This window comes from Streptomyces sp. CS113 (assembly GCF_002188365.1).
GTDB classification, from domain to species: Bacteria; Actinomycetota; Actinomycetes; order Streptomycetales; family Streptomycetaceae; genus Streptomyces; species Streptomyces tendae.
The window spans coordinates 4624980-4680078 of the sequence record NZ_KZ195574.1 but is presented as its reverse complement, the minus strand read 5'-3'; the positions used below and the strand labels follow the sequence as shown (position 1 = coordinate 4680078).

57 protein-coding genes and 2 pseudogenes (1 of these 59 running past the window's edge) are annotated in these 55099 nt (G+C 71.6%); 28 read left to right on the top strand and 31 right to left on the bottom strand.

Going from position 1 to position 55099, the window contains the following annotated elements; translation table 11 throughout:
- The 3 genes in view from B9W62_RS20810 to B9W62_RS20800 are tightly spaced (each overlapping or abutting the next) and all read right to left on the bottom strand, a layout consistent with a single transcriptional unit that may run on beyond the window.
- On the bottom strand, window positions 1-377 hold the 5' end (the start) of the coding sequence (locus B9W62_RS20810) for a hypothetical protein (RefSeq protein ID WP_087808588.1). Its footprint begins 511 nt before the window's first position; only the first 377 of its 888 coding nucleotides appear in the window; it begins with the start codon at window positions 375-377; the stop codon falls past the left edge of the window.
- The gene (locus B9W62_RS20805; RefSeq protein WP_256976527.1) at window positions 374-1288 is read right to left on the bottom strand and encodes a hypothetical protein; all 915 of its coding nucleotides are present in this window, start codon (window positions 1286-1288) and stop codon (window positions 374-376) included. Before B9W62_RS20805 ends, B9W62_RS20810 begins: the two co-directional genes overlap by 4 nt.
- Window positions 1285-2007: a hypothetical protein gene (locus B9W62_RS20800; protein ID WP_087808587.1), complete on the bottom strand. Its 723-nt coding sequence runs from the start codon at window positions 2005-2007 to the stop codon at window positions 1285-1287. Before B9W62_RS20800 ends, B9W62_RS20805 begins: the two co-directional genes overlap by 4 nt.
- Window positions 2008-2242: 235 nt before the next feature.
- Between B9W62_RS20800 and B9W62_RS20795 the strand changes: the two genes are divergently transcribed.
- A complete protein-coding gene (locus B9W62_RS20795) occupies window positions 2243-2605 on the top strand; it encodes a DsrE family protein (RefSeq protein ID WP_003974797.1) in 363 nt (120 codons plus the stop codon).
- 57 nt (window positions 2606-2662) lie between these two features.
- On the opposite strand, the gene B9W62_RS20790 is transcribed toward B9W62_RS20795, so the two are convergent.
- Both B9W62_RS20790 and B9W62_RS20785 read right to left on the bottom strand, forming a co-directional pair.
- Window positions 2663-3427, bottom strand: coding sequence for a glucose 1-dehydrogenase (locus tag B9W62_RS20790; RefSeq protein WP_087808586.1), 765 nt, complete (start codon window positions 3425-3427; stop codon window positions 2663-2665).
- Window positions 3428-3468: 41 nt separating this feature from the next.
- Window positions 3469-4263 (bottom strand): SDR family NAD(P)-dependent oxidoreductase, encoded by a 795-nt coding sequence (locus B9W62_RS20785; protein WP_179235586.1) that lies wholly within the window; start codon window positions 4261-4263, stop codon window positions 3469-3471.
- Between the two features lie 84 nt (window positions 4264-4347).
- On the opposite strand from B9W62_RS20785, the gene B9W62_RS20780 reads away from it, so the two are divergent.
- Complete coding sequence (locus B9W62_RS20780; RefSeq protein ID WP_179235585.1) at window positions 4348-4983, top strand: TetR family transcriptional regulator; 636 nt, start codon at window positions 4348-4350, stop codon at window positions 4981-4983.
- A 79-nt stretch (window positions 4984-5062) separates the two neighbouring features.
- On the opposite strand, the gene B9W62_RS20775 is transcribed toward B9W62_RS20780, so the two are convergent.
- The 7 genes from B9W62_RS20775 to B9W62_RS20740 form a co-directional block, all read right to left on the bottom strand.
- Entirely contained in the window at window positions 5063-5320 is a 258-nt protein-coding gene (locus B9W62_RS20775; protein ID WP_179235584.1) for a DUF3099 domain-containing protein, read from the bottom strand.
- A 100-nt stretch (window positions 5321-5420) separates the two neighbouring features.
- Window positions 5421-5708 carry a DUF1416 domain-containing protein gene (locus tag B9W62_RS20770; protein WP_087808582.1) on the bottom strand — a complete coding sequence of 96 codons (288 nt, stop codon included), beginning with the start codon at window positions 5706-5708 and terminating at the stop codon, window positions 5421-5423.
- Window positions 5709-5741: 33 nt separating this feature from the next.
- A complete protein-coding gene (locus B9W62_RS20765) occupies window positions 5742-6587 on the bottom strand; it encodes a sulfurtransferase (protein WP_087808581.1) in 846 nt (281 codons plus the stop codon).
- A 452-nt stretch (window positions 6588-7039) separates the two neighbouring features.
- Window positions 7040-7777: an LmeA family phospholipid-binding protein gene (locus B9W62_RS20755; RefSeq protein WP_087808580.1), complete on the bottom strand. Its 738-nt coding sequence runs from the start codon at window positions 7775-7777 to the stop codon at window positions 7040-7042.
- A gap of 156 nt (window positions 7778-7933) precedes the next feature.
- The gene (locus B9W62_RS20750; protein ID WP_087808579.1) at window positions 7934-9160 is read right to left on the bottom strand and encodes a hypothetical protein; all 1227 of its coding nucleotides are present in this window, start codon (window positions 9158-9160) and stop codon (window positions 7934-7936) included.
- A 3-nt stretch (window positions 9161-9163) separates the two neighbouring features.
- Complete coding sequence (locus tag B9W62_RS20745) at window positions 9164-9418, bottom strand: MoaD/ThiS family protein (protein WP_087808578.1); 255 nt, start codon at window positions 9416-9418, stop codon at window positions 9164-9166.
- A gap of 36 nt (window positions 9419-9454) precedes the next feature.
- A complete protein-coding gene (locus B9W62_RS20740) occupies window positions 9455-10315 on the bottom strand; it encodes an alpha/beta hydrolase (RefSeq protein WP_179235583.1) in 861 nt (286 codons plus the stop codon).
- A 218-nt stretch (window positions 10316-10533) separates the two neighbouring features.
- On the opposite strand from B9W62_RS20740, the gene glnR reads away from it, so the two are divergent.
- From glnR to B9W62_RS20715, 5 genes are all read left to right on the top strand, one after another.
- Window positions 10534-11328, top strand: a complete 795-nt coding sequence (gene glnR, locus B9W62_RS20735; RefSeq protein WP_087808576.1) for a two-component system response regulator GlnR — start codon at window positions 10534-10536, stop codon at window positions 11326-11328.
- A gap of 42 nt (window positions 11329-11370) precedes the next feature.
- Window positions 11371-12393 (top strand): LacI family DNA-binding transcriptional regulator, encoded by a 1023-nt coding sequence (locus B9W62_RS20730; protein ID WP_087808575.1) that lies wholly within the window; start codon window positions 11371-11373, stop codon window positions 12391-12393.
- A gap of 99 nt (window positions 12394-12492) precedes the next feature.
- Entirely contained in the window at window positions 12493-13530 is a 1038-nt protein-coding gene (locus B9W62_RS20725) for a S1C family serine protease (protein ID WP_179235582.1), read from the top strand.
- 99 nt (window positions 13531-13629) lie between these two features.
- Complete coding sequence (locus B9W62_RS20720) at window positions 13630-14370, top strand: response regulator transcription factor (RefSeq protein ID WP_087808573.1); 741 nt, start codon at window positions 13630-13632, stop codon at window positions 14368-14370.
- Window positions 14367-15812, top strand: a complete 1446-nt coding sequence (locus B9W62_RS20715) for a sensor histidine kinase (protein WP_087808572.1) — start codon at window positions 14367-14369, stop codon at window positions 15810-15812. Before B9W62_RS20720 ends, B9W62_RS20715 begins: the two co-directional genes overlap by 4 nt.
- On the opposite strand, the pseudogene B9W62_RS40230 reads toward B9W62_RS20715, so the two are convergent.
- Window positions 15787-15885 (bottom strand): annotated as a pseudogene (locus tag B9W62_RS40230) (RidA family protein); the annotation flags it as partial. The gene B9W62_RS20715 and the pseudogene B9W62_RS40230 sit on opposite strands and share 26 nt — an antisense overlap.
- A gap of 163 nt (window positions 15886-16048) precedes the next feature.
- Between B9W62_RS40230 and B9W62_RS20710 the strand changes: the two are divergent.
- Window positions 16049-16432, top strand: a complete 384-nt coding sequence (locus B9W62_RS20710; protein ID WP_087808571.1) for a winged helix-turn-helix transcriptional regulator — start codon at window positions 16049-16051, stop codon at window positions 16430-16432.
- A gap of 6 nt (window positions 16433-16438) precedes the next feature.
- On the opposite strand, the gene B9W62_RS20705 is transcribed toward B9W62_RS20710, so the two are convergent.
- The 3 genes from B9W62_RS20705 to B9W62_RS20695 form a co-directional block, all read right to left on the bottom strand.
- The gene (locus B9W62_RS20705; protein ID WP_087808570.1) at window positions 16439-16837 is read right to left on the bottom strand and encodes a hypothetical protein; all 399 of its coding nucleotides are present in this window, start codon (window positions 16835-16837) and stop codon (window positions 16439-16441) included.
- The gene (locus B9W62_RS20700) at window positions 16834-17121 is read right to left on the bottom strand and encodes a hypothetical protein (protein WP_087808569.1); all 288 of its coding nucleotides are present in this window, start codon (window positions 17119-17121) and stop codon (window positions 16834-16836) included. The genes B9W62_RS20705 and B9W62_RS20700 overlap by 4 nt, the downstream gene beginning before the upstream one ends.
- A gap of 185 nt (window positions 17122-17306) precedes the next feature.
- Window positions 17307-19136, bottom strand: a complete 1830-nt coding sequence (locus tag B9W62_RS20695; RefSeq protein ID WP_087808568.1) for a bifunctional metallophosphatase/5'-nucleotidase — start codon at window positions 19134-19136, stop codon at window positions 17307-17309.
- Between the two features lie 184 nt (window positions 19137-19320).
- On the opposite strand from B9W62_RS20695, the gene mshD reads away from it, so the two are divergent.
- Both mshD and B9W62_RS39985 read left to right on the top strand, forming a co-directional pair.
- On the top strand, window positions 19321-20250 hold the full coding sequence (gene mshD / locus B9W62_RS20690) for a mycothiol synthase (RefSeq protein ID WP_087808567.1): 930 nt from the start codon (window positions 19321-19323) through the stop codon (window positions 20248-20250).
- Between the two features lie 48 nt (window positions 20251-20298).
- Complete coding sequence (locus tag B9W62_RS39985; RefSeq protein WP_143665469.1) at window positions 20299-20898, top strand: hypothetical protein; 600 nt, start codon at window positions 20299-20301, stop codon at window positions 20896-20898.
- A gap of 9 nt (window positions 20899-20907) precedes the next feature.
- Here the strand turns inward: B9W62_RS39985 and B9W62_RS20685 are convergent.
- From B9W62_RS20685 to B9W62_RS20650, 8 genes and pseudogenes are all read right to left on the bottom strand, one after another.
- Window positions 20908-21751, bottom strand: a pseudogene (locus B9W62_RS20685) (IS5 family transposase).
- A gap of 17 nt (window positions 21752-21768) precedes the next feature.
- Complete coding sequence (locus B9W62_RS20680; protein ID WP_011039381.1) at window positions 21769-22191, bottom strand: hypothetical protein; 423 nt, start codon at window positions 22189-22191, stop codon at window positions 21769-21771.
- A 4-nt stretch (window positions 22192-22195) separates the two neighbouring features.
- Window positions 22196-23197 (bottom strand): DUF6192 family protein, encoded by a 1002-nt coding sequence (locus B9W62_RS20675; protein ID WP_087808566.1) that lies wholly within the window; start codon window positions 23195-23197, stop codon window positions 22196-22198.
- A 735-nt stretch (window positions 23198-23932) separates the two neighbouring features.
- On the bottom strand, window positions 23933-24610 hold the full coding sequence (locus B9W62_RS20670) for an ABC transporter (RefSeq protein ID WP_179235580.1): 678 nt from the start codon (window positions 24608-24610) through the stop codon (window positions 23933-23935).
- The gene (locus B9W62_RS20665; RefSeq protein ID WP_087808564.1) at window positions 24598-26121 is read right to left on the bottom strand and encodes an ABC transporter permease; all 1524 of its coding nucleotides are present in this window, start codon (window positions 26119-26121) and stop codon (window positions 24598-24600) included. Before B9W62_RS20665 ends, B9W62_RS20670 begins: the two co-directional genes overlap by 13 nt.
- Window positions 26118-26978, bottom strand: coding sequence for an ABC transporter ATP-binding protein (locus tag B9W62_RS20660; protein ID WP_087812002.1), 861 nt, complete (start codon window positions 26976-26978; stop codon window positions 26118-26120). The genes B9W62_RS20665 and B9W62_RS20660 overlap by 4 nt, the downstream gene beginning before the upstream one ends.
- A gap of 74 nt (window positions 26979-27052) precedes the next feature.
- Complete coding sequence (locus B9W62_RS20655) at window positions 27053-27916, bottom strand: cupin domain-containing protein (protein WP_087808563.1); 864 nt, start codon at window positions 27914-27916, stop codon at window positions 27053-27055.
- On the bottom strand, window positions 27913-28455 hold the full coding sequence (locus B9W62_RS20650; RefSeq protein WP_087808562.1) for an RNA polymerase sigma factor: 543 nt from the start codon (window positions 28453-28455) through the stop codon (window positions 27913-27915). Before B9W62_RS20650 ends, B9W62_RS20655 begins: the two co-directional genes overlap by 4 nt.
- Before the next feature lie 289 nt (window positions 28456-28744).
- On the opposite strand from B9W62_RS20650, the gene B9W62_RS20645 reads away from it, so the two are divergent.
- The 7 genes from B9W62_RS20645 to pstB all read left to right on the top strand — a co-directional run bounded on the left by B9W62_RS20645 (window position 28745) and on the right by pstB (window position 37350).
- Window positions 28745-30985: an RNA degradosome polyphosphate kinase gene (locus B9W62_RS20645; RefSeq protein ID WP_179235579.1), complete on the top strand. Its 2241-nt coding sequence runs from the start codon at window positions 28745-28747 to the stop codon at window positions 30983-30985.
- A gap of 142 nt (window positions 30986-31127) precedes the next feature.
- Window positions 31128-32390, top strand: a complete 1263-nt coding sequence (locus tag B9W62_RS20640; RefSeq protein ID WP_256976775.1) for a CHAD domain-containing protein — start codon at window positions 31128-31130, stop codon at window positions 32388-32390.
- Between the two features lie 34 nt (window positions 32391-32424).
- On the top strand, window positions 32425-32961 hold the full coding sequence (locus tag B9W62_RS20635; RefSeq protein ID WP_087812000.1) for an NUDIX hydrolase: 537 nt from the start codon (window positions 32425-32427) through the stop codon (window positions 32959-32961).
- Window positions 32962-33147: 186 nt separating this feature from the next.
- Entirely contained in the window at window positions 33148-34275 is a 1128-nt protein-coding gene (pstS, locus tag B9W62_RS20630; protein ID WP_179235578.1) for a phosphate ABC transporter substrate-binding protein PstS, read from the top strand.
- 169 nt (window positions 34276-34444) lie between these two features.
- The gene (gene pstC / locus B9W62_RS20625) at window positions 34445-35458 is read left to right on the top strand and encodes a phosphate ABC transporter permease subunit PstC (RefSeq protein WP_087808559.1); all 1014 of its coding nucleotides are present in this window, start codon (window positions 34445-34447) and stop codon (window positions 35456-35458) included.
- Window positions 35455-36519, top strand: a complete 1065-nt coding sequence (gene pstA, locus B9W62_RS20620; RefSeq protein WP_087808558.1) for a phosphate ABC transporter permease PstA — start codon at window positions 35455-35457, stop codon at window positions 36517-36519. The genes pstC and pstA overlap by 4 nt, the downstream gene beginning before the upstream one ends.
- A gap of 54 nt (window positions 36520-36573) precedes the next feature.
- Window positions 36574-37350 (top strand): phosphate ABC transporter ATP-binding protein PstB, encoded by a 777-nt coding sequence (gene pstB, locus B9W62_RS20615; RefSeq protein WP_087808557.1) that lies wholly within the window; start codon window positions 36574-36576, stop codon window positions 37348-37350.
- Window positions 37351-37478: 128 nt separating this feature from the next.
- On the opposite strand, the gene pitH is transcribed toward pstB, so the two are convergent.
- Complete coding sequence (gene pitH / locus B9W62_RS20610; RefSeq protein WP_087808556.1) at window positions 37479-38477, bottom strand: low-affinity phosphate transporter PitH; 999 nt, start codon at window positions 38475-38477, stop codon at window positions 37479-37481.
- A 7-nt stretch (window positions 38478-38484) separates the two neighbouring features.
- Entirely contained in the window at window positions 38485-39105 is a 621-nt protein-coding gene (locus B9W62_RS20605; protein ID WP_003974832.1) for a DUF47 domain-containing protein, read from the bottom strand.
- A gap of 206 nt (window positions 39106-39311) precedes the next feature.
- Between B9W62_RS20605 and B9W62_RS20600 the strand changes: the two genes are divergently transcribed.
- The gene (locus B9W62_RS20600; protein ID WP_087808555.1) at window positions 39312-39701 is read left to right on the top strand and encodes a metal-sensitive transcriptional regulator; all 390 of its coding nucleotides are present in this window, start codon (window positions 39312-39314) and stop codon (window positions 39699-39701) included.
- On the opposite strand, the gene B9W62_RS40225 is transcribed toward B9W62_RS20600, so the two are convergent.
- Entirely contained in the window at window positions 39687-39851 is a 165-nt protein-coding gene (locus tag B9W62_RS40225; protein ID WP_164883317.1) for a hypothetical protein, read from the bottom strand. The two genes, B9W62_RS20600 and B9W62_RS40225, sit on opposite strands and share 15 nt — an antisense overlap.
- 77 nt (window positions 39852-39928) lie before the next feature.
- Window positions 39929-40870, bottom strand: coding sequence for an SCO4651 family lipoprotein (locus tag B9W62_RS20595; RefSeq protein ID WP_256976774.1), 942 nt, complete (start codon window positions 40868-40870; stop codon window positions 39929-39931).
- A gap of 91 nt (window positions 40871-40961) precedes the next feature.
- On the opposite strand from B9W62_RS20595, the gene B9W62_RS20590 reads away from it, so the two are divergent.
- Together B9W62_RS20590 and B9W62_RS20585 are read left to right on the top strand one after the other, a co-directional pair.
- A complete protein-coding gene (locus tag B9W62_RS20590) occupies window positions 40962-41135 on the top strand; it encodes a hypothetical protein (RefSeq protein ID WP_179235577.1) in 174 nt (57 codons plus the stop codon).
- A gap of 188 nt (window positions 41136-41323) precedes the next feature.
- Entirely contained in the window at window positions 41324-42916 is a 1593-nt protein-coding gene (locus B9W62_RS20585; protein ID WP_087808553.1) for an FAD-binding oxidoreductase, read from the top strand.
- A gap of 7 nt (window positions 42917-42923) precedes the next feature.
- Here B9W62_RS20585 and B9W62_RS20580 read toward each other — a convergent pair whose 3' ends face one another.
- Both B9W62_RS20580 and tgdA read right to left on the bottom strand, forming a co-directional pair.
- Window positions 42924-43640, bottom strand: a complete 717-nt coding sequence (locus B9W62_RS20580; protein ID WP_087808552.1) for a phosphatase PAP2 family protein — start codon at window positions 43638-43640, stop codon at window positions 42924-42926.
- 206 nt (window positions 43641-43846) lie between these two features.
- A complete protein-coding gene (tgdA, locus tag B9W62_RS20575; RefSeq protein WP_087808551.1) occupies window positions 43847-44866 on the bottom strand; it encodes a transglycosylase TgdA in 1020 nt (339 codons plus the stop codon).
- Window positions 44867-45234: 368 nt separating this feature from the next.
- Between tgdA and B9W62_RS20570 the strand changes: the two genes are divergently transcribed.
- From B9W62_RS20570 to B9W62_RS20545, 6 genes are all read left to right on the top strand, one after another.
- Window positions 45235-45543, top strand: a complete 309-nt coding sequence (locus tag B9W62_RS20570; protein ID WP_003974839.1) for a membrane protein — start codon at window positions 45235-45237, stop codon at window positions 45541-45543.
- 166 nt (window positions 45544-45709) lie between these two features.
- On the top strand, window positions 45710-46510 hold the full coding sequence (locus tag B9W62_RS20565; protein ID WP_087808550.1) for a DUF8175 domain-containg protein: 801 nt from the start codon (window positions 45710-45712) through the stop codon (window positions 46508-46510).
- On the top strand, window positions 46500-47834 hold the full coding sequence (locus B9W62_RS20560; RefSeq protein ID WP_179235576.1) for an energy-coupling factor transporter transmembrane component T family protein: 1335 nt from the start codon (window positions 46500-46502) through the stop codon (window positions 47832-47834). Before B9W62_RS20565 ends, B9W62_RS20560 begins: the two co-directional genes overlap by 11 nt.
- A gap of 14 nt (window positions 47835-47848) precedes the next feature.
- Window positions 47849-49390: an SCO6880 family protein gene (locus tag B9W62_RS20555; protein WP_087811998.1), complete on the top strand. Its 1542-nt coding sequence runs from the start codon at window positions 47849-47851 to the stop codon at window positions 49388-49390.
- A 12-nt stretch (window positions 49391-49402) separates the two neighbouring features.
- Window positions 49403-50818, top strand: a complete 1416-nt coding sequence (locus B9W62_RS20550; protein WP_003974843.1) for an ATP-binding protein — start codon at window positions 49403-49405, stop codon at window positions 50816-50818.
- Between the two features lie 87 nt (window positions 50819-50905).
- Window positions 50906-52441 (top strand): type IV secretory system conjugative DNA transfer family protein, encoded by a 1536-nt coding sequence (locus B9W62_RS20545; protein WP_087808549.1) that lies wholly within the window; start codon window positions 50906-50908, stop codon window positions 52439-52441.
- An 18-nt stretch (window positions 52442-52459) separates the two neighbouring features.
- On the opposite strand, the gene B9W62_RS20540 is transcribed toward B9W62_RS20545, so the two are convergent.
- Entirely contained in the window at window positions 52460-53020 is a 561-nt protein-coding gene (locus B9W62_RS20540) for a GNAT family N-acetyltransferase (protein ID WP_179235574.1), read from the bottom strand.
- A 94-nt stretch (window positions 53021-53114) separates the two neighbouring features.
- Between B9W62_RS20540 and B9W62_RS20535 the strand changes: the two genes are divergently transcribed.
- Together B9W62_RS20535 and B9W62_RS20530 are read left to right on the top strand one after the other, a co-directional pair.
- On the top strand, window positions 53115-54404 hold the full coding sequence (locus B9W62_RS20535; RefSeq protein ID WP_179235573.1) for a sensor histidine kinase: 1290 nt from the start codon (window positions 53115-53117) through the stop codon (window positions 54402-54404).
- Window positions 54401-55066 (top strand): response regulator, encoded by a 666-nt coding sequence (locus B9W62_RS20530; RefSeq protein ID WP_087808547.1) that lies wholly within the window; start codon window positions 54401-54403, stop codon window positions 55064-55066. The genes B9W62_RS20535 and B9W62_RS20530 overlap by 4 nt, the downstream gene beginning before the upstream one ends.
- Window positions 55067-55099: the final 33 nt, after the last annotated feature.

The window sequence follows — 55099 nt, the reverse complement described above, 5'->3', positions numbered from 1 at the left end:
CCCTCGGGGGCCGGCAGGACCAGGTCGCGCAGGTCGGCGTAGTGGGCGCCCGCCGTGTTCTCCTCGGCGAACGGTCCCGGGCTGCCGGACGGCAGCGGTGCGGCGGTGAGCGCCGGGTAGTCCCACCGTCCGTCCGAGTCGGTCGCCAGGCCGGGCATGTCCGTGCGCTCCACGCGGGTGACGCCGTACGCCGTCGCCGACCCGACGACCGCGAACACGGCGACGGCCGCGCTCCAGCGCAGCACGGCGCGCAGCACGCGGCGGTCCCGCTTCTCCGGCGCCGGCGCCGGCTCCGGCTCCGTGGCCGGGGGCGTGGGCGGCGGGGTGTCCGGCACCGGCGGGAGGGCGGGCGCCGGCGGGGCGGTCTGCTCGGTCATACGGACTCCCCGGGATCGGCGATGCGGTCGAGCTGTTCGGTCACCAGCTCGGTGAAGCTCTCGGTGTCGAGCGGTCGCACGCTGTCGGCGGTGACGGTGACCAGCACGTCTCCCTCGTGGGCGGCGCAGAACACCATGTCGAGTTCCTGGTCGGACTCCGCGGACAGACGGAAGCACCTGGCGTCCTTGTGACCCTTGATGCGCGGGCCCTCGCGGAAGACGTCCATCGCCGCGAAGAACTCGTTCTGACGCGTCGCCATGTCACGGACCGCCGACCGGTTCCCCATCCGCGAGAGCACGATCGACACCGTGGCCGTGCCCGTCTGCCCGTCGTCGGTGAAGTGGCCGCCACCGGCGTAGTTCCGCATCGCCATGCCGGTGATGTGCCGGCGGTCGATCGCCTTCTCCAGCTCCTTGCGCTCGGAGCGGGGCAGGCCGGTCAGCGACTCCTTGCGCAGGGCGGTGGCCTGGGCGCCGCTCAGCGTGGCGTCCGAGCCGAACTCCCCGAGGTCCGGGCCGCGCGACCAGGCGTCGCTCCGGTACGGCACGAGGGCCTTGGCCAGGCCGGCGGCTCCGGCCGCCGGGGCCGGTGCCTGTTCCGCCTTCTTCTCCGGCGCGGCCTTGGGGAGCGCCAGGGCGGGGGCGCCCGGGCCGCGGTCGGCGTCCCTCACGGTCACAGCGGTGTACCCGGCGCCCACGACGGTGACGGCCGCCAGCACGAGCGCGCTGCCGACCACCGCGAGACGCCGGCCACGCCCGGGCCGCGCGTCGACCGCGTCAACCGCGTCGGGCTCCACGGGCGTATCGGCCTCGTTCGGACCGGTGGAGTCGCCGGGCTCGGGGACGGGATGCGGTGGCTCGGGGGCGGCGGGGGCCGGGAGCGCCGGCTCGCCGTTCCGGTTCTCGTTCACAGGCGCTCCATCTGCCGCTCGGCCAGGTCCAGGATCGTCTTCTTGCTGATCCGCTTGTCGCCGTTGATCCAGATCTCCATGACCACGTCACCCCGCCGGGCGTGCGCCTCCGCGGAGTACATCGGCGGCTCTCCCGCCTCGCTGGTGGGCAGCCCGTGGACGTACGCCCGCCCGTCCCCGGTCCCCGGGACGGGCCAGCTGTCGGTGTCCTCCTCCGCCGCCGCCCAGTACTTCGACCCGGCGATCTTCTCCCCCGCCACCAGAACCTCCTCCTGGCGGAACTGGATCAACCGGATGCTCACCACGTAGGAGCCTTCGACGTACCAACCGCCGACGGCCGCCCGGCGGAACTCGTCCTGGAGCAGCGCGTCGAACTGCTCGCCCGGATGCTGATAGGTCTCCGCGTACATGGCGAGGTCCATCCAGCCGTCCTCGCCCTCCGGCCACTCGAGGGCCTCGGCGTCACGCGGCTTCTCCAGCAGCAGGTCGCGCAGGTCGCCGTCGGTCCGCACCCTGCGGTCCTGTGCGGCGGGCAGCCGCTGCGGCACCTCGCCCTTGCCGGGCGCGGCCAGGGGCCGGGCCAACGACGGCAGCTCCGTCGGTTCCCGGTCGGCCTGCACGAGGTAGCCGGCGCAGACGCCGGCGACCAGCCCGAGTACGGCGGCGGTGCAGATGAGCGCGGTGGTGCGGCCGCGCCGACGCGGCCGTGGCGCCGGCACCGTCCCGGCGGCCGGCGCCGGGCCCTCCGTTCGCGGTTCCGTCTCCGGTACCGGTTCCCTTTCCGGCTCCGGCCCCGGTTCCGTTTCCGGTTCCGTTTCCGGCTCCGTTTCCGGTTCCGTTTTCTCTTCCAAGACGTCCCCCCACAGAACGTGCATGACGCATTCGATCAAACGTGCGCACAGGAGACCCGCAGCCCGGCACCGGGGTTGTGGCGGCGTTGATTACGATTCGGCCATGGCCAAGAAACTCGTGATCAAGGTGACGGCGGGGGCGGACGCGCCCGAACGGTGCTCGCAGGCGTTCACCGTGGCGGCGGTGGCGGTGGCCAGCGGGGTCGACGTGTCGCTGTGGCTGACCGGGGAGTCCGCGTGGTTCGCGGTGCCGGGGCGCGCGGCCGAGTTCGAGCTGCCGCACGCCGCGCCGCTGCCCGACCTGCTGGACTCGCTGCTGGCGGGCGGCCGGGTGACGCTGTGCACCCAGTGCGCGGCCCGGCGCGACCTCACCGAGAAGGACGTCATCGAGGGCGTGCGCATCGCGGGGGCACAGGTCTTCGTGCAGGAGGCACTGGCCGACGACACGCAGGCCCTCGTCTACTGACGTCGCTGACGGCACTGACTGCGCCGACGGCACTGACCTCGCTGACGGCGGCGGCGCTCACTGCCCCATGACGTACGCCACGGTCGGCCCGGTGGTCCAGCCGCCGTCCACCGCGAGTTCGGCGCCGGTGACGTAGGACGCGGCGTCCGAGAGCAGGAAGACGACCGCGCCGGCGATCTCGTCGGCCTCGCCGACCCGGCCCATGGGCGTGTTGGGGTACTTGCCCTCGCCCCGCTCGATGCCGGTGGCCGCGGTCATCGGGGTGTACGTCATCCCCGGGTGCACGGAGTTCACGCGCACGCGGGCGGTGCCCCACTCCACGGCGCCGATCTTCGTGAGCCCGCGTACGCCCCACTTGGAGGCGCCGTAGCCGGCCGTGAGGGCGAGGCCCATCAGGCCGGCCGCGGACGAGATGTTGACGATCGATCCGCCGCCGGCCTCCCGCAGCGCGGGGACCACGGTCTTCATGCCGATGAAGACGCCGGTGAGGTTGACGTCGAGGACCGCGCGGAAGCGCTCGACGGACTCCGACTCCAGCGGCGTACCGGTCGAGATCCCGGCGTTGTTCACCAGGCCGTGCAGCGCGCCGAACTCGGTGACGGCGAAGTCGGCGACCCGCCGCCAGTCCTCCTCGGAGGTCACGTCGTGGTGCAGGAAGCGGGCGCGGTCGCCGAGTTCGCGGGCGGCGTTCTCGCCCTCGTCGTCCAGCACGTCGGTGATCAGGACGTGCGCCCCGGCGGCGACCGCCTGCCTCGCGGCTTCCGCGCCGAGGCCTCGGGCGCCGCCGGTGATGATCACGTTCTTGCCGGTCAGGTCGTGCATGGTGCGTGTTCTCCTTTCTGGGATTCCGGGGGCGGGCGCCCTCAGAAGTGGGTGCCGCCGTCGACGCGGACCTCGGTGCCCGTGATGAACCGGCCGTCCTCCGAGGCCAGCATCGCGACGACCGACGCCACCGTCTCCGGACCGGCGAAACCCCGGCCGAGGGCGGGGGAGAGCTTCGCGAACAGGGCCATGTCGGCGTCCTCGGGCAGCCCGGGACCGACGCTCTGCCCGCTGACCCCGCTGCCGTCCGTCATGCCCGAGGAGATGGAGCCGGGCTGGACGGCGGTGAAGCGGATGCCGCGTCCCGCGTACTCGGCGGCCAGGGCGTGGGTCATGGACTGGATGCCGCCCTTGCTCGCCGCGTAGGCCGCCATGTACGGGTGCGCGAACACCGCCGAGGTCGAGCTGAAGTTGACCACCGCCGCGTCCCGGCCCTCCAGCAGCGCGGGGATCGCCTCGCGGATCACCAGGAAGGTGCCGACGAGGTTCACCGTCAGGACCCGGGTGAAGTCCGCGAGGCTGGTCTCCGTGGTGTGCGAGGAGCGCAGGATGCCGGCCGCGTTGACCAGGACGTCGAGGCCGCCCAGCGCGTCCGTCGCGGCGCGGACCCCCTCGCGCACCGAGGTCTCGTCGGCGATGTCGACGACGAGCGTGGTGAGCCGGTCCGCGTGGGCCCCGGCCTGCTCCGCGGTGTCCTTCAGGCCCGGCTCGCTGACGTCCGCCGCGACGACGGTGCCGCCCTCGGCGAGGAGACGCAGCACGGTGGCCTGGCCTATGCCCGAGCCGCCGCCGGTGACCAGGGCGCGACGGCCTTCGTAACGGTTCAAGTAGTTCATGCCCGTCACCGTACGCCTAGGTGGCACGTTTTGCCACGACGTCACGCCATGCCGCTGGGTGGTCGCAGGCCGTACGCTTCTCGGGTGAGCACCGAGCCGCCACCGCCCCCGACGCTGACCGAGCGCCGCAAGGCCGCCACCCAGCTCGACATCGCGCATGCGGCGGCCGAGCTCTTCGCCACCCAGGGCCCGGAGGTCACGACGGCCGAGGAGATCGCCCGGCGGGCGGGGGTCGCGCTGCGGACCTTCTACCGGTACTTCCGCTCCAAGCAGGACGCCGTCGGCCCCCTTCTCACGGACGGCGCCGACCGCTGGCGGGCGCTGCTCGCCGAGGCGCCGCCGGGCAGCGCGCTCGGTCCCGCCCTGCGCGGTGCCGTCGAGCAGGCGCTGGCGACGCCGGATCCGCAGGCCGTCGAGGCGCTGCTGCGCACCCGGGGGCTGCTGCGCGCCGCCGCGGACGATCCCGCGCTGCGGGCGGTCTGGTACCGCGTGAACCAGGAGTCGGAGGAGCTGCTCGTTCCGGTGATCGCCCGGCTGGCGGACGGCCGCCGGGACCCGCTGGAGGTGCGGCTGGTCGCCGCCGCGGCCACCGACGCCATCCGGATCGCCCTGGAGACCTGGTCCGGCACCGAGGCCGCGACCGAGGGCCCCGACTCCCCCGCCGACCTGGCGGTGCGCTGCCTGCACAGCCTCCTCGGCGCCGGGGACGACACCCGTTAACGGCGCTCGGCGGCAGCGGCGCTTCTCGTCAGGGGCACCACTTCTCGTCGGTGGCGTTTCTCGTCGGTGGCGTTTCTCGTCAGGGGCGTTTCTTGCCGTCCAGTTCGTCCCACCACTCGTCGGACTGGGCGTCGCCCGACGGGTCGTCCCACCAGCGGTCGTCCGGGCCGCGCCGGTTGGCGACCATCGCGGCCACCGGGGGGATGAGCATGGTGAACACGCACAGGCCGACGGCCGCCGGGACGGACCAGAGGCGCACGACTCCCCAGGCCAGGACGAAGAGGACGATGCAGGTCCCCATCATGGCGAAGTAGACGTGCCGCCGCCGCGCGTACATGTCTCCAGCGTAGGTCCGGACCGCCCGTCCGGACACGCCGAAGGGGCCGCACCCCAGGCGTCCAACCCGGTGGGTGCGGCCCCTTCGGCCGTTGCCGCCGTCAGACGGCGATCGCGATCTCCGCAAGACCGCCCTGCTGGGCGACGACCGTGCGGTCGGCGGTGCCGCCCGGAACGAGTGCGCGTACGGTCCAGGTGCCCTCGGCCGCGTAGAAGCGGAACTGGCCCGTCGCGGAGGTCGGGACCTCCGCCGTGAACTCGCCGGTGGCGTCCAGCAGACGGACGTAGCCCGTCACCGGCTCGCCGTCGCGGGTCACCTGACCCTGGATGGTGGTCTCACCGGGCTTGATCGTCGAGGCGTCGGGGCCGCCGGCCTTCGCTCCGCACATGTCGTACTCCTGAGGGGTTGAGAGGGGGCGGGCTTACTTGTTGGCGCCGAGCTCGATCGGCACGCCGACCAGGGAGCCGTACTCGGTCCAGGAGCCGTCGTAGTTCTTGACGTTCTCCACGCCCAGCAGCTCGTGCAGGACGAACCAGGTCAGGGCCGAGCGCTCACCGATGCGGCAGTAGGCGATGGTGTCCTTCGCCAGGTCGACCTGCTCGTCGGTGTAGAGCTGCTTCAGCTCGTCGTCCGACTTGAAGGTGCCGTCGTCGTTGGCGTTCTTCGACCACGGGATGTTGCGGGCGGACGGGACGTGGCCCGGACGCTGCGACTGCTCCTGCGGGAGGTGGGCCGGGGCGAGCAGCTTGCCGGAGAACTCGTCGGGCGAACGGACGTCGACCAGATTCTGCGCGCCGATCGCCTTGACGACGTCGTCGCGGAAGGCGCGGATCGCGGTGTTCTGCGGCTTGGCCTTGTAGTCGGTGGCGGCGCGCTGCGGCACCTCGTCGCCGGGGACCAGCTCGCGGGCGTCCAGCTCCCACTTCTTGCGGCCGCCGTCGAGGAGCTTGACGTTCTCGTGGCCGTAGAGCTTGAAGTACCAGTAGGCGTACGACGCGAACCAGTTGTTGTTGCCGCCGTAGAGGACCACCAGCGTGTCGTTGGCGATGCCCTTGGCCGACAGGAGCTTCTCGAAGCCCTCCTGGTCGACGAAGTCGCGGCGGACCGGGTCCTGGAGGTCCTGGGTCCAGTCGATCCGGATCGCGTTCTTGATGTGGTTCTTCTCGTAGGCGGACGTGTCCTCGTCCACCTCGACGATCGCGATGTCGGTGTCGTCCAGGTGGTCCTGAAGCCAGTCGGCGTCGACCAGGACGTCGCTGCGGCTCATGTTTTCTCCTCCGGGGCAGGTGCGGCGGGGCGTGCGGTGGGAGTGGGTGCGCGCTCGGGCCGTGCCGCGGTGCGCGCGGGTGGCCACGACGGAGCGGGGCGAGGATGAGGGGGGACACGGACGGCGGCGTCGCCGTCCGCCTCAGGAGGTGCGACAGAGCATGGCGGCAACGCGGCACAGGTCCACTGCCCGCCGCTTCGTGAGGTCCGCCTGTCGCTTCATGAGTCCCGATCGTAGGGATCGAGAGCGGGTCATGTCACCGATGTGTCGCATGATGAGACACGATCGTCCGGAATGTGGGATCCAATGGCTCTCCCGTCCGGCACGGAGGGTCGCCGGGGTGGGGACGGGGCGGGGGCGGGTGTCCACGCATCTGCGGTACGGACAGCGTCGTCTCACGTGTCGGACGTCGACCGTCCCGGCCCCGGCCCCGGGTGGCACCGGCCTTCGTCCTACCCGGCCAGCTTGACGTTCGAACCCTTCACCGTGATCTCGACGCCGTCCTTCGCCGCCTCGACCTTGTCGAGCTTGATGCCGCCCGGCAGCTCGTCGATGGTCTGCTGGAAGTCCGTGATGGCGCGGATCCGGGACTCGGCGAGCTGCCTGCCGCCGATCTCCGGCAGGCCGTCGGCGACGACCTCGACGTCGTCGTCCTTGACCTTGACCGAGCTGAGCACCTCGACCGGCTCGGGCACCTCGACCCCGAGGACCGTGGCCTGGAGCGTCACCTTGATCTTCCCGTTGCCGCCGTCGGAGAGGCCGATGACCTTGGCGTCGATGCCGGGCGCGATCTCCGTGGGCTCGGACGTGGTGGCCTTCATCAGTTCGTCGTAGCCGACGGTCGCGGTGCCGGTGGCGGTGGCCGCGGTGGCGGAGCTGTAGTCGCCGGAGAACTCGACGCCCTTCATGTGCGCGCGCAGGTGGGCGATGCGGATCTTCTCGCTCGCGTTGCCGGTGGACGCCTCGTAGTCGTCGATGCCGATCTCCACGTCGTCCAGTTCACCGCCGGCGACCTGGGTGAGGAAGGGGAAGCCGTTGATGGAGACGTCCGGCGTCGCGGCCAGGTTCTCGGTGCTGCGCAGCTTGTCCGCCGCCTCGTCCTCGGCGAAGTTGACGGCGACACGGTCGGCGATCACGAAGAGGCCGCCCAGGATCACGACGACGATCAACAGTATTCGCAGTGCGCGCATGCGGTGTTTCCCCAACCCTGGACGCTCGGCGGCGGCGGACCCGACGACCGGCGGCCGTCCAGCGCGAGCGTAACGCGGGCCGGTGGCACCCCCCGGGTTTTGTCGAACAGCTGTGACAGGGGGTGCCGGCACCCGTGACAGGGGGCGCCGCCGGGCTCAGGCCAGGGCCCGGCCCAGCAGGTACACGGCCGGGGCCGCCGCCGCCAGCGGCAGGGCCACGCCCGCCGTGAAGTGGACGAAGCGGGAGGGGTAGTCGTAGGCCGCCACCCGCAGGCCGATCAGCGCACAGACCGCCGCACCCGCGCCGAGCAGCGCACCCGACGCCCCGAAGTCCGTCACCGAGCCGACCGCGATCCCCGCCCCGGCCGCCGCGAGCAGCGCGACGACCACGGACGCCGGGGTCGGCAGCGGCAGCGCACGGGCCACGGCGGCCACGGCCACCGCGATCCCGCCGACCGTCACCGCGTCCGCGTCGGCGGCGAGGTACCCGCCCGCGACGACGGCCAGGGCCGCCGCCGCGATGGTCGCCATCAGGCCGTACATCCGCTCGTCCGGGTCGGCGTGCGAGCGCAGTTGCAGGACCAGGGAGAGCAGCACCCACACCCCGAGCGTGCCGAGGATCGCCGCCGGGGAGCGGTCCGACACCAGCAGCGCCGCGTCGGCGGCGAGCGCGCCCAGGAAGCCCAGCGCGATGCCCTGCCGGGCGGGCCACATGCCGTTCAGCCGGAACCAGCCCGCCGCGGTGACGGCCTGGAGGACGACGAGCGGGACGAGCAGGGCGTACGTGCCGAGCGCCGCCGCGCCGGACAGCAGCAGCCCGAGCAGCGCGGTGAGCCCGGCCGGCTGCATGCCCGGGTCGATGATCGGCGACCGCCCCTCGGCGCGGGCCCGCTGCGCGTCCGTGATCCGCGTGTTCCCGGCCACGGTCGCCGGACCGTAGCCGGGGTCGTCGGAGGCGGAGGCGGACGGGGAGGCGGCGGGGGACGGGGAGGCGGAGGAGGCCGCGGGCACGGGGGCCGGGGGCGGCTCGTACGGCTGCGGCTGCGGCTGGGGCGCGTACGCCTGCGGCTGGTACGGCTGCGGCTGCCCGTAGCCCTGCGACGGGTACGGGTATGGGTCCGAGTACGGCTCAGGCTGGGGCTGTGACTGGGGCTGTGGCTGGGCGTGCGGCGGCAGGTACGCCGTCTCCTCCGCGGAGACCGGCGGCTGCACCTGCGTCTCCCAGGTCTGCCCCTGCCACTGCTGCGTGTACGGGTCCGCGTTCGGATCCGGCTGCTCCCCGTAGCCCTGGTACGACTGGTACGGCTGCTGCCCTGGCCACGCCTGCGCGTCGTGTCCCTCGTACGGCTGCTGCCCGTACGGCTGCTGCGGCTGGTCGGTCATCGCTCACCCTCCTGCGAACGGCGGGAGCACCTCGACCGTGCCGCCGTCGGCCAGCCGTACCGTCTCATGCCCGCGGGTGCCCACGGGGTCGCCGTCGACGAGGAACGAGCAGCGCAGCAGCACGCGCGTGAGTTCGCCGGGGTGGCGCTCGCGGACCGCGCCGAGCGCGTCGGCGAGCGTCGCCGCGTCGTACGGCTCCTCGGCCACCCCCGCGGCGGCCTTCGCGGCGGCCCAGTAGCGCACCGTGACCTTTGCCATCTGGTTCCTTCGTCGTCGGCGATGAACAACGTCAGGCTAGCCCGCCCGGGCCACCGCCCAGTCGCCGATGCGGTCCAGCAGATCCTCGCCGGAGGCGTTCTCGGCGTGGCCCATGCCGGGCTCCAGCCAGAGTTCGCCGTGGTCACCGGCGGCCTCGGCCAGCATCCGGGGGTGGTCGAGGGGGAAGTAGCCGTCCCGGTCGCCGTGCACCACGAGCAGCGGCCTCGGCGCGATCCGGGGCACCGCCTCCACCGGCGACAGCGGCACCGGGTCCCAGTCGCGGTGGTGGATCCGGGTGCGCAGGCCGTAGCGGCCCACCAGGCGCCCGGCGGGGCGCATCACCAGCCAGTGCAGCCGGCGCATGGGCGCCGTGCCCCGGTAGTACCAGCGGGCGGGGGAGCTGACCGACACGACGGCGTCCGTGCCCGCCCCGTCGTCGGCGGCGTACAGCGCGGCGTGCCGCAGGACCACCGAGCCGCCCATGGAGAAGCCGACGGTCACCACGCGCGCGTGCCCGAAGCCGCGCGCCCACTCGACCGCCGCGGCCAGGTCGAGCACCTCGCGGTCGCCGACGGTGGACCGCCCGCCGGACGCGCCGTGGCCCCGGAAGGAGAACGTGACCACGGCGCCGTGCCGCGCGAACGCCTCCGCGATCCGCCGCACGTGCGGCCGGTCGGCGTCGCCCGTGAACCCGTGCGCGACGACGAACACCAGGTCAGAGGGGTCACGTCCGGTCGGTCCCGGCTCGTACACGGCGTCGATGGAGACGCCGTCGGCCGTACGGAGGAAGGTGCGCGCGGGTGTGCGGCGCGGCGCTCCCCGGGGCGTCTCGGGATGCGGACGATTGGCTGGACCACGGGTGGAACGCGCCACATGACCCGGCGGTCGGTTGCTCATGTCGGCTATTCTGCTGGGCAGAGGACTCGGGCAACGTAGCCCCCGGGTCCTTTCGTGCTTTCGGGAGCGATGCCGGGCGGGCGCCCGGCGTTCACCTCCCGGACGCCACCAGTAAGAAGCAGTGCCGCAAACGTCCTCGCAGGGACCCAGGAGGAACCAGACGTTATGGGCGAGCGAACCGGGCACGACCACAAACCGTCCCAGGCAGGTGGGGCGCGATGAGTTCTCTGCTGCTCCTGACCAACGCCCTCCAGCCGTCGACGGAGGTGCTCCCCGCCCTCGGCCTGCTGCTGCACAACGTGCGCGTCGCCCCCGCCGAGGGCCCCGCCCTCGTCGACACCCCCGGCGCCGACGTCATCCTCGTCGACGGCCGCCGCGACCTCCCCCAGATCCGCAGCCTGTGCCAGCTGCTGCGCTCCACGGGCCTCAGCTGTCCGCTGGTCCTCATCGTCACCGAGGGCGGGCTCGCCGCCGTCACCGCCGACTGGGGCATCGACGACGTACTGCTCGACACCGCCGGTCCGGCGGAGGTCGAGGCGCGGCTGCGGCTGGCCACGGGACGCCAGCAGCTCGGCGGCGACGACTCCCCCATGGAGATCCGCAACGGCGACCTGTCGGTGGACGAGGCGACGTACTCCGCGAAGCTGAAGGGCCGGGTCCTGGACCTGACCTTCAAGGAGTTCGAGCTGCTGAAGTACCTCGCCCAGCACCCGGGCCGCGTGTTCACCCGCGCGCAGCTGCTCCAGGAGGTGTGGGGCTACGACTACTTCGGCGGCACCCGCACGGTCGACGTGCACGTACGGCGGCTGCGCGCCAAGCTCGGCCCCGAGCACGAGTCGCTGATCGGCACCGTCCGCAACGTGGGCTACCGCTTCGTGACGCCGGAGAAGCCCGAGAAGGGCGAGAAAGCCGAGAAGGCCGAGAGGACCGAGAAGGCGGAGAAGGCAGAGGCGCCCGGACAGGCGGCCGCCGAGACGGACGAGGCGGCGGGCGCAAGGTCATCCAAGGTGTGATACTCCCTGCCCGGAGCGGGTCCATCCGCGTAGACTCCGCGCGTGGCCAAGGTGACTCGGGATGATGTGGCGCGACTGGCGGGGACTTCCACCGCCGTCGTCAGCTACGTCATCAACAACGGACCCCGGCCGGTCGCCCCGGCCACGCGCGAGCGTGTCCTCGCCGCGATCAAGGAACTGGGGTACCGCCCGGACCGGGTCGCCCAGGCGATGGCATCGCGGCGCACGGACCTCATAGGCCTGATCGTGCCGGACGCGCGCCAGCCGTTCTTCGCGGAGATGGCACACGCGGTCGAGTGGGCCGCCTCCGAGCGCGGCAAAATGGTGCTCGTCGGCAACAGCGACTACGTCGGCGAGCGCGAGGTCCACTACCTGCGCGCCTTCCTCGGTATGCGGGTCTCCGGCCTGATCCTGGTCAGCCACGCGCTGAACGACAACGCCGCCGCCGAGATCGACGCCTGGGACGCCCGGGTGGTCCTGCTGCACGAGCGCCCCGAGGCCATCGACGACGTCGCCGTCGTCACCGACGACCTGGGCGGCGCCCAGCTCGCCGTACGCCATCTGCTGGAGCACGGGTACGCGTACGTCGCCTGCATGGGCGGCACCGCCGAGACCCCGTCCGTCGGCGACCCGGTCTCCGACCACGTCGAGGGCTGGAAGCGCGCCATGAAGGAGGCCGGTCTCTCCACCGAGGGCCGGCTCTTCGAGGCGCCGTACAACCGCTACGACGCGTACCGCGTGGGCCTGGAGCTGCTCTCCGGGCCGCAGCGCCCGCCCGCGATCTTCTGCTCCACCGACGACCAGGCGATCGGCCTGCTGCGCGCGGCCCGCGAGCTGCGCATCGACGTCCCCGGCGAACTGGCGGTGGCCGGGTTCGACGACATCAAGGAGGCGGACCTCGCCGATCCGCCGCTGACCACGGTCGCCTCGGACCGGTCGGCGATGGCGCGCGCCGCCGTGGACCTGGTCCTGGACGACGGCCTGCGGGTGGCGGGCTCCCGCCGCGAGCGGCTGAAGGTGTTCCCGTCGCAGCTGGTGGTACGGCAGTCCTGCGGCTGCGCGTAGTCGCTCCGCCGAGGCCTTTATATCGGGCATACGAGGTTCTGCCGGGCTTCTCAGGCAGCACTCAGGCCGCTCTCATACGGGGGCGGGAAGCTCATGAACATGACCGAGAGCCTCCGCCACAACGGCGAGTACGAGCACGCGAACCCGTACCAGGGAACCCCCCAGCACGCCTCCTCTCCCGTCAGCCCGGAGTGGCCGCCCCCGCCGGCGCAGCCGCCCGGGAACCACACCGCGCAGCCCCTGCCCGAGCCGCCGCACACCGGACGCCCGGCCCGGCGGCGCGGCCCCGCCGCCCTGCTGGTGGCCGTGGCGATCGTCGCGGCGGCCGTCGGCGGCGGCACGGCGTACGGCATCCAGGAGCTGACCGGCAGCGACACCGTCGCCTCCAGCTCGACCAGCACCAACGTGGTGCCCTCCAGCCAGAAGGGCACGGTCTCCGGCGTCGCGAAGGCGGTCAGCCCGAGCATCGTCGAGATCAACGCCACCTCGAACGCCGGGTCCTCCACCGGCTCCGGCGTGATCATCACCGACGACGGCGAGATCATCACCAACAACCACGTCGTCGCCGGTGCCTCCTCCGTCAAGGTGACGACGAACGACGGCAAGCAGTACACCGCCGAGGTCGTCGGCACCGACAGCAAGAAGGACCTCGCGCTGATCAAGCTGGAGAACGCCTCCGGCCTGAAGGCCGCCACCCTCGGCGACTCCGACGGCATCGGGGTCGGCGACCAGGTCGTCGCCATCGGCTCCCCCGAGGGCCTGACCGGCACCGTGACCAGCGGCATCGTCTCCGCCCTCGACCGGGACGTGACCGTCTCGACGGACGAGGGCCAGCAGCAACAGCAGCAGCGGCAGGGCGGCCAGTGGCCGTTCGAGTTCGGCGGGCAGCAGTTCAACGGCGACACCGGCTCGTCCACGACGACGTACAAGGCGATCCAGACCGACGCCTCCCTCAACCCGGGCAACTCCGGCGGCGCGCTGATCGACATGAACGGCAACATCATCGGCATCAACTCCGCGATGTACTCGGCGACCGAGTCCTCCGCGAGCGCGGGCAGCGTGGGCCTCGGCTTCGCCATCCCGATCAACACGGTCAAGGCCGACCTGCCCGAGCTGCGGGCGGGCGCGAGCAACTGACGAGCCATTGACGAGCAGCCGAGCGGGCGCGAAGACGTGCGACGCTGAAGGCGTTGACACCCCGTACCCGTACCCGACCGCATCCGAGGACCCGAGCCCATGAGCCCCGCAGACGCCGACCGCGACCGCGAGATCCAGCGCATCCTGATCGTCGACGACGAGCCGGCGGTCCGCGAGGCCCTCCAGCGCAGCCTCGCCTTCGAGGGGTACGACACCGAGGTCGCCGTCGACGGCGCCGACGCGCTGGAGAAGGCGGCGGCCTACCGGCCCGACCTCGTCGTGCTGGACATCCAGATGCCCCGCATGGACGGCCTGACCGCCGCCCGCCGCATCCGCGGCGCGGGCGACCTGACGCCCATCCTCATGCTGACGGCCCGCGACACCGTCGGCGACCGGGTGACCGGCCTGGACGCGGGAGCGGACGACTACCTGGTCAAGCCCTTCGAGCTGGACGAGCTGTTCGCCCGCATCCGCGCGCTGCTGCGCCGCAGCTCCTACGCGGCGGCCGTGGAGGCCACCGCCGAGGACGACGACACGCTGGGCTTCGCCGACCTGACCATGGACCTGGCGACCCGGGAGGTCACGCGCGCCGGACGCCCGGTCGAGCTGACCCGCACGGAGTTCACCCTGCTCGAGATGTTCATGGCGCATCCGCGCCAGGTCCTCACCCGGGAGCAGATCCTGAAGGCCGTCTGGGGCTTCGACTTCGAACCGTCGTCGAACTCCCTCGACGTGTACGTCATGTACCTGCGCCGCAAGACCGAGGCGGGCGGCGAGCCGCGCCTGGTCCACACCGTCCGCGGCGTCGGCTACGTCCTGCGGCAGGGCGGCGCGGAGTGACCTCCCTCGCCCGCCGGATCCGCACCCTGCCCCTCCGGGCGCGGCTGTCCCTGCTGGTGGCGGCGGCGGTGGCGTTCGCGGTGGCGGCGGCGGCGGTCGCCTGCTGGTTCGTGGTCAAGAGCGTGCTGGTCAGCTCGCTGGACGAGGCCCTCAAGGCGAACCGCATGGACAGGAACCAGGTGAGCCAGTACCTCAACCTGCGCACCGGCCTGTGTGCCCACGACCCCGTCACACACGAACAGAACCCCTTTGGCTCGTCCGTGCAGCTGGTGGACCGGCAGGGCGGAAGCTGCCTCATCATCGGCACGGAGGAGGTCCCGCTCAGCGACGCCGACCATGCTGTGGCCGAGGGCGGGTCCTCCGACGCGCTGCACGACGCCACCGGGTCCGACGGCTCCCAGTACCGCGTCTTCACGTACACCGTGCCCGACCTGAGCGGCGTGGCCGTCTCCGCCGCCCGTCCGCTGAACGAGGTGAACAGCTCCCTGAGCAACCTCGCTCTCGTCCTCGTGGTCGTCGCCGGGGTGGGCGTCGTCGGGGCCGGCGCCGCCGGGCTGTGGGTGGCTCGCACCGGCCTGCGTCCCGTCGACGAACTCACCGAGGCCGTCGAACACGTCGCCCGCACCGAGGACCTCACCGTCCGCATCCCCGTCGAGGACGACAGCGACGACGAGATCGCGCGGCTGTCGCGGTCCTTCAACAGCATGACCTCGTCCCTGGCCAGCTCCCGCGACCTCCAGCAGCAGCTCATCGCCGACGCGGGCCACGAACTGCGCACCCCGCTCACCTCCCTGCGCACCAACATCGAGCTGCTCACCCGCAGCGAGGAGACGGGCCGCCCGATCCCGGAGGCCGACCGCAAGGCACTGCTCGCTTCGGTGAAGGCCCAGATGACGGAACTGGCCGCGCTCATCGGCGACCTCCAGGAACTCTCCCGCCCCGACACCGGCCAGCACGAGGGCCGCACCCGCATCCTCGCCTGGCACGACGTCGTCGAGTCGGCGCTGCGCCGCGCCCGGCTGCGCGGACCGGAGCTGGCGATCGACGCCGACGTCCACCCCTGGTACGTACGGGCGGAACCCGCCGCCCTGGAACGCGCGGTCGTCAACATCCTGGACAACGCGGTGAAGTTCAGCCCGGACGGCGGCACCCTCCACGTCCGCCTCGCCGACGGCGTCCTCACCGTCCGCGACCACGGCCCCGGCGTCTCCGCCGACGAACTCCCGCACGTCTTCGACCGCTTCTGGCGCTCCCCGAGCGCCCGCGCCCTGCCCGGCTCCGGCCTGGGCCTGTCCATCGTGGCGCGGACGGTGCAGCAGGCGGGCGGCACGGTGAGCCTGACCCCGGCCGACGGCGGTGGGACCACCGCCACGATCCGGCTGCCGGGGGCGCCGGTACCGCCGCCGGAGGGAGACCTCAGGCAGGCAGCCGGAGATCGATGACGAAGCCGATCTCGACGACCTGACCGGGCAGGGTCAGCTCGGTCACGCCCAGGACCGTGCCGGCCGGGCGGTGCCAGTAGCCGAAGTCGTCCTCGGCCGGCACATCGAACCGGAAGACGTCGTGGATGGTCATGGCTCGCCCTTCCGTCAGGTCCACTCTCTTGTGGTTACTCGGGAACCGTAGGAGAGTGAGGGATGAACTGGAAGAACGCACTTTTCGGTGACTGGGGTACCTGATGGTGACCAAGCAACTGCTCAACGGCCTGCCCGCGGACGCGGACCTGCGGCGCGCGGACTCGCTGGCGCGGGAGATCTTCTCGGACGTCGCCAACAAGTGGGCGCTCCTGATCATCGAGGCGCTCGGCGAGCGCACCCTGCGCTTCAGCGAGGTGCGCGCCGAGGTCGAGGGCGTCAGCCACAAGATGCTCACCCAGAACCTGCGGATGCTGGAGCGCAACGGCCTGGTCGACCGCACCGTGCATCCGACCGTGCCGCCGAAGGTCGAGTACACCCTCACCGAGCCGGGCCGCGCCCTGCGCGCCACGGTCGACGCGATCTGCGACTGGACCCAGCGCCACCTCGGCCACATCGAGGGAGCACGGGAGCGTTTCGACGCCTGAGCGGCGTCAGTGGAAGCCGAGCATGCCGGGGGCATCGATGTCGACGGTGAGGAACCCCGGGGGGTAGAGGTCCTCCCGGCCCGTCAGAATGATCGACATGCCCCCCGAGTCCAGATGCGGCGTCGCCACGTACAACGCGTGACACGTATCGGCGCCGCCCCAGCCGTCACGCACCATCCCGCCGACCGTTACGGCCGCGGTCTGGCCGAACGGATCAATGTGCAGCCCGGGAAGTGCCAGCAAGGAACTCCCGACGTTGGCCTGCCGCTCCTCCGCCTTCATGAGGCACAGCGCCGGGAGGTGCAGCCAGTCACCCGGCGTGTGCGCGACGTTGTCAGCAAGGCGGTGGAGTGCCTCGTGACCCTGCGCGAGGGCAAGGGCCGCGTCCGCGTCGAGAATGATCACGCGGCGTCCTCCCGGAGAGCCCGGGTCTTCTCCGCGGCCATCGCGTAGATGTTGGCCAGCACGTTCGGTCCGTCGTCGAACTCCTCGTCGCTGAGCGTGCAGCCGAGCCGTTCGCGCAGGACCGCGCGGGTGGCCGCCACCCGTTCCGCGATCTGCTCCGCCGTCGGCTGCTCCGAGGCCAGCTGCTCGACCAGCTGGCCGAGGGTCATGCCCCGCTCCTTGGCGACCTGCGCGAGGTGGTCGCGGGCCCGGCGCGACACCTGAATGGTCGTATTCTCTGCCATGGCCCCACCATACTCACGCCACAAAGCAGTGAACCGTTTCTGTCGCCGCCCGTCACCCGAAGGTGCTCACGCCGCACCCGCCGCTTGACTCCGGCCCCGTCCCCCGACGACAAGGGGCCCGGCACGCCCGCGGTCCCTCGACCGTCGGACGTGCCGGGCCCCTGCCCGGAGCAGCCGGCCGTCGCCTACTCCACGACCGTGATCCGGTCCGCCGCCGGGGGCGCGATCGGGGCCGTCGCCGAGGAGTTGGCCGTCAGGTACTGCTCGAAGGCCGCCAGGTCGTCCGCGCCGACGAGTTCGTTCGTGCCCTCGCCCAGCGTGGTGAAGCCGTCGCCGCCGCCCGCGAGGAAGCTGTTGGACGCGACGCGGTAGGTGGCGTTCTCGTCGATGGCAGCGCCGTTCAGCCGGATGGAGTCCGTGACGACGCGGTCCGCGCCCGACTTGGTCAGATCCAGGGTGTAGGTGAGGCCGGACGAGACCTGGAGGATCTTCGGGGCCGCCTCGTTCGGGCCGCTCACCTGCTCCTTGAGGACCTGGACGAGCTGGGCGCCCGTGTAGTCCTTGAGGTTCACCGTGTTGGCGAAGGGCTGCACCGTGAAGCCCTCGGCATAGGTGACGACACCGTCGCCCTCGGCGCCGGAGGCCGTGTAGGTGATCGGGGCGCGGATGCCGCCCGGGTTCATCAGCGCCAGGTCGGTCTCCGGGTCCTGCGCCTTGCCGTACGCGAACTGCGCGTCGGCGATCAGGTCGCCCAGCGGGGACTCGGTGCCGTCGCGGTTGATGTCGGCGGAGACGTAGCCGATGGCGCGGTTGCCGATCGGGGCGGCCAGGGCGCTCCACTTGCCGATCAGCCGGGTCATGTCGGGCGCCTTCGGAACGTCACGGGTGACGACGTGGTTCGCCGACTTCACCGACGTACGGGCGATGTCACCCGTGGCGCGGTCGTACGTCAGCGTGGTGTCCGTGTACAGGCGGCCGAAGGAGGAGGCCGAGGTGACCATGCGGGGGTTGCCCGCCGGGTCCGGGATCGTGCAGACGTACGCGTTGTGGGTGTGGCCGGTGACCAGTGCGTCGACCTGCGGGGTGATGTTCTTGGCGATGTCGACGATCGGGCCGGAGATGCCGTCGCCGGCGCCCGGCGAGTCGCAGTCGTAGTTGTAGGAGGACGAGGCGGGGAAGCCGCCCTCGTGGATGAGCGCGACGATCGACTTCACGCCCTGGCGCTGGAGCTCCTTGGCGTACTTGTTGATCGTCTCGACCTCGTCCTTGAACTTCAGGCCTTTCACGCCCTCCGCCGAGACGATGTCCGGGGTGCCCTCCAGGGTCACGCCGATGAAGCCGACCTTGACGCCCCGCTGCTTCCACACCCAGTAGGGCTTGAGGAGGGGCTTCCCGGTCTTCTCGTCCAGGACGTTGGCCGCCAGGTACGGGTAGTCGGCGCCCTTGAACTCCTTGTCCGTGTAACAGCCCTCGGTGGGGTGACAGCCGCCGTTCTGGAGCCGGGCCAGCTCCTTGGCGCCCTCGTCGAACTCGTGGTTGCCGACGCTCGTCACGTCCAGGTCGAGCTTGTTCAGCGCCTCGACGGTCGGCTCGTCGTGGAAGAGACCGGACAGCAGGGGGGAGGCGCCGACCATGTCGCCGCCCGCGGCGGTGATGGAGTACCGGTTGCCCTTGCGGGCCTCGCGCAGGTGGGTGGCCAGGTACTCCACGCCGCCCGCGTCGATCGTCTTCGTCGTGCCGTCCGGCTGGACCTCGGTGACCCGGCCGGAGGAACCGGCGGGCGGCTCCAGGTTGCCGTGCAGGTCGTTGAAGGAGAGGAGCTGGACGTCCTGGTAACGGCCCTGGCCGTGACCGTGGCCGGGTCCGTGGCCGCGGTCGTTCCCGCCCGCACTCGCCGAGGCAGGGAGCGTCGCCGCGGCGAGCGCCCCGGCGGTGACGACGGTGGCGGCGGCGACGAGGAGACGGCTCGTACGGCGTCTGCGACGCGGCTGGTGCGGCTGTGCTGTGACTGGCATGCGCCCCCCTGTGGGTGTGCGTGGCGCGAGCCGCTGAGGCGACGGCTCGTCGGCGCAGCAGCCTAGAGTCAACGCGCGTAGCGCGACAGGGGCTTCCGGGTTACAGCCTGGTTTAACTTCACCCCCTTCCTCCTCCCCGTCCGCTGCCGCCGCTTTGCGCCGCCCGCCCCTTACCCTCGTACTCATGACCAGCGACGACACCGTGCGGCCCGGCCGCCCCCGCTCGATCGAGACCCTCGCCGAACTCACGCCGGAGCAGACCGACGCCGTCCTCGCCCTGCTCACCGAGGCGGCCCGGAACGACGGGCAGCATGCCGTGTCCGAACAGGGGCGGCTGCAACTGCGCGGCCCCGCGCGGGAGGGCGTCGCACATCTTCTGCTCACCGTCGGCGACGGCGAACTCGTCGGCTACGCCCAGCTGGAGGGCACCGACCCGGTCGAGCCGCCGGCCGCCGAGCTGGTCGTCCACCCCTCGCACCGGGGCCAGGGACACGGGCGGGCCCTGGGCTCCGCGCTGCTCGCCGCCTCCGGCAAGCGGCTGCGGGTCTGGGCGCACGGCGGTCACTCCGCCGCCCGGCATCTCGCGCAGGTGCTCGGGCTCTCCCTCTTCCGCGAACTGCGGCAGATGCGCCGTCCGTTGGCCGGGCTTGACCTGCCGGAGCCGCGCCTGCCGGAGGGCGTGAGCGTCCGCACCTTCGTGCCCGGCCGGGACGACGCGGCCTGGCTCGCCGTGAACGCGGCCGCCTTCGCCCACCACCCCGAACAGGGCTCGCTCACCCAGCGCGACCTCGACGACCGCAAGGCCGAGCCGTGGTTCGACCCGGCGGGGTTCTTCCTCGCCGAGCGGGACGGCGAGCTGATCGGCTTCCACTGGACCAAGGTGCACGCCGAGGAGGGGCTCGGCGAGGTGTACGTCCTCGGCATCCGCCCCGACACCCAGGGCGGCGGCCTGGGCAAGGCCCTCACCACGATCGGCCTGCGGCACCTGGAGGAGCAGGGCCTGCCCACGGCGATGCTGTACGTCGACGCCGACAACAAGGCGGCGGTGGCCGTCTACGAGCGCCTCGGATTCACCACCCACGAGACAGACCTGATGTACCGCACGGAGACCTGAGTGACTGTTTGGAAAGCTTGATCGAGTGAGCGGGGCTAGGCTGCCGGCATGAAGGTCATGCTGGGGGCGGTCGCGGCTGGATTGGTGTTCGGGGCGCTCACATCCGTCACCAATGTCCTGTCTTCTCCCTATGGGGAGATCGGGGCCCGCGTCACTGGGAGTGTTCTGGGGGACACCAGCAGAGTGCTCAGTCTTCTGCTTGACGCTGGATGGGCGTGGGCTGCGCTGGCGGTGGCGGTGGGCTGGATGGCCGGGACACGAAGCCGAGGGGCTTCATGTGGGGTTGTGGCGCTGACGTGCGCGACAGTCTCGTACTACGTTGTGGATCTTTATCTGTGGGACGCAGGGACCGACATGATTGCTTGGTTGGTCTTCGGAGTTCCAGCGGGACTGATTCTCGGTTTGGTTGGCGCCCTGATCAGACGCCCGGGCTGGACCGGATTGATCGCCGCTTTGGTCGTCCCTGTCGGAGCTGCTGTGCAGATGACGGTGATGCCGCCCGGTGCGGGTCTGATCGTTGCGTTCCCCGCCGCGGTGGCAGCGGGGTTCGTCTGGACGGGGGCGGTGCTGAGTGCTGCGGTAGCTGTTCATCGGTTCTGGCGTCAGCGTCGTGTCCTTCCTGTGGTGGAGGGGACATCGACGCCATGATGGACAGCCTCACCGCTTCCTGGACCAGTTCGGCCGGGAACCTTTGCGGGTGAGCCTGCGCGTCATCAGTGTAATGAGTGCCCAGGTCAGATGGGCTTCTGAGTGTTGTGGAAGTCGCTCGTAGTCGCGGACATTTCGCCGGGCTTTCATGCCACCCCAGGGTTCGCTCGACTTTCCAGCGTCGGGGCAGGACCACGAAGCCCTTCGCGCCGCGGGGCCGGGAGACTGTCTTGAGGGTCATGTTCAGGAAGTCGTCGGACCAGGTGGTGAGCTGGCCGACGTAGGCGGAGTCGGCCCAGATCTGGGTGATTTGGGGCTGCATGACGCGCAAGCGCCAGAGGAGTTCGCGGGCCGCGTCCCGGTCGGTGGTGTCGGCGGGCGTCACCGTGATCATCACTGGAAGTCCGAGGGTGTCGACGGCGATGTGTCTCTTGCGTCCGTTGATCTTTTTGCCCGCGTCGAAGCCGCGGGTGGCCTTGGAGACGGTCTCGGCTCCTTTGACGGACTGCGAGTCCACGATCAGCGTCACTGGCCAGGGGCATCGCCCCTGGCCAGTGCGGATCTGGCGGCGGAGCTGGTCACGCAGGAACGCCACGACCCCGGCCCGGTGCCAGCGGGCGAAGTGGTAGTAGACCGTCTGCCAGGGCGGATAGTCGGCGGGCAGGGCCCGCCACTTGATGCCGTTGTCGACGACGTAGCGGATGGCGTCGACGATTTCGCGGCGGTGCCACTTCTCCGGCCGGCCGCCCGTCTTGGTCCGGCAGGCCGGGACGGGCAGCAGCGGTTCGATCAGGGCCCATTCCGCGACGGTGGTGTCGGAGGGGTAGCGGCGCTGTCGTGAGGTAAGGGGCATCGCGTTCTCGGCTCGGTCTATTTGGTGAGCTGGGCAAGGGTCGCGCGGACGCCGGTGAGCTGGGCGGATGCCAGCTGGGCCCATTCGTCGTCGGGGTGGCGGGCCAGGTGCGGATCGAGCGTGCCCGTGATCAACCGGGTGAGCCGGCCGAGCACGAGACGGAACTGCTTCTTCTCGTATTCGATCCAGTCGGCGGGCTCGTCGGAGAACAGGTAGCCGTCCTTGCGGCGCCAGATGATCGGGGTCAGGTGCTCGGCGGCGCCGACGTCGCGCAGGTGGCGCACTCCGCGGGCGACCTGGGAGGGGGTGAGGCGGGTTGCGGCGACCAGCTGCTTGGTCTGCAGGCCGGCCGGTCGTGCTTCCATCAGGGCGACGCGGACCAGGTCGCCGTAGTGCTCGCTCAGTGGCTGGGCTTGTCCGCCGCGGCGGCGGCCGGGCATGACGTCACTCGCCCTTGAGGAGCTGGGCGAGTTGCTCGTCCAGGGTGAACTGGCCGCTGTCGATCGCGGCCTCCAGCCAGTCCGCAGCCCCACGGACCTTTGCGATCCCGCGCCGGATCGTTTCGCGTTCGTCCTCGGTGAACTCCTGGTCCCGCATGCGCGGGACCAGCCGGCCCAGGGTGGCGACGTACTGGTGGCAGGAGCCGACCAGGTCCAGGTATTCGATGGTGTGCTCGATCTGGCGGACCGCCGGGACGCGGTCGCGGATCTTCTCGCGGGTCTCTTCGGAGTTGTCGAACTGGGCCCGGTTGACGGTGAAGCGGGTGTCGTCGTTGCGCATCGTCTGGCGGGCGACGCGGGGGCGTTGCAGCAGCTCGGAGGTGACGTGGGTGGCCACCTCGTCATCCCGCGTGAGTTCCTTCACGACGCGGACCCGGTCGGCGGCCGGAAGGGCCGACGCGGTCTCGGGCCTGCTCAGCAGACTGGCCGTGACCTTCACCGCGACCTCATCGTCCCGGGTCAGGTCCCTCACAGCGCGGACCTTCTCCTCGACAGTCACCGGCCGGTCGACCTGTTGCCCGACCAGGCGTTTCGCCCCGTCCGTGGTCCACTGCCGCTTGCCCGAACGGGAATTGAAAGGGGCGTCCTCGATGGCGACCCACCGCTCGGCCTCCTCCGGGATCGACGCCAGGATCTTGTGAACGGTCCAGGAAACGCCGTCCTTGCGCTTGCCGGCCGGCCAGCGTGAGGAGACCCACCGCCAGTCCATCACCGTGGACAGGGCCACCCCGATGTCATCGGCGAACATCTGCAGCGACTCCTCGACCGTGAACAGCTCCTCCGTGCCCTTGGCCATCGATCCGCCCACGGGGCGCATCGGCTCGATCTCCAGGGCCTTGTCCCCGAGGCCGAACTGGGCCTTCGCGACCTGCGCGACCAGTTCCCTTGCCTCGGCGACGAGCTGTTCGTAACGCGTCCGTGAGACGTTCCCGACCCGATCCGACATGCTGCCTCCACCACCTCGTTCCCGGGCAGGGCCAACCACCGGACAGTGACGGCACGAACACGTATCATCCCAGGTCACGACCAGAATGGAGCCGCATGCTCCCGGGGCGGCAGGCGCGAAGGCAGGGCGCGCGAGGCGCGTTCACGAGACGGTACAACCCCGTGCTGGGCGGGTGGGCCTGATGGTGCGGCAGCCGCGTTCGGCTATGGCGTCACCGTGACGGAATCCCGCGACGCCCTATCCCGCCAGGCACGGGTGCGGCACCGCGACGAACAGAACACTGCCGACCGCCGATGTTCAACCCCCACCGTCCACTCACGGCCGCAGACCGGGCACTTCGCAATGTCCCCCCGCTGCATCGCCGCCACCCGCCGGTGGGCCTGTTCAAGGGCTCGCCACCGCCGTGACCTGCACGCACCCGAACAGAACATCGCTGCCGCCGACTTCGTCGGCGGCAGCGATGCCCCACATTCTCGGCAATACCTTCGAACCATTCCACCGGACGCCATAACTCCCAGCATCCAGATCCCCGAACCACTCGACCAGAGATCTCAAACACTCACTGAGCGCGAGGTAAGAGGTAACGCGCAGGCCGCTGCCGCTGTCCCGCCCGGCGGAGGTGCAGACCGCTCCCCCGCCCGGCGGAGGCGCAGACCGCTGTCCCCGCCCCGCCCGAGTGAGGCTCAGGCCGCTGCCCGCCCGGCTGAGGCGCAGGCCGCGGCCCCCGCCCCGGCATCACCCCGTCCCGTCGGCGGATCTCGTCCGTCGCGCCCCGCGTCCCAGGGGCTCCGGCCCGCACAGTGCCCCCACCCCGGCCGCCACCGCCGTCAGCACCGCCCAGCGGACGTGCGCGGCGGACCAGCGCGGGTCGTCGGCCTGGGCGAACAGGGCCCACCCCTCGGGTGCGAGGAGGGGCGCGAGGACGGCCGTGAGCAGCAGGGCCGCCGCGACGAACGGCCCCGGACGCGCCTCGTCCGTCAGCCGTACCGCCAGGGCGGCCGCGGCGAGGGCAAGGACGCCCACCGCCACCGCCTCCAGGGTGACCTCGCCGACCGGAGGCCGGGACGCCGAAGGGGACAGGAGCAGTACGGCCGTCCACCACAGGGCGGCGACGGGCGCGACCAGGACCACCCGCAGCGCCTGCCGCACGGGCCTGGGGACGGGCAGGGGCGCGGTGAGGTGGCGGGCCGGGTCGTCCAGCAGGAAGGTCAGGCCCAGCGCGCCGATCAGGGCGACGCTCCGCAGCAGCAACAGCGCCTGCCAGGGCGCCGGTTCGCCCCCGGTGACGAGGGGGGTGGCGGCGACCAGCAGGCCCAGGGTCCCCGCCGCCGCCAGCGCCCGCCACGGAAGCGTGCGCCACACCGGGCCGACCAGGTCCGGCGTCACTCCTCGGACCGCCGTCAGTCCTCGCACGAGTCCGCCTTCTCCGGTGCGGCCACGCCCAGCAGCTCGGCGGCGCGGGCGGTCGTGACGCCCGGCGCGGTCAGCTCGGCCCAGTGCGCCTTCACCCGGGCGCCGACACCGGCGGGCGGCTTCTCCAGCAGGTGCCGTACGACATCGGTCTGACCCTCGGTCATGCTCAGCGGGTTGGTGGGCGACAGGACGATCGCGGAGCCCTGCACGCTGTCGTCCAGGCGGACCCGGCGCAGCGCGGCCATCGGGTCGTCCTGCCAGCTCAGGGAGAGCCACATGACGGTGACCATCCGCCCGTCGCAGATCTCGCTCCCCGCCGCCTCCGTGCCCGCGACGAGGACGGCGGCGACGGCGCTGGAGAACTCGGGGACCCGGTTGCCGCCCCAGGCGGTGCCCACGGTGACCCGGTGCGGCTCGGTCGACGCGGGGATCGCGGTGTCGGCGCCCAGCCCGTACCGGGCGTCGATCCGCTGCCGTACGACCAGCGGCTGGTCGTGCGCGGAGCCGCCCGCCAGGGACTGGACGTGGTCCGCGACCCCGGCCCAGGCATCGGTGCGCGGCCCCCACTCGGGGAAGGCGCAGTACCTCGACCGGCCGTGCTCGGCGCAGGTCAGTTCGGGCCGCACCGAGGCACGCTCACGGGCCGCGGTCAGCTCAGGCGACGGCGTCGCGCCCCCTGCCTGGAGCACCCCGCCCGTCACCGCGGCCGCGAGGCCGAGGGCGAGCCCCGTCCGGACGGCCGCACCGCGTCCGCCGGCGACGACCACCGCGAGGAGGGCGACACACAGGGCGAGGCCCGCCAGGTACAGGGCGTGCCAGGCGGCGGGCCGGCCCAGCAGTTCGGAGGGCAGGGTGTCCGGGCCGATCTCGGAGACGACCGGTGCCAGCCAGGACCGCCCGTCCGTGGCGCCGGGCGCGGCACCGAGCACGAACGCGAACAGCAGCCCCACCACCAGCAGCGGCGCGGCCAACGCCCACCGCCGGGCCAGCCGGCCGAGCAGCACCCCGAGCACCCCGAACACCAGCACCGTCAACGGTCCCACGGCCAGCTCGGCCGGCGAACCGTGTCCGATCGCGCCCGGCTTGAGCGCCTCCCAGGTGAACTGACCGGCCACACACACGGCGGTGAGCAGGGCTGCCGGCACGACGGACAGCGCGTGGGCGGCCGTACGGCGCCAGGGCTGCAACACCAGTATCGAGAAGTGCGGCTCGGTGCCGCGCCGTTCGGAGCGGACGACCGCGTAGTTGGCGTACAGCAGGACGGCCAGGCCGACGAGCATCGGCATGGACTGGGTGGCGCGGTCGGCGTCCTGGAGGGCGGGGCTGCCGTCCCAGGAGGTCCTGGTGCGCCAGACGATCCACGCGACGTACGCCGCGAAGGCGATGAGGACGGGGACGCTCAGCAGCAGCCTGCGGGCCTCGAAGCGGGCCAGCGCGAGCACGGCCCGCACCCCGCGGCCCCGGAGCGGCGCCCGGACGGGCGCGGACTCCTCCACCAGTACGGCGCTCACGCCGCCACCTCCGTGTCCGCGCCGTCGAGGACGAGCAGGTAGCCGTCCTCCAGGGTGGGCTCGGCGGGCTCGGCACCGGGAGGCGGATCGCCCACGTTCCGGAAGGAACCGGTGCCGGTGCGCCAGCCGGCCTTGGCGCCGGGGTCCTTCTCCGTGCTGTTCCACACCCGCCCGGCGGCCCGGGCCGTCAGCTCGGCCGGAGTCCCGTCGAACCGCACCGCCCCGGCCGCCATGACGATCACGCGGTGGCAGAGCATCGCCACGTCCTCCGTCTGGTGGGTGGACAGCAGCACGGTCCGTCCCTCCCCCGCTCCGGCGATCAGCTCCCTGAACCGCATCCGCTGCTCGGGGTCGAGACCGACGGTCGGCTCGTCCAGCACCAGGAACCCCGGGTCGCCCACCAGCGCGGCGGCGAGCGCGACCCGCTGCCGCATGCCGCCGGACAGCTTCTTCATCCGGCGCCCGCGCACGTCCCCGAGGTCAACCTCCTCCAGTACCCGCCGCACCTCGCGGTGCCGCTCCCGGCGGTCCGCCAGCTCTTTGAGGATCGCCACGTAGTCGACGAACTCGAAGGCGGTGAAGTCCGGGTGGAAACCGGGCGTCTGCGGCAGATAGCCGAGCCGCCGCCGCACCTCCTGCCGGCCGCGCGCACTCCCGGGGTCGTGCCCGAGGACGGTGAAGGCCCCCCGGTCCGCGGGCACGGCGGTGGCGAGCACGCGCAGCAGCGTCGTCTTCCCGGCGCCGTTGGGCCCGAGCAGCCCGGTGACGCCGGGGGACAGCCGCAGTGACACGTCGTCGAGGGCGCGGGTGCGCCCGTAGTGGAGGCTGAGCCCGGACGCGGAGACGGTGGGGGTCATGGAGGTCATACGGCACTTCCGTACGGGAGAAGGGTCAAGAAGAAGGAGGGGCTCACGAGAGGCTCACGAGGGGGTCACGCGATGCCGCGCGTGGAGACGTCGAACCGGTCGCGGAGCAGGAACAGCAGCCCGGCGCCCAGTGCCGCCACACACCCGGACACGCCCTGTCCGGCCGCGGTGAACGGGGCCAGCGGGCCGTCCGTGGACGCGCGGGCCGCGTCCGCGGCCAGCAGCACGGCCGACCAGGCGCACACGAGCACGGACGGCGCCATCACCGGACCCAGCCGCGGCGTCAGCGCGAGGCCGGTCGTGGTGAGGGCGAGCCCGGGCAGCAGCCAGGCCAGAGCGGCCGGTCCGAACCCGGGCAGGGCGAGGCTGGCCAGTCCGCCCACCCCGAGCGCCACCACGAGCACGGCGACCGTACGGATCATCAGCAGCCGGAAGCCGTGCATCGGCGAGACGACGGCCATCTCGTGCGTGGGGTCCAGGACAGGCCCGTAGGCGAGCGCCACGGAGACCAGCGGCAGCAGCGGGGCGCAGACCAGGAACAGGGTGGGCCGGCCGGCGGCACCGGCCGCGACGGCCACGAGGAAGGTCGTGACCAGCACGGCGGCGAGCGCGCCGAACCAGGACCGGCGCAGTATGGGGGTGGCCGCGAGCAGCCTCGCGGTGCCGTCGCCCACGCCGCACCGCACCAGCAGGCGCTCGAGCAGGGCCGGCCGGGGGGCGTCCAGCTCGGCGTCGAGCCGCGCCCACCCCGCGTCCAGCGCGGCGGCGTCGCTCACCTCGGCGAGGACGCCCCGGCAGGTGGCGCAGGAGGTCAGATGGGTGTCGGCGGACCAGAGGGCGGGCGCCGCCAGCTCTCCCCGGGCGTAGGCCCGCAGGTCGTCCTCGTCCACGTGCCAGGCGTCCCGGGGACGGTTCTCCTCGATTCTCATGCCAGTGCCTCCCGCAGCTGCCGGCGGGCCCGCATCGCCCGCGTCTTGACCGTGCCCGGCGGGATGCCGAGCAGGACGGCCGCCTCACGGGTGGTCAGCCCGTCGACGACGGTGGCCTGGAGCACCGCGCGCAGCTCCGGCGAGAGCCGTACGAGCGCGCCGGCGAGGTCTCCGTGCTCGACCCCGGCGAGGACGCGCTCCTCCGCCGAGACCTCGTCCCGGTGCCGCAGCCGCGCCAGCGCCTGCCGCAGCCGTCCGCGCGCACCCTCGCCGCGCAGCACGTCGATCAGCCGCCGCGACCCGATCCGCCACAGCCACCCCGCCACGTCCCCTTCCTCCCGGTAGCGCGCGCTGCCGCGCCACACCGCGAGGAAGGTCTCCTGCACCACGTCGTCGACCACGGCGGCGTCGGCGCAGCGGCTGCGCATGCGGGCGGTCAGCCAGGGTGCGTACCGGCGGTACAGCTCCTCGAAGGCCCGGCGGTCGGCATCGACCACGACGGCCCGCAGCAGCTCCCCGTCGCTTCTCGTTTCGCTCACATCTCCTCATCGCACGAGCCCCGCCGATCGGTTCACACGATCTCAGAGCGGCCCCGGCGCCTTTCCCCGCCGCCCTTCCCCCGCCCTTCCCCCGCCTTTCCCCGCCTTTCCCCCGCCTTTCCGGCGACCTTTCGGAGGCCCGCCGCTATCCCGCACGTCATGTCCCCGTAACCATCGATTCAGACAGCCTTGCGAGGCTCACCGAATGAAGCCGACCGAGCCACATCCTTCCGGGCCCTGGGGGCCCTCCGACGCGCCTGACTCGCGCGCGGCGCGGAAGAATGGGTTCATGAGGCAGCCGAACAGCCAGGCAGAGGTCCAGCACACGCAGCCCTCCGTGGGCTCCATCGCGGCGCACCGCCCGGACACCGTGGCCGCCACGGTCTCCGGCCTGGAGCCGGACATCGACGCCGATCTCGACGCGTACGAGGAGTCGGAGGAGTCCCAGGACGGCGGCGCCCGGCTCCCGCAGGGCCGCTTCCTGGACCGCGAGCGCAGCTGGCTCGCGTTCAACGAACGCGTGCTCGAACTCGCCGAGGACCCGAACACGCCCCTGCTGGAGCGGGCCAACTTCCTCGCGATCTTCGCCAGCAACCTGGACGAGTTCTTCATGGTCCGCGTCGCCGGCCTCAAGCGCCGCATCGCGACCGGCGTCGCCACCCGCTCCGCCTCCGGCCTCCAGCCCCGCGAGGTGCTGGACATGATCTGGGCCCGCTCCCGCGAGCTGATGGCCCGGCACGCCGCCTGCTTCCACGAGGACGTCGCCCCGGCGCTCGCCGAGGAGGGCATCCACCTGGTCCGCTGGAGCGAGCTGGCCGAGAAGGAGCAGGCCCGCCTGTTCACCCTCTTCCGGCACCGGATCTTCCCGGTCCTCACCCCCCTCGCGGTCGACCCGGCCCACCCCTTCCCGTACATCTCGGGCCTCTCCCTCAACCTCGCGGTCGTCGTCCGCAACCCCGTCACGGGCCACCGCCACTTCGCCCGCGTCAAGGTCCCGCCGCTGCTCTCCCGCTTCCTGGAGGCCTCCCCGGGCCGCTACGTCCCCGTCGAGGACGTCATCGCCGCCCACCTGGAAGAGCTGTTCCCGGGCATGGAGGTCCTGGAGCACCACACCTTCCGCCTCACCCGCAACGAGGACCTGGAGGTGGAGGAGGACGACGCGGAGAACCTGCTCCAGGCCCTGGAGAAGGAGCTGATGCGGCGGCGCCTCGGCCCGCCCGTCCGCCTGGAGGTCGAGGAGTCCGTCGACCGCGAGGTCCTGGACCTCCTCGTGCGCGAGCTGAAGATCGGCGAGGCCGAGGTCTACCCGCTGCCCGGCCCCCTGGACCTCACCGGCCTCTTCCGCATCCACAGCATCGACCGGCCCGAGCTGAAGTACCCGAAGTTCGTCGCCGGCACCCACCGCGACCTGGCCGAGGTGGAGTCGGCGTCGGCGCCGGACATCTTCGCCGCCCTGCGCACCAAGGACGTCCTGCTGCACCACCCGTACGACTCCTTCTCCACCTCCGTGCAGGCGTTCCTGGAGCAGGCCGCCACCGACCCGGACGTCCTGGCGATCAAGCAGACGCTGTACCGGACGTCCGGCGACTCCCCCATAGTCGACGCCCTCATCGAGGCGGCCGAGTCCGGCAAGCAGGTCCTCGTCCTGGTCGAGATCAAGGCCCGCTTCGACGAGTCCGCCAACATCAAGTGGGCCCGCAAGCTGGAGGAGTCCGGCTGCCACGTCGTCTACGGCCTGGTGGGCCTGAAGACGCACTGCAAGCTCTCCCTGGTCGTACGGCAGGAGGGCGAGACCCTGCGCCGCTACAGCCACGTCGGCACCGGCAACTACCACCCGAAGACCGCCCGCCTCTACGAGGACCTGGGCCTGCTCACCTCGGACCCGCAGGTCGGCGCGGACCTCTCCGACCTGTTCAACCGCCTTTCCGGCTACTCCCGGCGCGAGACCTACCGCCGTCTGCTCGTCGCGCCCAAGTCGCTGCGCGACGGCCTGGTCTCCCGCATCCACAAGGAGATCCAGCACCACCGCGCCGGCCGCCCCGCCCACGTCCGCATCAAGGTCAATTCGATGGTCGACGAGGCCGTGGTCGACGCCTGCTACCGGGCGTCCCAGGCCGGGGTGCCGGTCGACGTGTGGGTGCGCGGCATCTGCGCGCTGCGCCCGGGGGTGCCGGGCCTGTCGGAGAACATCCGGGTCCGCTCCGTCCTCGGCCGCTTCCTGGAGCACTCCCGGGTCTTCGCCTTCGGCAACGGCGGGGAGCCCGAGGTGTGGCTCGGCAGCGCCGACATGATGCACCGCAACCTCGACCGCCGGATAGAGGCCCTCGTCCGGGTCACCGACCCGGCCCACCGGGCGGCCCTGAACCGGCTCCTCGAGAACGGCATGTCCGACACCACCGCCTCCTGGCACCTCGGTCCGGACGGCGAGTGGACCCGGCACGCGACCGACGCGGACGGCCAGCCCCTGCGCAACATCCAGGAGATGCTCATAGACGCCCGGAGGCGCCGGCGTGGCACAGCGACACCTTGACCCGACCCAGCCCGCGGCGACCGCCCCACCGCCGCACCCCACGAGCGCGGGCGCGGGTACGAGCGCGACCTCGGGTACGAGCGCGACCGCGCGCGGGGACGCCGGTGCGGGCCCGCGTGCCGAGGCGGACACCGACGCACTCGTGGGCTACCTGCGCGCCCAGGCCACGGAGTTCCTGCGCGCACTGCGCCGGCACCGGGAGTCGGGAACGGCCGCGGGAACCGCACCGGCAACGGGGACGGGAGGCGGAGCCGGAGCCGGAACGGGCGCGGGAGCCAGGACGGGCGCGGGCACAAGAACGGGAGCCGGCACGCACGCGGGCGCGGGCACAAGAACGGGACCCGGCACGCACGCGGGCGCGAACGGCACCCACGGCGGCCCGGACCAGGCGCCCCCGCCCGCGGACGACGTGGACGCGGCCCGCGCCCTGCGCCGCGCCGCCCGCCGCATCAGCGCCACCCTGCACACCTTCCAGCCGCTGCTGGACGCCGACTGGGCGGAGGAGATGCGCCCCGAGCTTGCCTGGCTGTCCGGCACGCTGGCGATGGAGCACGCGTACGCGTCGCGCCTGGAACGCCTGCTCCAGGCCCTGCACCGGCTCTCCGGCTCCACGGCGTTCCCGGCCCCGCGGCCGGTGGGCCGGGCCGCCGTCACGGCGACCGTGCCACCGGGCGGGTCCGGGGTGCCCGCCGTGCCCGCCGCCGCCCACCCGGCGTCCGCGAACCGCGGCAACCTCACGGTGGGCGCGGCCAAGGCGGGCGCGCTGCTCGACCGGCAGCTGACCCTGGCCCGCACCCGGGCGCACTCCGCCGCCCTCCAGGCGCTGGGCAGCAGCCGCTTCCACGCCGTCGCCGACAAGGTCGCCTTACTGGCCAGCGAGGTCCCGCTGAGCAGGACGGGCCGCGCGGCCGCTGCCGCCGCCGGCCCCGGCCCCGACGCCGCACCCGTCGACCTGCGCCCCCTGGCCACCGCCGCGCGGGAGCGCCTCACCGACGCCGTGGCCGCCCTCCCGCTGGTCACCGCGGGCAGCCCGTACAACGCCGAGGCGCTGGTCCACGGGCTCTCCCCGGACCCCGCCCCGCACCCCCAGGACGCCCCCTGGCACCAGGTCCGCCTGCTGCTGCGCCTGCACCGCTACGCCCTGGAGGCGCTGGCCGGCGCGGAGGCCGGGGACGCGGACGACCGCGTGGACGTGCGCCTCCTGGCCGCGGGCGAGGCCCTCAACCGCCACCGCGACGCCGCTGAGGCCGCCGCGGCCGCCGCCCAGGCGGCCCGTACCCCGCGCATCGCCCCGGCGACGGCGTACGCGCTGGGCGTGCTCCACGCCGACCAGCGGCATGAGGTGGAGGCGGCGCGGTACGCGTTCCAGCACAGCTGGCGCAAGGAACCGATCAGGCTGCCGTAGGAGCGGCCGCAGGACGACGGGAGGCGTGTGCGCCGTGAGCCCCGCGGACGACGACACCACGGTCCGGGCGGCCGGCTGCGTCCTGTGGCGCCCCGCGCCCTCGACCGCGCCCCCCGGCTCGACCGCGCCCCCCGGCTCGACCGCCTCCCCCGGCCTGGAGCTGTGCCTCGTGCACCGCCCGAAGTACGACGACTGGTCGCACCCGAAGGGCAAGCTCAAGCCGGGTGAGACCCCGCTCGCGGGCGCCCTGCGCGAGGTCGCGGAGGAGACGGGGTACGCCGCCGAGCCGGGCGCCGAGCTGCCCGGCGTGCGCTACCTCGCGAACGGCCGCCCCAAGGAGGTCCGCTACTGGGCCGCCGCGGCCACCACCGGCGCCTTCGCCCCCTCCGACGAGGTCGACCGCATCCTGTGGCTGACCCCGGAGGCGGCCCGCGCCCGCCTCACCCAGCCCCGGGACCGGGCCCTCGTGGACGCGCTGCTGGCGACGCGCCTGCCCGGAGCGCCCGGCGCACCCGGCGCACCCGCAGCACCCGCAGCACCCGGCACACCCGGCGCACCCGGGACGGCCTGACCCCCCTCGGAACCGCCCCGTGTCCTTGACGTAAGCGTTCCGTGACCTCACCGCACCGTCCTCAGGGGTTCACCCGGCGTTCATTTACGCCCTTCGGCGCCTTCATCTCATCTGCCTAATTTCGGCCTTACCACTCCTCGCACGCCGCCGAATTCAGGACGGCGGCTCCTGGAAGGAACTCCCTCAGTGAAGCTTCAGCGCATGAACCGGCGGGCCCTCGCTCTCGGTGCTCTCGCCGTCTCCGGCGCCCTGGCCCTCACGGCGTGCGGCTCGGACGACACCGGCGGCAACAGCGGCAGCGACTCCAGCTCCGCCGCCGCCAACAGCAACATCAAGTGCGACGACGCCAAGGGCCAGCTCCAGGCCTCCGGCTCGTCCGCCCAGAAGAACGCCATCGACGCCTGGGTCAAGCAGTACGTCGCCGCCTGCAACGGCGTGCAGATCAACTACAACCCGACCGGTTCGGGCGCGGGCATCACCGCCTTCACGCAGGGCCAGACCGCGTTCGCCGGTTCGGACTCCGCGCTGAAGCCGGAGGAGATCGAGGCCTCGAAGAAGGTCTGCAAGGACGGCCAGGCCATCGACCTGCCGATGGTCGGCGGCCCGATCGCGGTCGGCTTCAACGTCACGGGCGTCGACTCGCTCGTCCTGGACGCCCCGACGATGGCCAAGATCTTCGACAGCAAGATCACCAACTGGAACGACGAGGCGATCAAGAAGCTCAACCCCGACGCCAAGCTTCCGGACCTGAAGATCCAGGCCTTCCACCGCTCGGACGAGTCCGGCACCACGGACAACTTCACCAAGTACCTGAAGGCCGCCGCGCCCGACGACTGGAAGTACGAGGGCGGCAAGTCCTGGGAGGCCAAGGGCGGCCAGTCCGCGCAGGGCTCGGCCGGTCTGGCCGGCCAGGTGAAGGGGACCCCCGGCGCCATCTCGTACTTCGAGCTGTCCTACGCCAAGGACGGCATCAAGACCGTCGACGTCAAGACCGCGGCCGCCGAGCCGGTCAAGGCCACCGTCGACAACGCCACCGCCGCCATCGGCGCGGCCAAGGTCGTCGGCACCGGCAAGGACCTGGCCCTGGAGCTGGACTACACCCCGGACGCCGCCGGCGCCTACCCGCTGGTCCTGGTGACGTACGAGATCGCCTGCGACAAGGGCAACAAGGCCGACACCCTGCCCGCCACCAAGTCCTTCCTGAACTACATGGCCTCGGAGGACGGCCAGGGCCTGCTGGCGGACGCCGGCTACGCCCCGATGCCCACCGAGATCATCACCAAGGTCCGCGAGACCATCTCGGGCCTGAGCTGACCCGAGTGCGGTCCGGCCGCCACGCGGAGCCGACAGCGTCCCCTCCCGGGACCGACAGCGCCCCCGCCGGAGGCCGGACCGCACCGTCCGGTGCACCGCCGCCAGGAGCCCTTGACCGGGGCTCCGCCCGAGCCGCCGACCACGGCGGCTCCGCAGACCGGAGAACCCGATGGACATAACAACGGACACCACCCAGAAGCCAGCCCCCTCCCGCACCCCCCAGCCGCCCGCCGCCGGGAGCAAGCGCGCCGGCCGCGGCGTCAGCCGCCCCGGCGACCGGATATTCGTCGGTCTCTCCCGCGGGTCCGGCATCCTCGTGCTGGTCATCATGGCCGCCATCGCGGCCTTCCTGACCTACCGCGCCGTCCTCGCCATCGGCGAGGACGAGGCGAACTTCTTCACCAGCTTCGAATGGAACCCGACCGGCAGCCCGCCGGAGTTCGGCATCGCGGTCCTGGCCTACGGCACCGTCGTGTCGTCGATCATCGCCATGGCCATCGCCGTCCCGATCTCGGTCGGCATCGCGCTGTTCATCACGCACTACGCCCCGCGCAAGCTGGGCGGTCTGATCGGCTACGTGATCGACCTGCTCGCCGCCGTGCCCTCGATCGTCTACGGCCTGTGGGGCGCGCTCGTCCTCGTGCCGCACCTGAACGGCCTCTACGGCTGGCTCGACGAGTACCTCGGCTGGACCGGGATCTTCGAGTGGAACGGCGGCGCGGGACGCTCGCTGCTCACCGTGGGCATCCTGCTGGCGATCATGATCCTTCCGATCATCACCAACGTCAGCCGTGAGGTCTTCCGGCAGGTCCCGCGCATGCACGAGGAGGCCGCCCTGGCCCTCGGCGCCACGCGCTGGGAGGTCATCCGGATGTCGGTGCTGCCCTTCGGCCGCTCCGGCGTCATCTCCGCCTCGATGCTCGGCCTCGGGCGCGCGCTCGGCGAGACGATGGCCGTGGCCATGGTGCTCTCCCCGACCTTCGACATCACCCCGAGCCTGCTCGACCCGGGCGGCGGCACCTTCGCCCAGAACATCGCCAGCAAGTTCAACGAGGCCACCCAGATGGGCCGCGACGCCCTGATCGCCTCCGGTCTGGTCCTGTTCGTCATCACCCTGCTGGTCAACGGCGGCGCCCGCATGATCATCGCCCGCCGCGAGGAGTACTCGGGGGCCAACGCATGAGCAACGCAACCCTGACCCCCGCCCCCAAGAACCGCAGCTCCCTGCGCGCCGCCACCCTGCCCAAGTGGTTCCCGTGGGCGGTCGCGGCCGGCTCGGTCCTCCTCGGCCTCGGCATCAGCACCGCCGCCGGGCTCAACAGCAGCATCCAGTGGGCCCTGATCGCCGCGGTCCTCTTCGTCGCCGGTTCGTACGGCATCTCGGCGCGCGTCGAGGGCGGCCGGCAGGCCAAGGACCGGGTCGCGACCAGCATGGTCTGGGTCGCCTTCCTGCTGGCCCTGATCCCGCTGCTCTCCCTGATCTGGGAGACCGTGAAGCAGGGCGTAAAGGTCCTCGACGGCTACTTCCTGACCCACTCGATGGGCGTCGTCGGCGACAGCGAGCCCGGCGGCGGCATCTACCACGCCATCCTCGGCACCCTGGAGCAGGTCGGCCTCGCCACGCTGTTCTCCGTGCCGGTCGGCGTGCTCACCGCGATCTACCTGGTCGAGTACGGCCGGGGCCGGCTCGCCAAGGCCGTCACCTTCTTCGTGGACGTCATGACGGGCATCCCGTCCATCGTCGCGGGCCTGTTCGTGCTCAGCCTGTGGGTGCTGATCCTGGACATGGGGCCGTCCGGCGTGGCCGGCTCGTTCGCCCTGTGCATCCTGATGATCCCGGTGGTCGTCCGCTCCACCGAGGAGATGCTCAAGCTCGTCCCGAACGAGCTGCGCGAGGCGTCCCTCGCCCTGGGCGTGCCGAAGTGGCGCACGATCCTCAAGGTGGTCCTGCCGACCTCGATCGGCGGCATCGTCACCGGCGTGATGCTGGCCGTCGCCCGCATCACCGGCGAGACGGCCCCCGTACTGCTGCTGGTCTGGGGCACCGACTTCATCAACGCGAATCCCTTCCAGGATCCGCAGGAGTCGCTGCCGATGTACATCTACCTCCAGTACGGCGCGGGCTCCGACGCGGCCTACGACCGTGCCTGGGCGGCGGCCCTGACGCTGATCGCGTTCATCATGATCCTCAACCTCGCGGCCCGCGGCATCGCCCGCTGGAAGGCCCCGAAGACCGGTCGCTGACGCGACCCGCAGAAGCACCGTCCGCGACCGGACCCGAAAGAAGCAGTGATACCCATGGCCAAGCGCATAGATGTCAGCGGCCTCAACGCCTACTACGGCTCCTTCCTGGCCATCGAGGACATCTCGATGACCGTCGAGCCCCGCTCCGTGACGGCCTTCATCGGCCCCTCCGGCTGCGGCAAGTCCACCTTCCTGCGCACGCTCAACCGCATGCACGAGGTCACCCCGGGCGGCCGCGTCGACGGCAAGGTGATGCTGGACGACGAGAACCTCTACGGCACGGGCATCGACCCGGTGGCCGTGCGCCGCGAGGTCGGCATGGTCTTCCAGCGCCCGAACCCGTTCCCGACGATGTCGGTCTACGACAACGTGGCGGCGGGCCTGCGCCTGAACGGCAAGTACAAGAAGTCCCAGCTGGACGACGTCGTCGAGAAGTCGCTGCGCGGCGCCAACCTCTGGAACGAGGTCAAGGACCGCCTGAACAAGCCGGGCTCCGGCCTCTCCGGCGGCCAGCAGCAGCGCCTGTGCATCGCCCGCGCCATCGCGGTCGAGCCCAACGTGCTCCTCATGGACGAGCCCTGCTCCGCCCTGGACCCGATCTCCACCCTCGCCATCGAGGACCTGATCGGCGAGCTGAAGGAGCGCTTCACGATCGTCATCGTGACGCACAACATGCAGCAGGCGGCGCGCGTCTCGGACCGTACGGCGTTCTTCAACCTGGCGGCGGTCGGCCAGCCCGGCAAGCTGATCGAGATCGACGAGACGGAGCGGATCTTCTCCAACCCGTCGGTCCAGGCCACGGAGGACTACATCTCCGGCCGCTTCGGCTAGACCGGCCCCGCCCCACCGGACCCCTCGCGGTGCTGCATGGCGGTGCCACCGCGAGGAGCACAAGGGCCCGCCCCCGGATTCCGGGGGCGGGCCCATCGCCGTACGGGGGCGCCTGCTGCGGGAACCCGCTACAGGAACGCCAGGTTCACGATCCAGAACGACACCGCGGCCACCACCGCGGCGGCCGGCATCGTGATGAACCACCCCATGATGATGTTCTTCGCGACCCCCCACCGCACGGCGTTGACCCGCTTCGTCGCTCCCACACCCATGATCGCCGAGGTGATCACGTGCGTCGTGGAGATCGGCGCGTGGAAGATGAACGCCGACCCGAACATGATCGACGCGCCCGTCGTCTCCGCGGCGAACCCCTGCGGCGGGTCCAGCTCGATGATCTTCCGTCCCAGCGTCCGCATGATCCGCCAGCCACCGGCGTACGTCCCCGCGGACAGCATCAGCGCGCAGGCGAGCTTCACCCACACCGGAATCGGGTCGCCGTAGTCCTCGACGTCAGCGATGACCAGCGCCATCACCACGATGCCCATGGTCTTCTGCGCGTCCTGAAGGCCGTGTCCCAGCGCCATGCCCGCCGCCGAGACGGTCTGCGCGATGCGGAAGCCGCGCTTCGCCTTGTGCGGGTTGGCCCGCCGGAAGATCCACATGATCGCGGTCATCACCAGGTAACCGGCGAGCAGGCCGATCACCGGCGACACGAACATCGGGATGACGATCTTGTCGACGACCCCGTGCCAGTACACGGTCGTGCTCCCGGCCAGCGCCGCGCCGACCATGCCGCCGAACAGCGCGTGCGACGACGACGAGGGCAGCCCGAAGTACCAGGTGATGAGGTTCCAGACGATGGCGCCCACGAGCGCCGCGAAGAGGATGCCCATCCCCTTCGAACCCTCGGGGGTCTCGATGACCCCCTCACTGACCGTCTTGGCGACCCCGGATCCCATGAACGCGCCGGCCAGGTTCATGACCGCGGCCATGGCGAGCGCCGCCCGCGGCGTCAGCGCACGCGTCGACACGGAGGTGGCGATCGCGTTGGCCGAATCGTGGAAACCGTTGGTGTAGGTGAAGAAGAGCGCGACCCCGATGGTCACGACCAGAGCAAAGGTGTCCATGAACGGCTCAGGACTCCTTGACGGCGATGGTCTCCACCGTGTTCGCCACGTGCTCGAACGCGTCGGCCGCTTCCTCCAGCACGTCCACGATCTGCTTCAGCTTCAGCACCTCGATGGCCTCGTACTTGCCGTTGAAGAGGTGCGCGAGCAGCTTGCGGTGGATCTGGTCGGCCTGGTTCTCCAGCCGGTTGACCTCGATCCAGTACTCGGTGAGGTTGTCCATGGTCCGCAGGTTCGGCATGGCCTCGGCGGTCAGCTCGGCAGCCCGTGCCAGCACCTCGATCTGCTGCTCGACACCCTTGGGAAGTTCCTCGACGTTGTAGAGGACGACCAGGTCGACGGCCTCCTCCATGAAGTCCATGATGTCGTCGAGGGAGGAGGCGAGGTTGTAGATGTCCTCGCGGTCGAAGGGCGTGATGAACGAGGAGTTCAGCTGGTGGAAGATCGCGTGCGTGGCGTCGTCACCCGCGTGTTCGGCGGCCCGCATACGCTCTGCGATCTCGGCCCGGGCGGATGCGTCCGCCCCGAGCAGTTCCATCAGGAGCTTGGAGCCCGTGACGATGTTGTCCGCGGAAGCGGCGAACATGTCGTAGAAGCTCGTCTCCCTGGGGGTCAGACGAAAGCGCACGTGGGGTCCTCGGGGTGCATCGGTTTCGGTCAGGCTGATGCTAGGCGCATCATCCGGCCACTGCTATCGGCCGTCCACCAGTGTCGCCCATCAGGCAGAGTGATGAGCAGGGGGGCGACGTCGGCCGCTCCGGCAAGGGCCCCCTACCCGGGAAAGTTCGTTACCATATACCCACCAGGGGTATATGTCCGTAATTGGAGGACGCGATGACGACCACCGAGGCCGGCGCGGGTGCGCCCTCCCCCGCCGTGGACCAGACGCCGCACCGGGCCGAGACGGACGGCACGGACATCGTGACCGACCACGACCGCGGCGTGCACGGCTACCACAAGCAGAAGGACGAGCACCTCAAACGCCTGCGCCGGATCGAGGGCCAGATCCGCGGCCTGCAACGAATGGTCGACGAGGACGTCTACTGCATCGACATACTGACCCAGGTCTCCGCCTCCACGAAGGCCCTGCAATCCTTCGCGCTGCAACTGCTGGAGGAGCACCTGCGCCACTGCGTCGCCGACGCGGCCCTCAAGGGCGGCACCGAGATCGACGCGAAGGTGGAAGAGGCGACGAAGGCCATCGGCCGCCTACTGCGTACGTGACCGCTCCTCGGCGACGCGCAGCACCTCGTCGATGCTCTCCATGCTGAGCCGCTCCCGGGCGGCCGACGCCGCGATGATCAGCTCGCCGCACAGCTCGATCTCGGCGAGGGCCACGTGGTCCTGAACCGCCGTACCGCCGACCGGAGCCACACGCGTCACCTCGTCTCTGCCGTCACCGACTTCCTAGAGTAGGGAGCGGCCTACACACCGCGCATGGCACGGAAGGGCTAGTCCTTGCCGTCGACCACCGCACCGGAGCCCTCTCCGGGACCACCCGTGCCGCCCGGCTCGGCGGGCTCGGCGGGCTCGGCGGGCTCGGCGGCGATCTTGCCGGCGTAGATGTCCTGCTCCTCGGGCAACCGTACGCGGACGGCGGCGCCGAAGTCGTAGAGCAGCGTCGTCGAGGCGACGTCCACGATGCCGGTGCCGTCCTGGCGCCCGTTGGCGAAGCTGAAGCGGTGCCGGACCTTGCGGATACGGCCCTCGTCGTCGAGGTAGGCGTCGAAGGGCACCTCGGCGGTGGCGAACCCCTCGGCCGCCGCGGCCAGCGCCTTCCTGTTGCCGTCGGAGGCACCGCGTGCCGCCCGCGCGAGATCGGCGGTCCCCCGGAAGTGCCGCACCTCGATCCCGGCCAGTTCCGTGCGCCCCACGAACGTCGCCGTCCGCGTCCCCCGCAGCACCTCGGCGGCGGCGAACGGATCCGTCGCCCCGCCGGTCACCAGGTTCCCGTCGGACAGCGAGTCGGTCGCCACCCGCACCCACTTGTCGTCCGGGACCCCCGCGCCCCGGTTCTTCATGAACAGGGCCCCCGGGGCGAGCAGCTCGGTGATCGGCCGGTGCTCGCTGGCTCCCGCCGGGTCCTGGGGCAGCCGCACCTTCAGCTGCCCGAGCCGCTCCTCGAAGTCGTACACACCCTCGCCCCGGATGGTCACCCGCGTCCCGCCGCTGGCCATCTGCATCGAGGTACGCGTCTTGGCGCTCCCGGCGGCCACCAGCCGGTCGGCGGCCCGGTGCAGCACGGCGACCGGGTCCCCGCCGTCCGCCCCCTGGACCGCGGCTCCCCGGCCGGAGCACCCGGCACCGGTCAGACAGAGGCAGACCACACCGCCGGCGAGGGCGAGAACGCCGCCCGCCCTCCAACTCCGCAGCTCCCGCTCCCGCCCGACCATCGCCACCCGCTGTCCCACGCCGTCACGCCCGTTCCGGACCCCCTGCCGTCCCGCTTAACGAGGGGCAGGCGACCCCGGTAACGTTGTGGGCGTGGCGCAGCAGGACGGTCTCGAAGCCCCCGGGGACGCCCCGGAACACCTCACGACAACGGTCGAACAAGGCCCCTTCTGCCTGGCCCGCTGCACCTGCGGCTGGCGAGGCCCGGCCCGCAGGGCCAGAAGCCAGGCCCGCACCGACGCCCAGACCCACACCACCGCCCCCTGACTGCGGGCCATCGCCCGGCGCGGCAGGCACCCCACCCCGGCCGACACCCACGCCGTACACCCGTACACCCGTGCACCCGTGCACCCGTGCACCCGTGCACCCGTGCACCCGTGCAGCCGACGCCCGGGGAACCCCGGCCCCCGTACCCCCGTCTCCCCTCAAGACCCCCCACGGGACGCGGAGGCGACATGCACCGGCGCACATTCCTCACCACCACCACAGCCACCGCCCTGGCGGCAGCCACCACCGCCTGCACAGGCAAGGACCGGTCCACAGGCACCGACGCCAAAGCGACCGGAGCCACGACCACACGCACAGCCAACATCGGCAACAGCGCGACCCCCACCCCCAAAGCCCCCACGCCCAAGGCCCCCGCCAGCTGGGCCGCCCTCGCCAAGTCCCTGGACGGCCCACTGATCCGCCCCGGCGACCGCACCTGGAAAACGGCCCACCAGCTCTACAACACCCGCTTCGACACCCTGAAACCCACCGCCGTCGCCTACGCCGCCCACCCCGACGACATCCGCACCGCCCTCTCCTACGCCCGCGCCCATGCCATCCCCGTGGCGATCCGCAACGGCGGCCACTCCTACGCCGGATGGTCCTCCGGCGACGGCCGCCTGATCATCGACGTCTCGACGCTGAACCGCGTCCGCGCCTCCGCCGGCGAGGCGGTCGTCGGCGCCGGCGCCAAGCTCATCGACGTCTACCGCGCCCTCGCCGCGAAGGACGTGACCGTCCCGGCCGGCTCCTGCCCCACCGTCGGCATCTCCGGCCTCACCCTCGGCGGCGGCCACGGCGTCGTCTCCCGCGCCTACGGCCTGACCTGCGACAGCCTCACCCGGGCCACCCTGATCACGGCCGACGGCAAGGAGATCACCGCCGACGCGACGGGCGACCACAAGGACCTCTTCTGGGCCCTGCGCGGCGCGGGCAACGGCAACTTCGGCATCGTCACGGAGTTCCACTTCCGCACCCACCCCGCCCCCAGAGCCGTATCGGCGTACCTGACCTGGCCCTGGCGGAAGGCGGCCGCGGTCGTCCGCGCCTGGCAGGAGTGGGGTCCCGGCCAGCCCGACGAGATCTGGTCCTCCCTCCACCTGGCCGCGGCCCCCGGCCACACCCCCACCCTGTCGGTCTCGGCCTTCTCCCTCGGCACCTACGGCGAACTCCAGAACGCCGTCGACCGCCTCGCCGACCGCATCGGCGCGTCCGCGAGCCACGTCTCCCTCAAGCGCCGTACGTACGAGGAGTCGATGGAGATGTACGCGGGCTGCTCGTCGTTCTCGACCGACGCCCGCTGCCACCTCCCGGGCTCCGCGCCCGGCCACTCGCCGGAGGGCTCGCTCGGCCGCGAGACGTACGCGGCCCGCTCGGACTTCTTCGACCGCCCGATCCCGCCGGCCGGCGTCAAGGCGCTGCTCGCGCAGCTCCCGCAGGTGCGCGGCGGCGCCGGCAGCATCGCGTTCACCGCGCTCGGCGGCGCCGTGAACCGCGTCGCCCCGACGGCCACCGCGTTCGTGCACCGGCGCTCCCGGATGCTGGCCCAGTACCTCGTCTCGTGGCGGCCGGGCACGAGCGGAAGGGCGCCGCAGTCCTGGCTGGATTCCGCCTACGGCGCGATGCGCCCGTACGTCTCGGGCGCCGCCTACCAGAACTACACGGACCCGGCCCTTAAGGACTGGCGGAAGGCCTACTACGGAGACGCGGCCCCGCGCCTGGCGCGGCTGAAGCACCAGTACGACCCGGACCGCGTCTTCACCTGCCCGCAGGCACTGTGAGTGAGCGTCAGGCGGCGAGATCCCGCTCGCCCGACGCCTCGGAGGCACTCTCCTTGCGCGCCCCGGGGATCACCGCACCGCGCCCGGCGGCACCCGCCCGCCCTCGCGCGCTGACCAGCCACCCCACCCGGGGCGAACGCTCGACGGCCCGGGTCAGCGGCGTCAGCAGGGCCATGGCGACCGGCGACAGCAGCAGCGCGACGGCCGTACCGAGCGCGAACCCGCCCACGACGTCGGTCGGGTAGTGCACGCCCATGTAGACCCGGGCGAAGCCGCCGAACAGGGCCAGCACGATCGCGACGATCCCGAACTTCCGGTTGGCGACGAACAGTCCGACCGCCAGGGCCATGCAGAGCGTGGCGTGGTCGCTCACGAAGGAGAAGTCGTTCTTCCCCTCCACGAGCACTTCGAGCCCGTCATGCGACTTGAAGGGCCGCGGCCGTTCGACGAACCCCCGTATCGGCACGTTGACGAGTACCGCGACCCCGGCCGCGAGCGGCGCCCACACGAGGGCCGCGACGCTCGAGGCGGCGTCCTCGCCGCCCCGCCGGCGCACACCCCACCAGCACCACAGCACCAGCAGCACGATCGCGAACAGCAGTCCGTACTCACCGACGAACTCCATGACCCGGTCGAACCAGTGCGGCGCGTCCTTGGCCAGGCCGTTGATGTCGTAGAGCAGCTCGACGTCGGGGTTCGACCCGGATTCGGCGAGTCCAGCCATGGTGCTGCGGCCCCTTCGTCATGTCCTCCGGCGCACCGAACGCGCGCCTCTTCTGCCACCCCCGTGGTCAGCTGTACGTCAACAGGAACGCACGGTCCCCGTTGATACGTTCCACACTCCACTGAATGATCACGCAGACGTTATCGAAGAGAGACACGTCACTGCAGCTCAGGGCAGGGTTTCACGCTGGGTCCACACCTTTCCATTCACACCGTGGTGGGCAGCGCTTTCGCGCCATCCTCGGTCACCCGGGTGGCCCCGAAGTAGTCGGGGGTGTCGATCGGGTCGAACCGGATCACGGCGCCCGTCCGCGGCGCGTCGATCATGTACCCGCCGCCCACGTAGATGCCCACGTGCCGGATGGCCCGGGAGTTGGTGAGGTCGTCCGAGAAGAACACCAGGTCCCCGGGGAGCAGCTCGTCCCGCCCGGGGTGCGGCCCCGCGTTGTACTGGTCGTTGGCGACGCGCGGCAGCTTGATCCCCACGCTCTCGTACGCCGCCTTGGTCAGCCCCGAGCAGTCGAACCGCCCGCCCTGCTCGGGTGTCCCGTTCCCGCCCCACAGATACAGCGTCCCGAGCTTCTTCTGCGCGTAGGCGATGGCTCCGGCGGCCTGCTCGGACGGATCGACACGGCTGGTGGGCGCGGCGAAGCTCTTCTCCAGGGTCGTGATCACCTTGACGTAGTTCTGCGTCTCCTTGTACGGCGGCACACCCTGATACTTGATCACCGCGTAGGCCCCCGCATTGTAGGAGGCCAGCATGTTCTCGGTCGGATCGCCGGGCACGTCCTTCACGTACGAGGCGAGGGAGCAGTCGTACGACGCCGCCGACGGAATCGCGTCCGCCGGGTCCCACACGTCCCGGTCCCCGTCGCCGTCCCCGTCGATGCCGTGGGTGGCCCACGTCCCGGGGATGAACTGCGCTATCCCCTGCGCCGCCGCCGCGCTCCGTGCCTGCGGGTTGAACCCGCTCTCCTGGTACAACTGGGCGGCGAGCAGCGCGGGGTTGATGGCGGGGCAGAGGTTGCCCCACTTCTGCACGATGGGCTGGTACGCCGCGGGCACGCTCCCCTTGGCGAGCTTTTTGGCCCCGCCGCCCGCGCCGCCGGCCAGGTTCCCGGCGACGAGGTAGACACCGACGACGAGCAGCATCACGAAGCCCATCCCCGAGGCGACCGCGACACCCGCACCGACCCACATCTTGCGCATGGTCCAACCATCCCCCATGGGCGGGCGGTTCAGTGACGTTTCCCGGCCATGTCGGACCATCTGACAGTCGGTCACACACCGTGACGCCGGGCCGATCCGATCACGACACAGAAGGGTCCAACGACGCAACCACGTAACAGGTTGCGCCCCGCATCATTGCCCGGTGTAACCTCACGTGATACACAGAGTGACCATACGACTCTTTGCACACCGGTCCGCACCACCCGGCAGGGCCCGGCGCGGACCGGTGGCAAGCTATTCGTACGAAACCCGCCAATCAATGACGCCAAGTCGACATGCGACGGTGCCATTGTCGGCGACAATGAGGCTTGACCTCTGCATGTCCGCAGAGGGCGCGGAACTACCCAACAGGGGCGGTGACTTACATGCTCTTTGCGGCCGACGAGGGAGACATCAACACCATCATCGGGGGGATCGCTCCGGACTGGGGCCCCTTCGGTGCGCTGGGGACCGAGGCGAAGACGATGGTCCAGGTCGTCATGGCCGTCGCCATTCTGCTCTGCCTCGGCATCGCCATCTGGGGTGCCGCCAAGCAGCGCATCGGCGCCACGGCCCTGAGGGACACCTTCAGCGCCGAGCAGGGCAAGGGCCTCATCATCGCCGGACTGACGGGCGTGTTCATCATCGGCTCGCTCGGCACCCTCTTCACCATCGTGTACGGGATGGCCGTGTAGCCCGGCGCACACCGATTCCTCCCCCTTCACCCCACCCGCCCGTCGTGCCAACCGGCTGAGGTTGCGTTTCCCTGATGTCGAGTCATAACACCGCGCCCGAGCGGGAACCAGCACGGCTACCGTCGTACGTACACGGCCGACCCGACGTCGAGGGGGCGTACGCGGCATGAGTCTCGGAGACGATCACCACTCGTCCGGCGATTACGGCGGCGCCGGTCAGACCCGGCTCCGGCTGCCGGAGGAGGACGGCGGCCCCCGGCGCGGCGGCCGCTCCTCCTCGCGGAGCCTGGTCACCGTGGTCGGCGTCGTCGTGCTGCTCATCGCCGCGATCGCCTTCGCGAACCGTGGAGGAGACGATTCCGCATCCTCGGAGGGCGGCGACGGGGACAAGCCGAAGACATCGGCGACGGCCCCCTCGGGAACGCGCCCCGTCCAGTCGGGCTTCGCCCACGACGAACAAGGGGCACAGAGCGCGGCGGCGAACTACGCGGTCACTCTCGTATCGGCCGACATTCTCAAACCGGCCAGACGGGACGAGATCGTGCGGCAGGTCTTCGTGGCCGACAAGCAGGCCGCTCTCGCCGCCAAGTTCGACAAGGTCTACAGCCAGGAGTTCCTCGGCACCATCGGCCTGGACAAGAACGGCAACGCCACGGGTGGCAACACCTACGTCTCGCGCACGATGCCGATCGGAACGAAGACCACGCAGTACTCCGACACGAGCGCGACCGTGGACGTCTGGTGCACGGGAGTGTTCGGCACAGCGGGTGAGAAGACCACCACCCCCGTCAGCAGCGACTGGTTCACCATGAACCTGCAACTGCGCTGGGTGGACAACGACTGGAAGGTCGAGTCCTTCTCCCAGAAGGACGGCCCGGCGCCGGTGCCGGGTGACAACAAGGCTTCCAGCGCCGACGAGATGTCCAAGGCCGTCCAGGAGTACGGAGGGTTCACGTATGCCCGCTGACCAGCGTCGCGTACTCAAGGCCGCCGCTGCCTTGACCGCCGTACCGGCCATGCTCGTGTTGCTCGCCACGCGGGCCGCCGCCGCACCCACGCCGTCGCCGACCCCGTCGGACGACAACTGCGACCTCATCGTGGGCCCCGCCAAGGACTACTGCGAACGAGGCGAAGGCGGCGGATCCGGTGGTGGTGGCGGCACCCCCGACACGCTGCCCAACACCCTCGACCCCCTCTCCTCCCTGGCCAAGGGCTGCGCCGACGCCGCCGCCTGGACCGTCGACACGCTCAGCGACGCCGTGAAGAACACCGCCGACGTCGACTTCACGAACGACACGTTCCTCAAGCAGTACGGCATCGTCTTCGCCGCGTCGACGATCCTCACGCTGGTCCTCTGGCTGCTGGCGGTCGCCAAGCGTGCCGTGCGCGGCGTCCCGCTCACCACCGCGCTCTCCGAGGCCGTCGGGTTCCTGTGGCTCACCGTCCTGGCGTCGGCCTTCACGCCGTTGATCCTGTACACGGTCGTGTCGGCCACCGACGCCGTGACCGACGTCCTGGCCAAGGGCACCGGCGACCAGACGGACACGTTCTTCGGCACGTTCTCCCAGGCACTGAAGCAGGGCAACGACATCGGCGGCGGCCCGATCATGCTGATCCTGGTGTCGTTCGTGTCGATCATCGCCGCCGGCGTCCTCTACCTGGAGCTGTACCTGCGGGCCGTCCTGCTCTACGTCGGCGCCCTGCTCGGCGTCGTCGTCTACGCCGGCCTGGTCGACAAGAACCTGTGGGGCCACGTCCGCCGCTGGGCCGGCATCATGATCGCCGTGATCATGGTGAAGCCCGTGATCGTGATCGTGCTGGGCCTGGCCGGCGCGCTGACCACGGAGGACGGTCCCGACTCCGTGGCCGCCATCGTGTCCGGCCTCGCCATCATCCTGCTCGCGATCTTCGCCTCGGCGATGATCTACCGCTTCGTCCCCGGCTTCGGCGACGAGATCGCCAACGGCCGCAACAACCGCATCATGCAGGGCGCCGAGGGCAAGGCCGCGGCCGTGATCAGCTCCCCGGCCAACCTCGTCGCCCAGGGCATCAGAACCCACAGCAGCCGCAACAACGGCGACGGCGGAGGCGGACAGTCCGCGTCCTCCGCGGCCGCCCGCCCCTCGAACCCCGCCTCCGGCGGAGTCGCCGCGCACAGCTCGCGCCCCTCGAACGGCGGCGGCGGAAATGTCCCCTCCGCCGCACCCGCACCGCGCTCCGGCAGCCCGGTGAACACACCGCACGCAAGCAACACCCGCAACAGCAAGAGCACAGGAGGTGACGGGCGTTGACGACCGAGTCCCACATGTCCCATGCGGTCACGCCCCGCCGTACGTATCTGATCGGCCGCGCCCGGCCGAACGCGATCGTCGGCCGCAACCGCGAGACCGGAGAGATCGCGCTGATCGTCGCGGGCGCGTTCCTCGGCATGATGTGCGGGCTGCTCGTCCCCGTCCTGTCCCTGCGCATCGTGCTGCTCGTCGGCTTCCCGATGCTCGCGCTCGCGGCGGTCTACGTGCCGTACAACCACCGGACCTTCTACCGGTGGTTCGAGATCAACCGCAGCTACAAGCGCACGCTCCGCAGGGGCACCACCTACCGCTCCGGTGCCATCGAGGCCGGTACCAGGATCGACGGCCGCGAGATCGAGGTCGGTCCGCCGCCCGGCATCGGCCGCATCTCCTGGCTGGCGGCGCCCTTCGGGCCGGACGAGATCGCCGTACTGCTGCACGCCGACCGCAAGACAGTGACGGCCGCCATCGAGATCGAGGGACCCGGCGTCGGCCTGCGCGACTCCGAGGACCAGGAAGCCCTCGTCGACCGCTTCGGCACCCTGCTCAAGCACGTGGCCAACGGCGACGGCTTCGTCACCCGCATCCAGATGCTCGCCCGCACCCTCCCGGCCGACCCCGACGCGCACGCCAAGGACGTCACCCAGCGCGGTGACGACAAGGCGCCGCCGTGGCTCCAGCAGTCGTACGACCAGCTCCAGTCGATGGTGTCCACCAGCAGCGAGCAACACCGCGCGTACCTGATCGCCTGCATGCACTACAACCGCGAGCTGGCCGCCGAGGCACACACCATGGCCCGCGCCGCCCGCCCGCACACGGGCCGCAAGCTGGATCGGGACGCCGGTCTCGCGGTCGTGATGGCGCGCGAGCTGACCGACATCTGCTCCCGCCTCCAGGAAGCCGACATCCGCGTGCGCCAGCCGCTGGGCCAGGGCCGGCTCGCCTCCCTGATCCACGCCATGTACGACCCGGACCACCCCATCGACCACATCCAGGCGATGACCAAGCGCAACGCCTGGCCGGCCGAGCTGGACGCCATGGAGCCCACCTACCTCCAGGCCAAGACCCGCGAGTCCGCCACCCGCGCCCCCTGGTGCCACGCCACCGCCTGGGTCAAGGAGTGGCCGATGACGCCGGTGGGCGTCAACTTCCTGGCGCCCCTCCTCGTCCACACCCCGGACGTGATCCGCACCGTCGCCGTCACGATGGACCTCGAACCCACCGAGGTCGCCATCGAGCGCATGCTGACCGAGAAGACGAACGACGACGCCGAGGCGTCCCGCGCCGCCAAGATGAACCGGACCGTGGACCCCCGCGACATCGCCGCCCACGGCCGTCTCGACCAGCGCGGCGAGGACCTGGCCAGCGGCGCGGCGGGCGTCAACCTGGTCGGCTACATCACCGTCTCCTCCCGCACCCCCGAGGCCCTGGCCCGCGACAAGCGGACGATAAGGGCGTCGGCCGGAAAGTCGTACCTGAAACTGGAGTGGTGCGACCGTGAGCACCATCGCGCCTTCGTGAACACTCTTCCGTTCGCCACCGGCATCCGAAGGTAGGGGCTGAGCCTGATGCGGGACCCGCTGACCGTCCTCACCGACGCCTTCACGTCCTTCCTCTTCGGGAAGGTGGAGACGACCCGCCTCCCCGTCCGCACGTCCACCGGCCAGGCCCAGGCGGTCTACCTGCCCACGGCCGCCCCCGGCCTCGGCGACTCCGGCGTGATCATCGGCCGCGAGGTCTACTCCGGCAAGGGCTACATCTACGACCCCTTCCAGCTCTACGGCCAGCAGCTCCCCGCCCCGCACTGGCTGGTGCTCGGGGAGTCCGGTAACGGCAAGTCGGCCCTCGAGAAGACGTACGTCCTGCGCCAGCTACGCTTCCGCGACCGCCAGGTCGTCGTCCTGGACGCCCAGGGCGAGGACGGTGTCGGCGAGTGGAACCTCATCGCCGAGGAGCTGGGCATAACTCCCATCCGCCTCGACCCGATGGCCGCCCTGGACCACGGCATCCGCCTCAACCCCCTCGACCCGGCGATCACCACGACGGGACAGCTGGCGCTGCTCCGGACGATCATCGAGGTCGCCATGGGCCACGGCCTGGACGAGCGCTCCGGCTTCGCACTCAAGGTCGCGCACGCCTACGTCAACGAGACCATCGTCGAACGCCAGCCGGTCCTCACCGACATCGTCGAGCGGCTCCGCCACCCCGAGCCGGAGTCCGCCGAGGCGATGAACGTCGCCATAGACGACGTACGGGCCTGGGGCCTGGACGTCGCACTGGTCCTCGACCGGCTCGTCGACGGCGACCTGCGCGGCATGTTCGACGGCCCGACGACGGTCGGCATCGACCTCGACGCCCCGCTGATCGTCTTCGACCTCTCCCACATCGACCGCAACTCCATCGCCATGCCCATCCTCATGGCCATCGTGGGCGTCTGGCTGGAGCACACCTGGATCCGCCCCGACCGGAAGAAGCGCATCTTCCTGGTCGAGGAGGCCTGGCACATCATCAACAGCCCGTTCGTGGCGCAGCTGTTCCAGCGGCTGCTGAAGTTCGGGCGCCGGCTCGGCCTGTCCTTCGTGGCGGTGGTGCACCACCTGTCCGACGTCGTCGACGGGGCGGCGGCCAGAGAAGCCGCCGCCATCCTCAAAATGGCCTCCACCCGCACCATCTACGCCCAGAAGGCCGACGAGGCACGGGCCACCGGGCGCGTCCTCGGCCTGCCCCGCTGGGCGGTGGAGATCATCCCGTCCCTGACCCCCGGCATCGCGGTGTGGGACGTCAACGGCAACGTCCAAGTGGTCAAACACCTGATCACCGAGACCGAACGCCCCCTGGTCTTCACCGACCGCGCGATGACCGAGTCCTCCGCCGACCACCTGACCGACGACGCCCTGCGCGCCGCGGAGCTGGAGGCGGAGGAACGGGCGGCGGCTTTCATGGAGCAGCACATCGGCGACTCGTCGGAATCGACGGTGGCGTAGAAGCAGTAGAACAGCAGGACAGAGCACGGCAGCGCACGACAGAGCAGGACACAGCAGGACAGCGGGACGAGGAGAGGCACCGGACGCATGAGACCGGACGACCGCCGCGACCAGCGGCCGGCCCAGGGCGGCATCCCCGACGGCCTGCTGATCGGCATACTGGCCTTCCTGCTCGGCATGACCCTGCTGGTCTGGACGGCGACCGGCCTGTCCGCCCTGTTCGCCCACGGCGCCTGGCCCGACGGCATCAGCTTCACCGGCACCCCGCAGGCCATGCGTCAGCTGATCGCGGAGCCCCACGACATCCCCGGCGCCTGGCCGGACGCCCCGCGCACGGCACTCTCCGGGTACGGGCTGTTCTGGGGCCTGTTCATCGGCCAGCTGATGGTGCTGGTGGTGCTGACGGTGTTCGTGATGGGCACGCTGGCACGGTGGCGAGCGGTACGGCAGCGACGGCGCGGGGTGCAGACACCGGCGCCCGCACCGGCGCGGACCCCGGTGGCACAGGAGACGCAGGAGACGCAGGAGGCCCCGGTCCAGGAGATGCCGGTCCAGGAGATGCCGGTGCACGAGGTACCCACCCCGAGGGGGCCGCAGCCGGCCCCCGTGACTCCGCACACTCCGGCCCAGGAGACCGACCGCCCCTCGGCTTCTCCGCTCACCGGGAAACGGATGGGCGGGTGGGAGGCCAACCGTGCCGAAGGCGCGGTGCACTACGGCCCCAGGGCCAGCCACCACGAGACCGCAACCGGCGCCCTGCGGGACGCGGAAGGCGCCGCCCTCGTCATCACCTCCAACCCCGCCCTCTGGGCGGAGACCAAGGACGCCCGCGCCAAACTCGGCCCCACCCACCTCTACGACCCGAACCACCTCTGCGACACCCCCGCCCGCTTCCACTGGTCCCCCACCGCGGGCTGCGAGGACCGACCGACGGCCACCGCCAGGGCCGCCGCCCTGCTCGCACCGGTCCGCCCCACCGCCCGCCTCGACCAGGCGGTCGGCGACACGGCCGAACTGCTGCTGCGCAGCTACCTCCACGCCGCCGCCATCGACGGCCGCACCGTCCGGCACGTCCACCGCTGGGCCCAGGGTCTCCAGGTCCAGGACGCCGTCCGCATCCTGCGCACCCACCCCAAGGCCGCCCCCGGTTCCGCGGGCGAACTCGAAGGGTCCCTCACCGCCCACCCCGAGCGCCGGGACATGGCCCAGCAGCTCACCGCCCGGGCCCTGGCCGCGCTCTCCACGGTCAATATCCGCGAGGCCTGCACTCCCAACCGAAATGATGCCCTCGCCTTGGATTCCTTCGTCCACGAACAGGGCACCCTTTACGTGGTGGGTGAATCCATTGAGGACCCCCGCACGAGCCCGGGCGCGATGCCGCTGCTGACGGCGCTCGTCTCCAGCGTGGTCGAGCGCGGCCGGCGCATGGCCGAACGGTCATCCTCCGGTCGCCTCGACCCACCAATGACGCTCGTCCTGGACGACGTCGCGGCCGTGGCCCCGCTTCCCCAGCTCCCGGAGCTGCTGGCCACCGGCACGGACATCGGCATGCCGACCCTGGCCCTGCTCCGCTCCCGCGAACAGGGCCGCGCCCGCTGGCCCCACGACGAACTGCCGGTCTAGCGCCGGCAGGCGTCGGCGTCAGCGCTCGATCACGTACTCCAACTCGTGGTCGCCCGGCCCGCCCGCCAGCGGCACCGTCCGCCCGCTCGGCACGAACCCGGCCTTGCCGTAGGCGCCCCGCGCCCGCCCGTTGTCCGGATGCACGATGAGCCGCACCCGCTCCAGACCGCTCGCCCAGGCCCACTCGAGACCGGCGTCGAACAGCGCCTTCGTCAGCCCGCTCCCCCGCCACTCGGGCCGTACGAACACCCCGACGACGTGCCCCTGCCGCCGCTCCACCGGGAACCCGGCCCAGTCCGTCGTCCCGGCCTCCTCCACGATCACGGTCAGCGTGCCGAGCCACAGCCCGCCGGGACCCACGGCAACGAGCTGCTGCGCACCAAAAGCCCCCTCGCCTCCCATGGCCGCCCGCTCCTTCCAGAAGGAGTCCGGCCGCGCGGCCGCGGCGTCGTACGTGTCCAAGTAGGCGAGGTCCGCGAGCGGATCCCGCAGCGCCCGCAGCCGCAGCTCCTTCACCGCCGGCCACTCGTCGGCGCGTATCGAGCGGATCACGTAGTCACCGGGGACCGAGGCACTCATGCGGGCCACCGTAATACCCGGGTACTACGCTCCTCACCTCATATACGGCCTCCGGAACGACGCCTCCCGCCGCCGCACCCCCGACGATGGTCGGATGGACCACGTGGACGCCGCCCGGCCCGCACCGGAGGACCGAGTCGCCGAACCCCTCACCGAGTACATCCAGCGGTTCACCCAGCGCGTGCGTCGCTTCGACCGCCGCCGTCCACTCGTGTGGGACCTGCACCTGACCGGCTTCTGGCTGGTCGCCGCCCTCATCGACCTCAGCGCCTACCTCAACGGCGGCCGGCGCTACGTCGCGCACGACCTGGACGTCCCCACCGGACTGCTGCTCGCCCTGAGCCTGGGCTTCACGGTGCCGCTCCTGTGGCGCCGCTCGCACCCTGCGGCGGTGCTGCTCACCATGGCCCCGGTCGCCCTCCTCAACGCCTGGACCGGCGCCATCCTCCAGGCCGCCCTGCTCCAACTGCTCGTCGTCTTTCACATCGCCCTGCGGCTGTCCCTGCGCACCCTCTCCTGGGCCGCCCTTCTCGTGCTCACCCCGGTTGCCGTCTCGGCCATCCGCTACGGCGACCAGCCCACCTGGGAACAGCAGATCGGCGCCCAGCTGATGTCCGTCGCGGTGGCGGCGCTCATCGGCATCACGGTCCGCACCCGCCGCAACTACACCGAGGCCCTCGAGGACCGCGCCCACCGCCTGGAGACGGAACGCCACCAGCAGGTCCGGCTCGCCGCAGCGGCCGAACGCGCCCGCATCGCCCGGGAGATGCACGACATCATCGGCCACAACCTCTCCGTCATCACCGGCCTCGCCGACGGTGGCCGGTACGCCGCCGCCAAGTCCCCCGACCGGGCCGCCCAGGCCCTCGACGCCATCGGCACGACCAGCCGCCAGGCCCTCGGCGAACTCCGCCGCCTCCTGGACGTCCTGCGCGACGACGACCAGGACGGCGCCGACGCGACACCCGAACTGGCTCCGCAGCCCGCCCTCACCGACCTCGACCGCCTCCTCGACGGCGTCCGCCGGGCCGGCCTCCCCGTCCGCACCAGCATCAAGGGGGAGCCCGTACTCGCCGAGGGCCGCCAGCTCACGCTCTACCGCGTCATCCAGGAAGCCCTCACCAACACCCTCAAACACGCCGGCCCCGACGCCAGCGCCCACATCGACCTCGCCTACGAGGCGGGCGGCGCCGTCAGCCTCACCGTCACCGACACGGGCCGAGCGAGTCCGCTCCCGTCCCCCGCCCTCTCCGGCGGCCGCGGACTGCCCGGGATGCGCGAACGAACCTCCCTGTACGGGGGCACACTTGAGGCCGGCCCACGCCCCTCCCCCGAACGGGGCTGGCGCGTCCATCTGCACCTACCGGAGGAATCCCCGCAGTGACCACCGTCCTCATCGCCGACGACCAGCCCCTCCAGCGGTTCGGCTTCCGCATGCTCCTGGAGAGCCAGGACGACATGACGGTCGTGGGCGAGGCGGCCAACGGCGCCGAAGCGACCCGGATGACGGCCGACCTCCACCCCGACGTCGTCCTCATGGACGTCCGCATGCCCGGCCTGGACGGCATCGAGGCGACCCGTCGCATCGTCGAGGCCGGCGGCCGCACCCGCGTCCTCATCCTCACCACGTTCGACCTGGACGAGTACGCCTACTCCGGCCTGCGCGCCGGCGCCTCCGGCTTCCTCGTCAAGGACGCCCAGCCCGAGGAGCTCCTGTCCGGCATCCGCGCGGTGGCCACGGGCGACGCCGTGGTCGCCCCGAGCCTGACCCGCCGGCTCCTCGACGCATACGTCCACCACCTCCCGGCCGCCACACAGCCCCAGCCGAGCGGTTCGCCCGACGCACGCTTGACCCCACTCACCGACCGGGAGACCGAGATCCTGCGGGTCATGGGCCAGGGCTGGACCAACACCGAGATAGCCGAGCGCCTCCACCTCGCAGAGTCGACGGTGAAGACCCACGTGGGCCGCATCCTGGCCAAGACGGGTTCGAGGGACCGTGTCCAGGCCGTCATCCTGGCCTACGAGACAAAGCTGGTGGGTTAAGGAACCGCGGGCAGAACAACCGGGGGTAGAACA

Coding starts and splice junctions, on each gene's coding strand:
- B9W62_RS20795 (WP_003974797.1), top strand. CDS start 2,243: ATGGCCAAGAAACTCGTGATCAAGGTGACGGCGGGGGCGGACGCGCCC.
- B9W62_RS20790 (WP_087808586.1), bottom strand. CDS start 3,427: ATGCACGACCTGACCGGCAAGAACGTGATCATCACCGGCGGCGCCCGA.
- B9W62_RS20785 (WP_179235586.1), bottom strand. CDS start 4,263: ATGAACTACTTGAACCGTTACGAAGGCCGTCGCGCCCTGGTCACCGGC.
- B9W62_RS20775 (WP_179235584.1), bottom strand. CDS start 5,320: ATGTACGCGCGGCGGCGGCACGTCTACTTCGCCATGATGGGGACCTGC.
- B9W62_RS20770 (WP_087808582.1), bottom strand. CDS start 5,708: ATGTGCGGAGCGAAGGCCGGCGGCCCCGACGCCTCGACGATCAAGCCC.
- B9W62_RS20765 (WP_087808581.1), bottom strand. CDS start 6,587: ATGAGCCGCAGCGACGTCCTGGTCGACGCCGACTGGCTTCAGGACCAC.
- B9W62_RS20755 (WP_087808580.1), bottom strand. CDS start 7,777: ATGCGCGCACTGCGAATACTGTTGATCGTCGTCGTGATCCTGGGCGGC.
- B9W62_RS20750 (WP_087808579.1), bottom strand. CDS start 9,160: ATGACCGACCAGCCGCAGCAGCCGTACGGGCAGCAGCCGTACGAGGGA.
- B9W62_RS20745 (WP_087808578.1), bottom strand. CDS start 9,418: ATGGCAAAGGTCACGGTGCGCTACTGGGCCGCCGCGAAGGCCGCCGCG.
- B9W62_RS20740 (WP_179235583.1), bottom strand. CDS start 10,315: ATGAGCAACCGACCGCCGGGTCATGTGGCGCGTTCCACCCGTGGTCCA.
- glnR (WP_087808576.1), top strand. CDS start 10,534: ATGAGTTCTCTGCTGCTCCTGACCAACGCCCTCCAGCCGTCGACGGAG.
- B9W62_RS20725 (WP_179235582.1), top strand. CDS start 12,493: ATGACCGAGAGCCTCCGCCACAACGGCGAGTACGAGCACGCGAACCCG.
- B9W62_RS20720 (WP_087808573.1), top strand. CDS start 13,630: ATGAGCCCCGCAGACGCCGACCGCGACCGCGAGATCCAGCGCATCCTG.
- B9W62_RS20710 (WP_087808571.1), top strand. CDS start 16,049: ATGGTGACCAAGCAACTGCTCAACGGCCTGCCCGCGGACGCGGACCTG.
- B9W62_RS20700 (WP_087808569.1), bottom strand. CDS start 17,121: ATGGCAGAGAATACGACCATTCAGGTGTCGCGCCGGGCCCGCGACCAC.
- B9W62_RS20695 (WP_087808568.1), bottom strand. CDS start 19,136: ATGCCAGTCACAGCACAGCCGCACCAGCCGCGTCGCAGACGCCGTACG.
- mshD (WP_087808567.1), top strand. CDS start 19,321: ATGACCAGCGACGACACCGTGCGGCCCGGCCGCCCCCGCTCGATCGAG.
- B9W62_RS39985 (WP_143665469.1), top strand. CDS start 20,299: ATGAAGGTCATGCTGGGGGCGGTCGCGGCTGGATTGGTGTTCGGGGCG.
- B9W62_RS20680 (WP_011039381.1), bottom strand. CDS start 22,191: ATGCCCGGCCGCCGCCGCGGCGGACAAGCCCAGCCACTGAGCGAGCAC.
- B9W62_RS20675 (WP_087808566.1), bottom strand. CDS start 23,197: ATGTCGGATCGGGTCGGGAACGTCTCACGGACGCGTTACGAACAGCTC.
- B9W62_RS20660 (WP_087812002.1), bottom strand. CDS start 26,978: ATGACCCCCACCGTCTCCGCGTCCGGGCTCAGCCTCCACTACGGGCGC.
- B9W62_RS20655 (WP_087808563.1), bottom strand. CDS start 27,916: ATGAGAATCGAGGAGAACCGTCCCCGGGACGCCTGGCACGTGGACGAG.
- B9W62_RS20645 (WP_179235579.1), top strand. CDS start 28,745: ATGAGGCAGCCGAACAGCCAGGCAGAGGTCCAGCACACGCAGCCCTCC.
- pstC (WP_087808559.1), top strand. CDS start 34,445: ATGGACATAACAACGGACACCACCCAGAAGCCAGCCCCCTCCCGCACC.
- pstA (WP_087808558.1), top strand. CDS start 35,455: ATGAGCAACGCAACCCTGACCCCCGCCCCCAAGAACCGCAGCTCCCTG.
- pstB (WP_087808557.1), top strand. CDS start 36,574: ATGGCCAAGCGCATAGATGTCAGCGGCCTCAACGCCTACTACGGCTCC.
- pitH (WP_087808556.1), bottom strand. CDS start 38,477: ATGGACACCTTTGCTCTGGTCGTGACCATCGGGGTCGCGCTCTTCTTC.
- B9W62_RS20600 (WP_087808555.1), top strand. CDS start 39,312: ATGACGACCACCGAGGCCGGCGCGGGTGCGCCCTCCCCCGCCGTGGAC.
- B9W62_RS20595 (WP_256976774.1), bottom strand. CDS start 40,870: ATGGTCGGGCGGGAGCGGGAGCTGCGGAGTTGGAGGGCGGGCGGCGTT.
- B9W62_RS20585 (WP_087808553.1), top strand. CDS start 41,324: ATGCACCGGCGCACATTCCTCACCACCACCACAGCCACCGCCCTGGCG.
- B9W62_RS20580 (WP_087808552.1), bottom strand. CDS start 43,640: ATGGCTGGACTCGCCGAATCCGGGTCGAACCCCGACGTCGAGCTGCTC.
- tgdA (WP_087808551.1), bottom strand. CDS start 44,866: ATGGGGGATGGTTGGACCATGCGCAAGATGTGGGTCGGTGCGGGTGTC.
- B9W62_RS20570 (WP_003974839.1), top strand. CDS start 45,235: ATGCTCTTTGCGGCCGACGAGGGAGACATCAACACCATCATCGGGGGG.
- B9W62_RS20565 (WP_087808550.1), top strand. CDS start 45,710: ATGAGTCTCGGAGACGATCACCACTCGTCCGGCGATTACGGCGGCGCC.
- B9W62_RS20560 (WP_179235576.1), top strand. CDS start 46,500: ATGCCCGCTGACCAGCGTCGCGTACTCAAGGCCGCCGCTGCCTTGACC.
- B9W62_RS20555 (WP_087811998.1), top strand. CDS start 47,849: ATGTCCCATGCGGTCACGCCCCGCCGTACGTATCTGATCGGCCGCGCC.
- B9W62_RS20550 (WP_003974843.1), top strand. CDS start 49,403: ATGCGGGACCCGCTGACCGTCCTCACCGACGCCTTCACGTCCTTCCTC.
- B9W62_RS20545 (WP_087808549.1), top strand. CDS start 50,906: ATGAGACCGGACGACCGCCGCGACCAGCGGCCGGCCCAGGGCGGCATC.
- B9W62_RS20540 (WP_179235574.1), bottom strand. CDS start 53,020: ATGAGTGCCTCGGTCCCCGGTGACTACGTGATCCGCTCGATACGCGCC.
- B9W62_RS20535 (WP_179235573.1), top strand. CDS start 53,115: ATGGACCACGTGGACGCCGCCCGGCCCGCACCGGAGGACCGAGTCGCC.